Below are 57,671 nucleotides of genomic sequence, written 5' to 3'. Positions count from 1 at the left end.
AATGCCGAGACTTTATCAGAGAGTTGTGCAAGGATAGTTTCTGCTTCAGATTTGCTCGAAAATTCAGCAAAAACGCAAGATCCTGTCCCCGTCAATCTTGACGGCGCGTATTGTAGCAGCCAAGAAAGTTGCTTATCAACCTCTGGGTAGAGCATTCGTACAATTTTTTCGCAATCGTTTACGCTTGGCGTATTTAAAAGTGTTTCTAGATCTCGTTTTGGGGTGTTTCGCGTTAGATCTGGATGACAAAAAACGTCGACGGTTGCGATAGAAACATTCGGTCTGACGACTAAATACCACTTTTCTTCTGGATAAGCGGGGGAGAGTTTCTCGCCAACACCTTCAGCGAAAGCTGCAAATCCGCGCACAAATACGGGCACGTCTGCGCCCAACTTTAAACCAATTTCAGCCAGTTCATCGTCAGTTAGATTCAGTTGCCACAAGTAGTTCAGTGCCACTAGTGCTGTAGCTGCATTCGATGAGCCCCCACCAATGCCCCCACCCATAGGCAGCACTTTCTGTAGCTCAATATGCGCGCCAAAAGGGCAGTTTGAGTAAGCTTGAAGCGCGGTTGCTGCTTTCCATATTAGGTTGTCTTTTAGCGGAACGCCTTCGATTTCAGGGGAAATGGTGATCTCGCCAGACTCGTTGGCTTTTATGGTCAGTTCATCGCCGTGATCGACGAATTGGAATAAGGTTTGTAACTCGTGGTAGCCATTTTCTGTGCGACCGTTGATGTATAGAAAGAGATTCAATTTCGCTGGTGATGGCCAGCGGGTTGAAAGTTCGATCATTGGGTGATGTTCCATTTTGTGATCACTAGATTTATTTTTACGTCAGCAGTGGTGAGTTTCAGTTTATTTGGCAGTGGTAGAGACTGCTCATGCCATTGAACGTCGCCATACCGTTGATAAGCAATACTCCAATCATTTAAACCAATTTGTTTGTTTAACGCTTGCAGTGTATTGGTTGGGGACAATTGGAATTTGTCGGCATCGGTCGGTAGGCCTAATAGCCAGTCAGGCATGTGTTCAACGGGCATCATTAACCCCGTAAGACGGTAAATTAGCTGGTTTGCACTGCGAGAGGAAAGGACCTGGTCGTCGTAAGTTTCTACTGTGGCACCTTGTGGTGTGATGGTGAGCTTTAATGCCGTTTGACCAAGAATCGTTGTTAAACGTAGTTGACTGAGTGCTGAAGAATGTTTCCAGTAGAAATTTAAATTTTGTCTTTGGTCTGGGCCAATATAACCAAGTTTTCCCGTTGCTTGAAAATCTTGGATGGCCTCGAGTCGTTGCTCATGAGCTTGCCATTCAACGCTGGTAACACTTTCAGGAACGGAGGAACAACCAGCGAGCAGTAAGCTCGACAAGAAAAAAAGAATAAAGGAGCGTAACGTCATGTTTGATGGCTTATTGATCAGTTTCGTCGGGAATCGCTCACAACTATAGCATTGAAAAGTCGCAGTTAGGAAAACAAATCCGGCTTACCCTTTCAATAAATGCGTGCTTACAGTAAAATTCTGGACCTATTTTATAACCTATCCCAGAGATACCACGTTAGATGTCCTTGCTTGCTATTGGAATCAATCACAATACAGCGTCTGTCGACTTGCGAGAGAAGGTGGCGTTTGGTCCGGATAAACTCGGCCCTGCACTCGAGCAACTTAGAGAGCACGAAGCGGTTAACGGCAGTGTGATTGTTTCAACCTGTAACCGAACTGAGTTGTACTGCGATGTTAAGCAAGGAGCGCGAAATAAGTTAATCGATTGGCTTGCTCAGTTTCATCAAGTGAGCCGCGAAGATTTAATGCCGAGTTTGTATGTGCATGAAGAACAAGCCGCAATTAAGCATTTGATGCGCGTATCATGTGGGCTAGATTCTCTGGTGTTGGGTGAGCCTCAAATTTTGGGGCAGGTAAAGCAAGCATTTTCTGACTCGCGAGATCATCAAGCCGTCGATGCTTCAATTGATAAACTGTTTCAAAAGACGTTCTCAGTCGCAAAGCGTGTGAGAACAGAAACAGATATCGGCGGTAATGCTGTGTCCGTGGCTTATGCCGCATGTACATTGGCGAAACATATTTTTGAGTCGTTATCTGATTCAACCGTGCTTTTGGTTGGTGCGGGTGAGACGATTGAACTGGTCGCGAAGCATTTAGCATCCAACGGCTGCACAAAAATGATTGTCGCAAACCGTACCAAAGAGCGCGCGCAAGGCTTAGCGGATCAATTTGGCGCAGAAGTCATCAGTTTAAACGAAATTCCTGAACATTTGGCGAAAGCGGATATCGTGATTAGCTCAACGGCGAGCCCATTGCCTATTATTGGCAAAGGTATGGTCGAAACTGCTCTGAAGCAGCGCCGACATCAACCTATTTTGTTAGTCGATATTGCGGTGCCGCGAGATGTAGAGTCGGAAGTCGGTGAACTGAACGACGCATATTTGTATTCGGTTGATGACTTGCAATCTATCATCGACAGCAACATTGAGCAGCGTAAAGTCGAAGCGATTCAAGCCGAAGCGATTGTTAGTGAAGAAAGCGCTGCGTTTATGACATGGTTGCGTTCACTGCAAGCCGTCGATAGTATTCGCGACTATCGCAAATCAGCCAACGAAATTCGTGAAGAGTTACTGAGCAAAAGTTTGCAATCTTTAGCGGCAGGCGCAGATCCGGAGAAAGTGCTGCGCGAGCTGAGTAATAAACTCACCAACAAACTGATTCACGCTCCAACTCGCGCATTGCAAAGTGCAGCAGAGCAAGGCGAACCAGCAAAATTAACGATTATCCGCCAAACACTTGGCTTGGATGATCTATAACTCACGCTTTTTATTAAGAAAACGACACTATGAAAGCCTCTATTCTGACTAAGCTAGAAACGCTAGTAGAACGTTACGAAGAAGTTCAACATCTTCTTGGTGATCCTGATGTTATTGGAGATCAGGACAAATTCCGTGCTCTATCAAGAGAGTACTCTCAGCTAGAAGAAGTAACCAAGTGCTTCCAAGCTTATCAACAAGCGCAAGAAGATCTTGTCGCCGCTGAAGAGATGGCAAACGAAGACGACGAAGAAATGCGTGAAATGGCGCAAGAAGAAATCAAAGAAGCGAAAGCGACGATTGAGCGTCTTACTGATGAGCTACAGATTCTTCTTCTGCCAAAAGATCCGAACGATGATCGTAACTGTTTCCTAGAAATTCGCGCAGGTGCGGGTGGCGACGAAGCGGGTATTTTCGCGGGTGACTTATTCCGTATGTACAGCAAGTACGCAGAAAAGCGTGGCTGGCGCATCGAAGTGATGTCTTCAAACGAAGCTGAACACGGTGGTTACAAAGAGATGATCGCAAAAGTGAGCGGCGACGGTGCGTACGGCGTACTGAAGTTTGAGTCTGGCGGTCACCGTGTACAGCGTGTTCCTGCAACTGAATCCCAAGGCCGTGTGCATACTTCTGCATGTACCGTAGCGGTGATGGCGGAAATCCCAGAGGCGGATCTGCCAGAAATCAAAGCAGCAGACCTGAAAATCGATACGTTCCGTGCATCTGGCGCGGGTGGTCAGCACGTTAACACCACGGATTCTGCAATCCGTATTACCCACTTACCAACGGGTACGGTGGTAGAGTGTCAGGACGAGCGTTCACAGCACAAGAACAAAGCGAAAGCGATGGCGGTTCTTGCTGCTCGTATCGTTCAAGCGGAAGAAGAGCGTCGTGCCGCAGAAGTGTCTGATACACGTCGTAACCTTCTAGGTTCTGGTGACCGTAGTGACCGTATTCGTACATACAACTACCCACAAGGTCGTGTGTCTGATCACCGCATCAACCTGACCATCTACCGTTTGAACGAAGTGATGGAAGGTGACCTGCAGAGCTTGATTGATCCTGTGATTCAAGAGCACCAAGCAGACCAACTTGCGGCGCTCGCAGAGAACGGCTAATCGATGAGCCAAGTTCAATCGATTGAGCAAGCACTGAAAAGTGCGACGGCGAAACTGGCAGAAGGCGGCAAAGAGTCGCCTTCTCTCGATGCAGCTGTACTCCTCTGCCATGTCCTTGGCAAACCACGAACTTATCTACTGACCTGGCCAGAAAAAGCATTAGAAGCAGAGCAACAAGCGAAATTCGACGCTCTACTTGAACGACGTTTAGCTGGTGAACCCGTCGCTTATATTATTGGTGAGCGAGAGTTTTGGTCTCTACCGTTCAAAGTTTCTCCCTCTACCTTGATCCCAAGACCGGATACAGAACGTTTGGTCGAAGTTGCACTTGATAAGACCTATGAGCAAACAGGACCTATTTTAGATCTTGGAACGGGGACGGGGGCAATTGCTATCGCACTCGCATCTGAAATGCCAAAACGTCAAGTGATGGGCGTAGATCTCAAGCAAGAAGCGAAAGCACTTGCAGAGTATAATGCTGAGCAGCTAAACATCAAAAATGTGACCTTTGCTCAAGGCAGTTGGTTCGAGCCTATTACAGAAGGTACGAAGTTTGCTTTAATTGTCTCCAATCCGCCGTATATTGATGAAAAAGATCCACATTTATCCCAAGGTGATGTGCGCTTTGAGCCAAAATCTGCATTAGTTGCTAAGGAGAATGGTTTAGCCGATATCCGCCATATCTCGGATCTTGCTCGTCAGTATCTTGAAGTGGGCGGTTGGCTGGCATTCGAACATGGTTATGATCAGGGTGATGCCGTACGTGAGATAATGCGTGGTTTTGGTTACCAACAAGTTGCCACGGAAAAAGATTACGGCGGTAACGATCGAGTAACGCTCGGTTGTTTTGCCTGTTAATCACGGAAGTCAGCAAACACTAACTAAAAAGAGAAGAAAAATGTACGTAGCTCTAAAACACATACACTTAGTGACGATTGCGCTCAGCGCGACACTATTATCGATCCGATTCGTGTTAATGATGATGAACTCACCGAAGCGAAATAATCGCTTTTTGAAAGTGTTTCCCCACATCGTTGATACTGCATTGCTAGTGTCAGGTATCGCGCTTATTTTCATTACTGGTTTCATCCCGTTTACTGATGCCGCACCGTGGTTAACAAACAAAATCACCTGCGTACTGGCGTACATTGCACTCGGTTTCTTCTCGTTGAAGCTTGCGAAAAACAACCTACTGAAGATATTTGGCTTTTTCGGCGCATTAGGTTGGTTGGTCATGGCTGCAAACATTGCTGTGTCTAAGAGCCCTACGTTATTTGGATAAGACGTCATGTTAGAGTTTTTTGACGAAGATTTTGACAATATACCGTTGGTGGAAGGTGCGCTTGAGCTAAACAAAGCGATTAACCCTGAAACCAAAGTACATTGGGCGAAACAAGAGTTAGAGCGTCTTTACAAAGATGCGGAAGCCACGCTTGTTCATGAAACGGATGAAGAGCAGCGATTTGATGCATTCCTACGACTGTTTTTCCATGAGTGGGGATTCAAAGGCGACGAGCAGGAATACTTTATTTCGGACAACAGCTTTATCGATAAAGTGTTGGAGCGCCGAAAAGGTATTCCGGTTAGTTTAGGTTCGATTTTATTATATCTAGGCAAAAAGCTGGGTTTCCCGTTGAAGGGAGTCACTTTCCCTACTCAGTTTCTGCTAAAAGTCGATTGGATGCATAAAAAGCCAGACTACATTAACCCATTTAATGGTGAGTATGTGGGGGAAAGAATTCTCCAAGCTTGGCTTATTGGGCAAGAAGGACCGTTGGCTCAGTTAAAGCCAGAACACTTTGAAGAAGCTGACAATCCAACCATTATTGGTCGCTGGTTAGCGTTGATCAAAAGCGCGATGTTACGTGAAGAGCACTACACGCTGGCGTTGCGTTGTACGAACCTTGCGTTAACCTTTGTGCCAGATGACCCATACGAGATTCGTGACCGTGGTTTTATTTTCCAACAGCTAGAGTGCCCTCAAGTGGCGGTGTCAGATTTTCAGTACTTTATTGACCAATGCCCTGACGATCCGGCTTCTGAGCTACTAAAATCACAAGTTAATGTGATGAGTGAAACGCACGTCACACTTCACTAATTTTATCGATGTGCCGAACTGTGGCGTATCGTGGACAGAAAAAGAGAATCAAAATGGAACAGAAAATCGTTAATATCGGCGACATTCAGGTTGCTAACGACAAGCCATTCACCCTATTTGCAGGTATGAACGTTCTTGAGTCTCGTGATCTTGCGATGCAGATCTGTGAGCACTACGTAAAAGTAACGGAAAAACTTGGCATTCCTTACGTATTTAAGGCGTCGTTTGACAAAGCAAACCGCAGTTCTGTTCATTCATACCGTGGCCCAGGCCTTGAAGAAGGTATGAAAATCTTCCAAGAGCTAAAAGACACATTTGGTGTGAAGATCATCACTGACGTTCACACTGAAGCGCAAGCTCAACCTGTCGCTGACGTGGTAGACGTTATTCAGCTTCCTGCATTCCTAGCTCGTCAAACTGACCTTGTTGAAGCAATGGCAAAAACAGGTGCGGTTATCAACGTGAAGAAACCTCAATTTATGAGCCCAGGTCAAGTGGGTAACATCGTTGAGAAGTTCGCGGAATGCGGTAACGACAAGATCATCCTATGTGAGCGCGGCTCTTGCCACGGCTACGATAACCTAGTCGTAGACATGCTTGGCTTTGGTGTGATGAAAAATGCGTCGAAAGGCAGCCCAATCATCTTTGACGTGACGCACTCACTACAGATGCGTGACCCGTCAGGTGCGGCGTCTGGCGGTCGTCGTGAGCAGACAGTTGAACTTGCGAAAGCGGGTCTAGCAACAGGCATCGCAGGTCTATTTATCGAGGCGCATCCAAACCCAGACCAAGCACGCTGTGATGGCCCATCTGCACTGCCGCTAGACAAGTTAGAACCGTTCCTAGCGCAAATGAAATCTCTTGATGATCTGATCAAGAGCTTTGCAGATATCGATATCAAGTAAACGCCAGATGACTGGTGATCAAATGCAATAGCCAACCTCGTGTTGGCTATTTTTTTATCAGATGGCGCATCATTCTCAGCTTCTTGCTGTAAAGGCTCTAGGCCGCTGGGAATGTGCATCAGTGACTCCCAATAAGAAAAAAGGTAAATAAATGAAGCAGCGTCTGATTATTAAAACTGCGTTGAGTGCCGCTATTTTGGCCTCGTTAGCTGGGTGTGCTACGCAACCTGCACCAGAATGGAATGCCGATACAACCTATAAATTGACCGTGCTACACACTAACGATCATCACGGTCGTTTTTGGCAAAATCGATACGGCGAGTACGGTATGGCGGCACGTAAAACGTTAATAGATGATTTGCGTGAAGAAATACAAGCAGAGGGGGGCAGTGTGTTACTGCTTTCTGGTGGTGATATCAACACTGGAGTGCCTGAGTCTGATTTACAAGATGCCGAGCCAGATTTTAAAGGCATGAGCAAAATTGGTTACGATGCGATGGCGCTAGGTAATCACGAGTTTGATAATCCATTGGATGTGCTTTTCAAGCAGCAAGAATGGGCAAGTTTTCCGATGTTGTCTGCTAATATTTACGATAAAAATACTGGCAAGCGCCTATTCCAACCGTACGCGATGTTTAACAAACAGGGTATTAAGATTGCAGTAATTGGTCTTACAACCGAAGATACAGCGAAACTTGGCAACCCTGAATTCATTGAACAAATTGACTTCCGTGATCCAAAAGAAGAAGCCAAGAATCTAATTGCTGAGCTGAAAGACACGGAGTACCCAGACCTTATTTTTGCTGTCACACATATGGGACACTATGAGAATGGCAATAGAGGCATCAATGCACCTGGTGATGTAGCGTTAGCTCGTTATTTGAATGAAGGTGATCTGGATATGATTGTCGGTGGTCACTCACAAGAGCCGGTTTGCATGGAAGGTCCAAACGTCATCAAAAAGAGTTTTAAACCGGGTGATGAATGTCAGCCTGATCAACAAAATGGTGCTTATATTGTTCAGGCACATGAGTGGGGGAAATATGTGGGACGCGCCGATTACGAGTTTCGTAATGGTGAACTCTCGATGGTGAGCTACGATCTGATCCCAGTAAACTTGAAAAAGAAAATTAAAGTTGATGGTCAGTCGCAACGAGTTTTGATCCAAGAAGAGATTGAACAAGACGAAGCGATGCTTGAGTTTCTTCGTCCTTATCAAGAAAAAGGTCAGGGCAAGCTAAACGTGAAGATTGCAGAATCTAACGGTAAGCTTGAGGGTGACCGCAATGTGGTGCGTTACCAGCAAACTAACTTAGGTCGATTGATTGCAACGGCTCATATGGAACGTGCAAAAGCAGATTTCGCCGTAATGAATTCTGGCGGCGTTCGTGATTCGATTGCAGCAGGTGACATTACCTACAAAGATGTGCTGACTGTTCAGCCATTTGGCAATATGGTCTCTTACGTAGATATGACGGGCAAAGAAGTATTGGATTACCTAAATGTCGTTGCAACTAAGCCTGTCGACTCTGGAGCTTACGCGCAGTTTGCGGGTATTGCGATGAGTATCAATAATGGTGAGGTAACCAATGTGTTCATTGGGAATAAACAACTTCGCTTAGATGGTAATTACCGCTTTACCGTACCAAGCTATAATGCCGCTGGTGGTGATGGTTACCCTAAAATCGACGATCATCCAGGGTATGTAAATACAGGTTTTACCGATGCTGAGGTTTTGAAGGATTATTTAGAAACACACAGCCCTATTGATGTTAATGAGTATGCCCCTTCAGGTGAAATCACGTATTTAGTTGATACGGCGATTGATCAGTAACCCAACAAAGAAAAAGCGATTGACTCAAACTCGCTGATATCATTAACTAAAAGCGCAGAGCCGATTCAATCTGCGCTTTTTGTTTTTATGAGGAGAATCTTGATGACTCCGGCCATTAATCTTGCGAAAAAGAAAAAAATTCCACACACGATTCATCAGTATGAGCACGACCCTAGAGCCGATAGTTATGGCTTGGAGGCTGCTGAAGTACTGGGGCAGGATCCGAAAACAGTATTTAAAACCTTGCTGTTCTGCTTGAACGGCGAGCCAAAGAACCTTGCGGTTGCGATTATCCCTGTTGATCAAAAGCTGAACCTAAAACTGGCAGCGAAAGCAGCGAAGGGCAAAAAGGCCGATATGGCTGATCCGGAAATCGCGCAAAAGACCACAGGTTATGTTGTTGGTGGGATTAGCCCACTGGGGCAGAAGAAAGCCTTACCTACTTTTTTGCACGAAAGCGCAGCAGAGCAAGACACAATCTGTGTAAGCGCAGGGAAGAGAGGCTTAGAGATTGAACTCGCCCCGAAAGATTTGCTTGGATTAACTCGTGGTCAGTTTGCACCTCTTTGTTTGTAAACTCATGACAAATAAAAAGGACGCTCATGAGCGTCCTTTTTTGATCTTGCCTGTCAGAGAAGCGTTACTTACTTCTTCAGACTCAATGTACCACCGGTGCGTTTAGCTGGTTTGCTTGGCTTCGCGGCATTTGGGTTCATGTAATGCTGCTTAGGCTTACTCGGTGATTGAGGCTTGTTTGCTGAGTGCGTATTGCTCGATGCATCTGGTTTACGGTGTGATTTTCCATGCTCGCCTTGCGGTCTGCTACGTTCACCTTGTGGTTTCGCTTTGTAATGTTCTTTAGCTGGACGTCCGCCTTCATCGTCACGCTGACGACGCTTTTGTTGACCTTTTTTCGAGTTTGGAGCATGACGAAAATCGTCTGCGTTATTTCCGCGGTAGGTACGTGGCTTTTGATTTCGTCGAGATACCGAGTCTTGGTTTTCTTCACGGCTGTCATATAACTTCGCGTCGGTCGCTTTACGAATATTGCGGCCTTTTGAGTCAACACGAGATGCCTCTTCTGTACCCACCGAACCATCGCACATAGCAAGAATCTCAGCGACTTCATCGTCAGTTAAGTAACGCCATTTTCCGTTCGGAATACCGTCAAGAGAGATATTCATGATTCGAACACGACGAAGCTTAAAGACTTCGTAACCTAGTGCTTCACACATACGACGGATTTGGCGGTTAAGTCCTTGAGTGAGCACAATACGGAAAGAGAACTTAGTCTCTTTCGTTACCTTACAAGGTAGAGTGACGGTATCGAGAATCTTAACGCCGCTCGACATCTGTTTGAGAAACTCACCTGTAATCGGTTTGTCCACGCGCACAACGTACTCTTTTTCGTGGCTGTTGCCAGCACGGAGGATTTTGTTGACGATATCACCATCGTTGGTCAAAAAAATCAGACCATCAGAGGGTTTATCCAAGCGGCCGATCGGAAAGATACGTTTTTTGTGACCGATAAAATCAACGATGTTTCCAGGTACATCTCGTTCTGTTGTACAGGTGATGCCTGTTGGTTTATTGAGAGCGATATAAATCGGCTTCTCTTTTGCTGCAACTGGCTTACCATCCACACAAACATCATCACCAGGTAGCACTTTTGTTCCCATTTCAGGCTTGTTTCCATTAATGGTGACACGACCTTGTTCAATCAGTCTGTCTGCCTCACGGCGTGAACAAAAACCTGTTTCACTGATGAATTTATTTAATCGTTTAGCGTTGTCTTGTGACATTTTTGTCTCCTAACGTTTCACAACGGCGAATGAAGTTTCCTTCCCGTGAAAGGGAAGGAAGAATAAGGGCGGGCATTCTAGCATTAGGGTGAAATTTAGCCCAACCGTTTTTGGTGACGTTCGCGAGTTTCTAATTTCTTTTCCGCACTTTTTCTAAGTAGAACGTAAACGGCTCCGGTCCCACCGTGAAAGCGTTGCGCACTATGCACGCACTGAACTTCTCTGATTTGTTGTAGCCAGTTGCTAACAAAGCTTTTCATTAGTGCTGGTGGATTTGAGCGTTCTCCTCGGCCGTGGACAATAACGACCGTTCGTATGTCCATTGATAGGCACTGTTTTAAAAACTTTACGACTTCATCACGAGCTTCTTTCAATGTTTTACGATGCAGATCTAGGCGTGCTTGGATTGGATATTTGCCAAGACGAAGTTTGCGGTAAACCCCGTCTTGTACGCCATCACGTTTAAACTCAACAAAGTCCTCTGGTTTCAGCATTTCTGCGTGATCAAGTGACAGGTATTCTGGGTCATCTTCTGTTAGCCAGATTGCCGCTTCTCTCTTGGCGAGCTGCGCTTCGGTTACTTGGTGTACTTTTTTGTGTTCGGCGGTGTCTTGAGTGATCGGCTTTACATCGCCCATCATCTGTTGGAACAGATCAAAATCGTCATCGTGAGACATAGTAGTAATCTCATTAAGAACAGGGAGGAATAATAGGATTATATCAATGAGTGGTGCATTGAGATCAAATAAAAAACCGGAGTAGGCAAGTAACCGACTCCGGTGCAAAGCGTTTCTAGAGCTAAGCGAGATCTAGTGAGGAGATTTGTCGTTCATGATCTTGTATATGAAGAAACCGCCGTAAAATAACATCAGACCAATTGCCCCAAAGATTACTATCATTGACGATAGACCCACTGCATTACCAAATAGGAGATCAAGCCAAAAGTCCATACGTTTCCTCCAAGATGTTCCCGACAGGCATAAAACTAAATGGCAGTGCCTTGTTGCACACTGATCTGGATCAATTATGTTGCTAAGGTTAATAAACTGTATTTTGTTGTGAGTTATCAGTCACATTTTACGTGCTAGTGTTCAGTTATTCATCAAACGAATTAAGACCTAAGGTTTTTTTGTAAAAAGCACTTGCGTCACAGTTCAGAATCCGTAATATACGCATTCGTTGACGGGGACAAGTCCTAAGTCAAGCATCTCGGTGAATAGCGCAGTTTGGTAGCGCATCTGGTTTGGGACCAGAGGGTCGGGGGTTCGAATCCCTCTTCACCGACCATATTGAGAAAAAGGCTCTACAGAAATGTAGGGCCTTTTCATTTTTTAGAGCGAGTAAATTTATTACTTGATGTCACACGAGATAGTGCTGATAGGAGTTTCAGAAGTTGTGAAGCAAACATAAGCGGTCTTTGGATGGTTTGGACCAACTTTGATGTAACCTGCTTTTAGTTCGTCTTCATCAAACGTGACAGAGTGAGATTTGCTCGAGCTTCCATCAAAGTAAACAGCTTCAAAGCCTTGATTCATCATATGTGCGACGCGATTTCGGGTATGGTTAGTGGAAAAAGTGATGTTCGCACAACGCATCATTGGTTTTTCGGTAATAAGAAACTGGCCACTCTCTTTATCTAATAGCCCGCCTTTTGCTTCCGGGGTTATATCAATAGCTTGAAAATTTTCTACGTTACATGACGGTTTAGCATAAGCAAGCGATGAAGTGAGCATCATACTGCTCACGCATAGGAATAAAGCTTTAAATTTCATATGAGTTATTATGTATCCACATAGGTTAAAGTCGTTTTAGCAGAGAGAGTAAACCATTGTCAGTGATCGTGTTAGCGTGATGCCTGGCTATTCATCATTGATGAGGCCGGCTGTCTTCAGATAAGTTTCTAAATATGGCACCTAGCTTGGCGGGTTTTACCGAGTGGTTTTATGTCAAAGCCCCTTTTTTTAAGCAGCTCAATCAGATTATCTTTACCAACTAAATGCAAACTGCCGACAACAACGGTATAGCGACCCGAACGTTGAGGTAGGACACTGCCAGTATCAAGTTTTTTTGCCCAATCTCGATTGCGCTCATATAAGAAAGCCTGATTAAAATCTTCTGTTGCTTGATCGGTTAATGATGCCTCGACCAACATACTACCATCACCGCTCTTCCAGCTTTCTATCAAACACTGAACCAATTCTTCCCCACCGTCATATTCTTCAATTGACGAGAGGAGCATCTCTTTACCGCCTTCTGATTGACCTGCTATTAAATCAATTTGGAATTGCACGGACTCCAGTGGAATGACCGGGATTTGTTTTTTATCAGCGAGTCCTATTAAGTGCATGTCGACCCCTTTATCAGAGACATACCCCAGTTTGTTGACTAAAGCGAGTTGGATGGTTAATGCAGCCGTCCATGGTGGAGAATTCAAAAGTTGAGTTTCTGGCAACCCTAAATCTTGTGCTATCTCGACTAAGTGGCGACGTTGAGCCTTGTCTAAAACATCTTTAGAAAGAATGGTTGTTTGTGGGTAAACCAAGCCTTCAGAGTTTCTGACATCAGCTTCGATAATCAATCCAGCGCTTTGGCTTAAGTGCTGAGTAATAGTTTTAGGGAGCGGGTACATCGTTTTATCGCCCACATGCACAGAGCCAATGATCATCAGCTCGGTTTCCCCTTTTTTTGCTAACCAATGTTGCGGTTCTGCATAAGAGGAAAAGGGAGTAAAGGCAACAAGTAGGGATGATATGAGTGTCAAGAGACGAAACATAGAATGGTCCTCAGGTAAGTACCTTTAAACTTTATACGCAAAAATGCTTGAGGTTAAGTGCAATTTCTCTAGTGGGGATATTCGACAAAATCGTCATTTCTAAAAATATTGACGAGTTTTGACGACGAATAAATGAGAGTCACTTCACGAAAGATAAATAGGTCATTCGCTTACTAATGGTTCACAAAATAATTAGGCGTGATCCAAATCTTACAAAATCAGTCGTAACTCATGAATATGAGTGACCTAGATCGCAGCAAACTCGTCAAAACAAGTTGTTCGATTTTGACGTGGCTTGTAACTTCATGAAAGTTAAGTTTTTATGGTTTTTGCTGAGTATCATTTTTTGAACTAGATCACTTCCTATTTCTATTTATTTTACGCTTAGAAATAACTGGTTGTATGTTGAATGCAACTGTTAGGCCCCTCGTATTTGAGGAGCCGCGATTTTTATCATTGTCGTTTTGAACCACTGACTTTTTTGGGGAAGTAAGATGTTTAAACCTAGTCTGATTGCTGTTTCTGTTATCACCACATTAGCAGGTTGCTCTGCTCTGCAAAGCTCTGAGCAACAAGTTGTAAATTCACTGGCTAATAGCCTTGATATTCAATACCAAGTGTTGACTAACCACGGTGCAAACGAAGGTCTTGCTTGTCAGGATTTAGGGGCTGAGTGGGCTTCTTGTAACAAGGTGAACATGACGCTAGTTAACCAAGGTGAAGCGGTTAACTCTAAAGATTGGGCTATCTACTTCCACAGCATTCGTTTGATTCTGGATGTTGAAAACGAACAGTTTAAAATCTCTCGCGTAACGGGTGATCTACACAAACTAGAACCGACAGATAAGTTTGATGGTTTTGCTGCGGGTGAAGAGGTTGTGCTTCCTCTTGTTGCTGAATACTGGCAGCTATTTGAAACTGACTTCATGCCAGGCGCTTTCGTGGCTGCACCAAACGCGGAACCTAAGATGATCGCTTCTCTTAACACAGAAGACGTTGCGTCTTTCGTTACTGGCCTTGAGGGTAACAACCTAAAACGTACGCCAGATGACAACAACGTATTTGCAAACGCTGTGTCTCGCTTCGAGAAGAACGAAGACCTAGCAAAACAAGATGTATCAACCACGTTACTACCCACGCCAATGTCTGTTGAAGCAGGCAAAGGTACAGTAGATATCGCGGCGGGTATTGCGCTGCCTAAAGACGCATTCGATGCGACTCAATTCGCAGCAATTCAAGATCGCGCAGAAGTGGTAGGTGTGGATGTTCGTGGTGATCTTCCTGTAAGCATCACTGTTGTTCCTGCAGACTTCACCGGTGAATTAGCAAAATCTGGTGCTTACGAGATGAGCATCAAAGGCGATGGTATTGCGATTAAAGCGTTTGACCAAGCAGGTGCTTTCTACGCAGTACAATCTATCTTTGGCCTGGTAGATAGCCAAAATGCTGATTCTCTACCACAACTGTCTATCCAAGATGCACCGCGCTTTGATTACCGTGGTGTGATGGTGGATGTGGCTCGTAACTTCCACTCTAAAGACGCCATTCTTGCAACGCTAGACCAAATGGCAGCGTACAAGATGAACAAACTTCACCTTCACCTAACCGATGATGAAGGCTGGCGTTTGGAAATCCCAGGCCTACCTGAGTTGACAGAGGTTGGCGCTAATCGTTGTTTCGATACACAAGAGAAAAGCTGCATACTGCCTCAGCTTGGTTCCGGTCCAACGACAGACAACTTTGGCTCTGGCTACTTCAGTAAAACAGACTACGTGGAAATCTTGAAATACGCGAAAGCGCGTAACATTGAAGTCATTCCCGAAATCGATATGCCAGCTCACGCGCGTGCAGCAGTAGTATCAATGGAAGCTCGTTACGACCGCCTAATGGAAGAAGGTAAGGAAGCTGAAGCGAACGAATACCGTCTGATGGATCCTCAAGATACATCAAACGTAACGACGGTTCAGTTCTACAATAAGCAAAGCTTCATCAACCCATGTATGGAATCTTCAACTCGCTTTGTTGATAAGGTGATTTCAGAAGTGGCAGCAATGCACCAAGAAGCTGGCGCACCGCTAACGACATGGCACTTTGGTGGCGATGAAGCGAAGAACATCAAGCTAGGTGCTGGTTTCCAAGACGTTAACGCAGAAGACAAAGTAAGCTGGAAAGGCACGATTGACCTGTCGAAACAAGACAAGCCATTCGCGCAATCTCCACAATGTCAGGCGTTAATCGCAGACGGCACAGTGAGCGATTTTGCTCACCTACCGAGTCATTTTGCACAAGAAGTATCAAAATTAGTTGCTGAGAAAGGCATTCCAAACTTCCAAGCATGGCAAGATGGTTTGAAATACAGCGAAGGTGAGAAAGCATTCGCAACAGAAAATACGCGTGTTAACTTCTGGGACGTTCTTTACTGGGGTGGTACATCATCAGTGTACGAGTGGTCTGAGAAAGGTTACGACGTGATCGTTTCTAACCCTGACTATGTGTACATGGACATGCCATACGAAGTTGATCCGAAAGAGCGTGGTTACTACTGGGCAACACGTGCAACCGATACGCGTAAGATGTTTGGCTTTGCACCAGAGAACATGCCTCAGAACGCAGAAACCTCTGTAGACCGCGATGGTAACGGCTTCACTGGTAAAGGTGAAATCGAAGCGAAACCTTTCTACGGTCTATCAGCACAGCTTTGGTCTGAGACAGTACGTAACGACGAGCAATACGAGTACATGGTATTCCCTCGCGTACTAGCAGCCGCTGAGCGTGCATGGCACCGTGCTGATTGGGAAAACGACTACAAAGTGGGTGTTGAATACTCGCAAAACTCTAACCTAGTAGACAAAGCCGCGCTAAACCAAGACTACAACCGCTTTGCGAACGTACTTGGCCAACGTGAACTGGCTAAGCTAGAAAAATCTGGTATCGACTACCGCCTTCCAATTCCTGGTGCGAAAGTAGAAAACGGCAAGCTAGCTATGAACGTTCAGTTCCCTGGCGTTGAACTGCAATACTCGTTAGACGGTCAAAATTGGCTGACTTACACAGAAAATGCTCGTCCAAGTGTAACTGGTGAAGTGTTTATCCGCTCTGTATCGGCGACAGGGGAAAGATCAAGCCGCGTAACTAGTGTGAAATAACCTTAATCTTCTCAGCTAAATTTAAGCAAACCCTCAATGTCATGTTGAGGGTTTCTTTATTTTTAGGGGAAATTAAGTGTGACCAATGTCTAATTATTTTTCATTGATAAATAAGTTTTAGCTTGTAATGGTCAGGGTTGTTGTGAACTGGATCGACTTAATCTGCTAAATATCAATAAATTACCTGTTTATGATCACACTTCTATTTTTTGAATCATTGTAGAAAAATACGGTAAGTGCCTGTATTTACCATACTTTTATCAGGGTTGTTGAGCGTCGGTTTGAACAAGATCACTTTTTAAAATGTTTTATTTTCCATCGCGAATTAATTGGAACAATATTGCGATCGCCAAGGAGGCACATTCCAAAGTTTGCGATAAAAGGGAAGAGAAGCCCTTTAAAACCGTCGCATAACGTGAATAAATAAAGGCAGTAATTATGAAAAACATTTTTGCACTGAGTGCTCTTTCTCTCGCTTTCGCTTCTAGCGCTTTTGCTGGTTCTTCTTACGTAACGGGTAACGTTCAATTCCACGATGATGGTCGAATCCATGGTTCGGACGTTACGTCTACACTGGAAGCTGGTCATACTTTTGATAACCAATTCGGCGGCTTTACGGTTTACACCGAATTTGATGGTATTCAGTTGGGTAAACTGGAAACAGAAAACGGTGGCGCGGGTAACACAACACCAGCAATCACTGTGGGTGGTGAGCAGTCATTTAACATTACCGATCATTTATGGGTTGCAGCGGGTTACCAACACTTGTTCTCTGCTGGCGAGAACGTACAGTACCGTCCATTGGTTAAGATCGGTTACAACTTCGATAACGGTATCTCGCTAAGTAACCGTACTCGTGCGCATATTGATGCGACAGACGCAGATGCGGATACAGACTACCGCATGGATAACCGTATTGGTTACGTGATGAATGAAGATGTGACGCTAAGCTACAACAACGTCTACATGATTGAAGCGGAAACGATGGACCACGAGCTTCGCGCAACGTGGACACGTAAAGGTGTTCAGCCTTACTTTGAGTTCCGTAGCCAAGCACACGGTGCAGAAAACGCAAGTGGTGATAGCCTAGTTAACAATGCGTTTGTATTTGGTGCCTCTTACGGCTTCTAATCTTATATTTGTCCATTAAGAAAAAGCCCAGCAATTGATTTGCTGGGCTTTCTTGTTATTTGTCGTTGCCTTCGTGGTGGCTATATTCGAACACTTGGCCTTTTTCGTTAAAGGCGTAAACAGTGTAGCTGTCTTTTTTATCGCCATACTCCATACCAGGGGAACCCATTGGCATGCCCGGTACCGAGAGCCCTTTTGCGTTACGTGGTGGATTTTCTAAGAATGCTTTAATGTCTTCGGCTGGAATGTGACCTTCGAACACATAGCCGTTGATTTCTGCTGTGTGGCAAGAGTAAAGCTGTTCGTTCTTGATGCCTAGATCGCGTTTTATGGCGTTCATGTCATCGTGCAATTTCTCTTCGACCGTAAATCCGTTCTCTTCCATGTGTTTTGTCCATTCACCACAGCAGCCGCAGTATGGCGATTTGTGGTTAATGACATCAGCTGCCAATACGTTGGCGGATGCGGTCGCAAGCATTGCAAAGGTCAATAATTTCAACTTCATAATAGCCTCAAATATAAGTGGTTATTTTACTGAAAAAAGTCGTAGTCGATTTGCATTACTAACGACAGTAATAGATGACAGCGCCATTGCCGCACCTGCGACAACTGGGCTGAGCAAAAATCCAAATGCAGGATAAAGTACGCCTGCGGCAACAGGGATCCCCAGTGAGTTATAAACGAAGGCTCCAAATAGGTTTTGCTTCATGTTTTTAAGTGTAGCGCGCGACAGTTCAATCGCATGTACCACCGCCATTGGTGACGTGTTAAGGATGGTCATTTGCGAACTTTCAATGGCGACATCACTGCCGCTACCCATTGCAATACCAAGGTTGGCTAACGCGAGAGCAGGGGCGTCGTTAATGCCATCCCCCACCATTGCCACAACATGGCCTTGGGATTGAAGTTGCTCAATGTGCTGAGCTTTCTCATCTGGCATTACTTGAGCGATTACTTCATCAATACCAAGTTCTTGACCGATAGCGTTGGCTACGTGTTGGTTGTCACCCGTCAGCATTACCGTGTTGATGCCTTGCGATTTTAATGCAGAGAGCGCGTGTTTTGCATCCGATTTGATTGGGTCAGCAATGGCGATCAGGCCGACTAACTCACCATCGAGCGCAACGGCAACCGGAGTCCATGCATTCTGAGCGCATTCGTCAATTGCATCCTGAAGAGCCTCTGTTGCAACGTTTTCCGCTTGCATAAATTGAAGCGAGCCAATAAGCAGCGGTTTACCTTGATACGTTGCCAAAATGCCGCGTCCGCGAACGTTTTCAAATTTATCGAGAGTCACTTCTTGCGTGTCGTGCTGATTAGCAAAGTCGCATACCGCTTTTGCTAGTGGGTGCTCTGACTGACGCTCGGCGGCGTACGCTAACCCCAACAGCTCTTCTTGGCTGGTGGTGTGAGTAAACACTTGCTGCACACTCGGTTTACCTTGGGTAAGCGTGCCTGTTTTATCGAACACAACCGTATCTATTTTACTCGCTAGCTGCAGGGCATCAGCATCTTTGATCAAAATGCCGAGTTCTGCGGCTTTACCCACTCCCACCGTGACAGAAAGTGGGGTTGCTAAGCCTAGAGCACAAGGGCAGGCGATGATAAGTACGGTTGTGGTGACCACCAGCATATAGCTCGCTTTTGGCTCTGGGCCAACGGCAAACCAAACAAGCGCGGCCAGTATTGCTATGCCTACAACGACAGGGACAAACACCGATGAAATCTGGTCTGCCAATTTCGCGATGGCGGGCTTGCTGCTCTGAGCGCTGCGCACCATACGAATAATACGTGCGAGCATCGTATTTGCGCCGATTCCGGTAGCCTCTATAGTGAGAGAGCCGTCGGTATTCAATGTCCCTGCGGATACATGTGCCTCTTGTGCTTTTAATACAGGAACGGGTTCACCTGTTAGCATGGATTCATCGATATACGATTCACCATTGATTACCGTACCGTCGACGGGCACTTTCTCTCCCGGCTTGATACGTAACTTCATTCCTAAAGTGATTTCTTCTACCGCGATTTGTTTATCACCTTTCTCAGTGATGACGGTCGCTTGTTGAGGCTGTAAGTTCACCAAAGCCTGAAGCGAGCGAGTTGTATTTGCTTTCGCTTTGGCTTCTATATAGTGGCCAAGTGAAATCAAACCAATGATCATCGCGCTGGCTTCGAAGTAAACATGACGAGATGCCATTGGGAACCAATCTGGGAAAATTACCACAAGCATAGAATAGAACCACGCTGCGCCAGTACCGAGCGCAACTAAGGTATCCATCGTGGCGCGCTTGTGAGTGGCCGCTAACCAAGCGTTACTAAAGAACAGTTTTCCGGCAGTGGCAAGCAGCAGCAAACACACAATACCGATCGCGCCCCAAACCAATTGGTCATTGGTGTTGCGAATCATCATGTTGCCACCAGCAACACCCCAAATCATCAAAGGGGCACCCACAACAAGGCCGGCAATTGCATCCAACTTAAAGCGTTTTTGCTGTTGACGTTGTTGCTGCGCTTGCTTTTCTTGCTGTGTCGCGGCGTCTTGTAAAACCTCGCCTTGGTAACCCGCTTGTTTGACAGATTGCAAAATAGATTGATGTAACGAATCTGAGTCTTCAGTCACAAACACCAGTGCGCTTTGTTCTGCGAGGTTTACCTGAGCTTTTTCAACCCCTTGTACATTAGTCAGGGCTTTTTCTACTGATGCGACACAGCTTGCACAGGTCATACCTTGAATCAACATCTGTAGTTGAGCCGTGCCTGCTGGTTGCTCGTCAGGCGCTGCTTGGTTGCCTTTTTCGCTTTGATATGTCTGGCTTTGGCGTTGATCGGGAGTGATTGCCTTGTGCTCTTCAGCAACTGAGTTATCAGTAACAGCGCTATTGTTGGCCGTATAGCCCAAGCTGGCAACTAGCTCAATGACTTGTTGCTCGGAGAGTAGGGTACGAATCTCTAAGTGCGTTGTTGAAGCCTCGAAAGAAATAACGTCTTGATGAGAGTCTAATAAAGACGAGAGTTTTTTCACGCAGCCGCCACAGCTTAAGCCTGAAAGGTTTAACTCGTACTGATTTCCTGCTTGGTAACCAAGAGATTCAATTGATGAAACAAGCTCTTTAAGCGAGGACTCGGTTTTGACCTCTACTTGCGTTGGGGACAAAGTGAGGATCTCTACATCGTGATTCGCATGTAAAGCCTTCTCAACTTTTCTCGCACAGCCCATGCAGTTGAGCCCTGATAAAGGTATAACAAACTGATACATAATCTGCACCTCAATAATAGTGATACATTGAGCTTAAACCTTCCTGCAAGGGTAAGGTCAATACCCGTTTTTTGCTCTCAACAATTTCGTCAAAATCGCTTGAATTACACAAGTTCACTGCCATTTTACTTGCGAGTGATCTCAAGGTTTTTTCTCTCTGAATATAAAGTTCCGTTAAAACACCTAAAAGATGAATGAAGTCGCTCACGCTTTTAAGATGCTCTCAATGTCAGTTCAGTGTCAAAAAGTGCTTTTAACGTTTTTAACTTTTTACATTTAAAGTTAAGTTTTTGATTTTTAGGTGCTTATATTATTTTTGATCTTCTCATTTTGAAGTCGCCAGATTGCTGTAGGGAAAGTTTTTTAGTGCGAAAAAAGTTTGTCATATTTGCCTCGTCCAAACATTGTTTCAAGTTCCTGCCATGTCCTAGTTAGCGAATTTGAAAATGGAAAAAACTAAAAAATATAGGGGTTAAAAATGTCTTACCTAAAGAAAAGCCTACTTGCTACGGCAATCACAGGCATGATGTTCAGTGGTGCTGCATTTGCTGATGGTGCAAACAGTGACGCAGCAAAAGAGTTCCTAACCAAAGATTCATTCTCTTATGAAGTTTACGGGATTATCGCGATGCAGGCCGCGTACCGCGATTACGATTCTGGCAACAAAGCAACGGACGATGATCTAGGTGGCATGCAGCTAAACAACGAATCTCGCATCGGTTTCCGTGGTAAAAAACAATTTGCTAACTTCGGTCCTACTTTTATTTGGCAAATCGAAGGTGGTTACGTTGACCCTAGCTTTGGCGGCGAGGGTGCAGGTCTTGGTGAACGTGACACATTCGTCGGTTTTGAAAGTGCATCTTGGGGTCAAGTTCGTTTAGGTCGTGTATTAACACCGATGTACGAATTGGTTGACTGGCCTGCATCTAACCCAGGTCTCGGTGACGTTTACGACTGGGGTGGTGCAATTGGTGGTGCTAAGTATCAAGACCGTCAATCAAACACCATTCGTTGGGACTCGCCAATGTATGCGGATAAATTCTCTCTAGATATCGCGGCTGGTGCAGGTGACAAAGCGGGTCTGGGTGAAGGTGATGACTACTGGGGTGGTATCGCAGCGCACTACAAAATTGGTCCAATTCAGTTAGATGCCGCATACGAGGGTAACCGTAACATTAAGATGGAAGGCCAAACGTGGGAAAACAACACATACTTGGTGGGTGCTCAAGGTTGGTTTGATAACGGTATTTCTTTCTTCGCGCAATACAAATACATGGAAGCTGACGCAAGCAACGGCGTGAGTGAGAAGCAAGACGCAATGTCTGCCGCTATCATGTACACCACAGGTGATTGGCAATACAAACTGGCTTACGCAGCGAACTTTGATCTAGAGCGTGATGGTAAGACAATTAACGATACAGCAGACGATGTACTATCTGCACAAGTTATGTACTTCGTAGACCCATCGGCAGTGCTTTACGTACGTGCTCGTACTCTAGACTTTGGCGACGGTGCGTCTCAACTGGATAAACCAACAGAAGGGCGTTGGAAATCTGCGGACTACGATGAGTTCTCTGTGGGTGTTGAATATTACTTCTAATAAAGAAGCAGCTACAAGGGCGGAAACGCCCTTTTTGTCTTGATACTGATTCAAATAAGCCTTTGGAATGACTGGCCTGTAAGTTTCAGAGGCTTATCTAAATTGGTATAAAGTGAGAAACCACGATGAAAAAAACAACGACACTTCTCGGACTTTGCGCAATGCTTTCTGCGCCTGCTTTTGCTGCTCAACTGACTCTGCAAGCTGAACTGGTTCCTCGCGTTCTCAACGGTGAGTTCGTGTACCCTGAGTGGATTTCCAAAAATAACAGCATCGAGCTGAAGGACGGGGAAAATCAGTTGGCGGTGACGGTTGGACAAATTGTCTTTGAAGATGGCAAGCGCCGTAAGTTCGATTCGCAGCCACTGGTATTAGAGTTTGAAGCAGAAAAAGACGCCGAACTATCGCTGACTTACAAAGCGTTCCGTACCATCGAAGAAGCGAAAGCTTTTGAACTCGATCCAAAAGTGGTATTGAAAGACAAACACGGAAAAGAAGTGGCATTCTCTATGGTTCAACTTCGTAAAGGTGGCTTGCAAGGTTTTCGTGATTACGAGCGAGAAGTGGCTGACTATAACAATGCAATGAACAAAGAATCGACCAAGGCAAGCATTGCGTCTTCTCCGGCGGAAACCAAAACAATCAAAGCATCGTTTAATGAGTTAAGCCGTGAAGAGCAGCAAGAATTTATGCAATGGGCGATGCGTAACCTGAAGTAATTTCGTTCTGCACTTTAACAGTAAATAGGAGGGCAGCACCTTTATTGGTGCTGCCCTGTTTGTATTTCTGGTGTCAAACCGATTGTAGAATTGACTTACGGTGGTAAAATGTCGCCACTTTTATCCTTGACATTACAACGAGAGATCTCTCGTTGCTCATTACCCCTAAGGAACTCAAATGACGGTTAAAACTCGTTTTGCTCCTAGCCCAACTGGCTATCTACACGTTGGTGGTGCGCGTACTGCACTTTACTCTTGGCTATACGCTAAAAACCAAGGTGGTGAATTCGTTCTACGTATCGAAGATACAGACCTTGAGCGTAACTCTCAGGAAGCGGTTGATGCAATTCTTGAAGGCATGGAATGGCTAGGCTTGGAGTGGGATGAAGGTCCTTACTACCAAACTCAACGTTTTGACCGTTACAACGAAATGGTTGATAAGCTTCTTGCTGAAGACAAAGCTTACAAATGTTACGCGTCTAAAGAGCTGCTAGATGAAATCCGTGCAGAGCAAGAAGCAAACAAAGAAATGCCTCGCTACGATGCTAACCATCCAAAAATCAAAGCAGCAAACGAAGCGGCAAAAGATGGCGATCCATGTGTTATCCGTTTCCGTAACCCGAAAGAAGGCAGCGTAGTATTTGATGATCAAATCCGTGGTCGCATTGAAATCCGCAACGATCAAATGGATGACCTAATCATTCGTCGTACTGACGGTTCACCTACTTACAACTTCTGTGTAGTAGTGGATGACTGGGACATGGGTATCACTCACGTTGTTCGTGGTGAAGACCACATCAACAATACGCCTCGTCAAATCAACATCTACGAAGCACTAGGTGCACCAGTACCAACGTTTGCGCACTGTGCAATGATCTTAGGTGATGACGGTGCGAAACTGTCGAAACGTCACGGCGCTGTATCGGTCATGCAATACCGCGATATGGGTTACTTGCCTGCAGCACTAAACAACTACCTAGTGCGTCTAGGTTGGTCTCATGGCGACCAAGAAATCTTCTCTCAAGAAGAGATGATCAACCTATTCAGCCTAAACGCAGTATCTAAGTCAGCGTCTGCCTTCAACACGGACAAACTGCAATGGTTGAACAACCATTACATCAAAAATTCAGATCCTGCGTACGTTGCAGAGCACCTACAATGGCACCTAGATCAACAAAAACTAGACGTAACGAATGGTCCTGCTATCACTGACGTGATCAAGCTAGTGGGTGAGCGTTGCAACACGCTGGTTGAGCTAGCTGAGCAAATCCGTTACTTCTACGAAGATTTCTCTGAGTTTGAAGCGGGCGCAGCGAAGAAACACTTACGCGGTGTGGCTAAAGAGCCTCTGGAGCTTGCTCTAGCGAAAGCTGAAGCACTGACCGAGTGGACAACAGCAAACATCAAAGATGGCGTTATCGCAGCAGTCTGTGAAGAGCTAGAAATCGGCATGGGCAAAATCGGTATGCCATTACGTGTTGCTGTAACAGGCGGCGGTCAGTCTCCTTCTGTAGATGCAGTAATGGAACTGGTTGGCAAAGAGCGTTGTGTTGCTCGTATTAAGATGGCGCTTGAGTTCATTGCTGAGCGTGAAGCAAACGCATAATTGCTTTGAACTAAACGTTCTTTTGAATAAATAGTCACAAAGCCGCGGTAAACACCCGCGGCTTTTTTGTATCTGAATCCTAGATAATGAGAAATCTTCTCATATGTCGGTGAAGGATGTGGTATTTAGGACCGTAATTCACCTAGGTATGGATAAGATTTTTTAATCCAAACATCGTTGGCATGAATAAAAAACGAGCGATTATATATCAAATATCTGATTGATTTTTATCCACCTTCCTTAAAGTTCCATTTTTTTGTCTCATTTTTAAGAAAAAACTTTGCTTAAGTTGTAGTGTTCCAGAAAATAAAGCAAACGTTTGCGTCGTGATTGTGTGGGGATTTTTTTGCTTAAGATCACATGTTGTTGCGATTTTTGATGACAATAAATTGACAGAATTGGGATTTTTCTCGCGATTTCTTAGCGTTATAGTTCACCCCGTCAGTGATACCGAGATGGCGATATGTATCACTGAACAGGAAATGTACGTAAGTAGCTTCCATAAAAAAAATGCATGTGCATAAAAAGAAGCTGACTAAGTATCTCACTCAAGGAATGAATAAAAAGAATTGAAATACAACGTCAGTCAGACGGCGCATTTCGGCATCTAACAAAAGAACTTCTTTAGAGGAATCAATAATGAAAAAATTAGCAGCGGTAATTTCAGCGTCTCTACTTATGGCTTCAGCAGCACAAGCAGAAGTATACGTTGGTGGTAAGATGGGTAAGTCATGGATGGAAGACGCGTGTGTAGCGGGCCAGGCTTGTGACAAAGACGACTCTACTCTTGGCGCTTTTGTTGGTTACGAAATGAATAAATACTTCGCAGTAGAAGCAGGTTTCGACAACATCGGTGATTTTAACCAAACTTCTTTCGGTGGCCATGTAGAAGCAATCACTCTTGCACCTAAATTCAGCCTACCAATCACTGAAGACATCGCACTTTACGGTAAAGTGGGTGGCGCTTACGTAATGTTTGATGGCAAAGATGATTACTCTTACCTAGGCGCAGCTGGCCTTGAGTTCAACCTAAGCCAAAACGTAACTGCTCGTGCGGAATACCAAACTCTGACTGATATCAGCAACGATGTAACTCGTGCGACAGGTAACACAGCAACACTGGGTGTTTCTTTCAAATTCGGCGGCAACGATGAGCCAGTAATCGTAGAAGAGCCAGTTGTTGTTGAAGAAGTGGTTGTAGAAGAAGTGGTAGAAGAGCCAGTAGTTGTAACGAAAACATTCGAAACTCAAACAATCGGCACTGGTAGCTTCGATCTAAACAGCACAACTCTAAAACCAGAGAGCGCTGCAAAACTTGATAACCTAGTTGCTTTCCTAAACGAGCACCCACAAGCGAACGTTGAAGTTGTAGGTTACACAGATACTTCTGGCCCAGCAGCTTACAACCTAAAAGTTTCTGAGAAACGCGCGGAATCTGTAGCTAACGCACTTGTTGAAAAAGGCATTGATTCATCACGTATTCAAGCGCGTGGCGAAGGTGAAAACAATCCAATCGCTTCAAACGACACTCGTGAAGGTCGTCAGCAAAACCGTCGCGTAGAAATCGTTGTTCCAGAATTTGAATACCAAGTTCAGCAATAAGCTTCTATCCGACCGTAGTATAGAAGACTAAAGCTGAAAGCCCCAAAGAGTTCGCTCTTTGGGGCTTTTTCATTTCTATTTGAAACGGACTGAAAAGTTAAAAACGGTAAACATCACTTGAGGTCAATGCTGTTTAAGCGCCCCATGAACGTTAGGATTTCCAAGTTGTCTTTATGTGCTTCTAACAACGCTTTTTTGGTTTGCATGTAGGCGGCAAGCTTGCCGTATTTACTAATAGAGCGAACCACCGTTTTGTATTTGTAGTCACCGTCATCATTGAACTCTCGCCACTTAGCGATGTAACACGTATCTCGGTTATCTGGGTTTTCAAGAGTGGGGTTAGGCTTGTGAACAATTTTTGGCTCAACGCTGTGTGGAAGTCTGGTCATGAGGTAAGGATCCTTCAAAAGACGTCGCCAAAATTTGCCCCACATTTGCCGGCCTAATTCGTTTCTCAGCTTAATGGCTTTTTGTAAGCCTTTCTTTTCTCCAATACGAACAAACCCAACCGAGCGGTGCAGTACCGTGTCCTCGGGGGTATGGATATGAATCTTAAAGGCAGTCTTGCCTTTAGAAATAAAGCGGTGTCCAGTGTTAGTTATTAAATTGCTCTTAGACATAGTGCTAACTAATAATTTTATTAATAGCTAAAAGGGTAAGCAAAACTCATAGATAATTAAAGTAATAAAATACAAAACTGTAAATAGGGCTTGTTGAAATGATTTCAAGGGGAAGAGGTCGGAACAGTAAAAGGTTTTATCTCGTCGAGTAAAGGAGCGAGGTGATCATATTGATTACTGAGGAAATTGTTTCACACGTTACTTGGAAACGCTCTGTGAAGCTCGAAATAGTGGATACAAAAAAGCCTTAGCTCAAGTGGGAGCTAAGGCTATGATATGGCGCCCCCAGTAGGATTCGAACCTACGACCTGTCCCTTAGGAGGGGACTGCGCTATCCAGCTGTGCCATGGGGGCGTAATACCAATAGTTGCAGTTCATTGAACCGTTTTACTAAATGCAAACCTAGTAACTTTGTTTAGGTCTTTATCAGTATCACTTTGAACGACTCACTACGGTCATTGGTATAATCAAATAAGATGCGCTGCCTATGATATTCAAAAGTGAGCATATCTCAAGACTTAATGTTTGCTTTTATAGGATCTTGTTCATTACGTCGCCAATTTGAACACTAGACGCTAAATTTGGCTGATCAATCGTTAGCTCGGCTTCGTGTTCGTATATACGTGATACCGTCAATGTAATTTCGCTTTGCGATACTTTGTTTCTTGGCAATCCATTTTGGTCGATAAACGACGCGGTGTGCCAAAGCTGCAATTTGTCTCCCTCTTTTACGCCATGCATACGGCCGAGATCCATCGTTACCGTATTGCCGAAGACTGCGACGACCTCTGGCAGCGTAATTTTGCAAGACAGCTCTGACTCTAGATCCAGCATTATATTGCGACTAACGCGTAGCATCATCTCGCCATAGGTAGACGCCCAAAAGCGCGCACTGCGAGTATCTACTTGGCTCGTTTTGGCAAATGGCCAACGCGCCACTTCACGGTAGGCTTTGTTGAAGACTTCATGGCCAGTTTTACCATCAAATACTTTCATCTCTAACGCAAATTGACGATTGATGATGTCATCTTGCAGTAGTTGAGATTCGACCGTCGCAGTGAGATCGGTAATGACTCCCCCAATGATGTATTGTGCGCCGTTATCTTGCGCGATCATTTGAGTACGAGCGGGATAGTTACTGCTAATTGAATAGTCCGTTGTACCCACAGACGCAAAGCTGCGAGAGGTTTGATCCAGCTGGCGATTCACCACGCGGCTAAAATCGTCACCCACTTGGTAAATCTGTCCCATCACCGCTTGTTGTGGTGAGGCAACCTCAATATTGCCGACAAGGATCGTCTTTTTGTATTGATCGGTGTGGCAACCCGTTGCCGATGGATAAATATCGACGCGAATTTTTACCTCGACTTTACCTCGACGTTTACGCTCAGACTCGACCAAAATGTAACGGACTTCATGGTTGGTAAACTGGTACTCGTTACGGCTTTCCTCTAACAGCGGCATCAAATTGCTAATACTGCCAATATCTGCGCCCGAAAAATTGACGGCTTTGAACAGCGCGTCTTCCAACGCATGGAGCCTTGCCGTCTCTTCTGAAGAAACGATAGTGGCAACGCCTGTTACTTCATACCAAGATGCCATTACTTTAAAAGGCACAAGCATCACTAAAGTGATTAAAAACAGACTGTTTAATATTTTTTTCATTGATTACAACCGTTCGGGTATAAATATTGCTTTAACAATTTCAGTGAAGTTTGGTGGATTTTTCTTCGTTAGGCAAACAAAGAAAAGCAAAGACTGTTCCAATATTCACTTTCTTAGAAAGGAATTAATCAAGAACGGTATCACCTAAGATTATCTGGAGAATCAAACCATGAAAAAGTGGCTTGTCGCCGCATCGATGATGACGCTTCTGACATCGTGCGCGTACTCACCGATTTACAATGGTAAAGAACCGTACTCGGGAAGCCAGTTCATGCTGATGGATAGTCCACGTCATACGATGGACTTTTTCATTGAAAGCATGACCGAAGACCTGATGGTTTCTAATGTGGCGGTATCTGCGCGGACACCGATTGCGATTACCTCGTTTGTTGATCTACAAAATATGGATGCAACAAACTGGTTAGGTAACTCGGTCTCGGAAGGTTTTATCCATCAGTTCCAGCGTCGAGGGTTTAAAGTGGTTGATTTCAAAACTACGGGCTCTATCCAAGTGACGCAGCAGGGCGATTTTGCTTTAAGCCGTGATTGGCAAGATCTGGCGCAAGAGCAACAAATTCAGTATGTACTGACCGGCACGATGCTGCGCCAAGAGGGCGGGGTTCTGGTCAATGCACGTGTGGTCGGTATGCAGAGCCGTGTGGTTGTAGCAACGGCGCAGGGTTTCCTTCCGGCTGACCGTATTGGTCGTGACTTAGATACGTTAAACAGTATCCGTACGCAAGATGGCGTGTTGATTCGCTCAGACCCAACCATTCGTCAGCCGTACACTGTGATTCTGCGTCCATAGGATAGAAGCATGAAGAAGTTATTATTTATTATTGCCACACTGATATTAGTGGGGTGTCAGCCACTACAACAGATGCGTCAAGATGAAATCTTAGTGGCAGTGGGTTATGCGAGTGTCAGTGAGCAAACTGGCCGCACAGTAGAAGAGAAGCGTGTACGAGCGATGCGCGCATCAAAAATTGATGCATATCGTGAGCTAGCAGAACAAGTGTATGGCATGCGTGTTAGTGGACGTGCAGAACTGCAAGACCAGCGTTTGGGTATTGAAAGTACCACTGGTGCGGTCGATGGTGTAATTCGTGGTGCAGAAGTTGTACGTAGTTATCTTGTTGAAGACAGTTACGTGACAGAGTTGCGTCTGGATATTCGTAAAATGGATAAGCTACGTGATTACGGAGAAGTTCAACAGGTGCCTGAGAAGCGTCAACAAACCTTGTTCTAATGCACTAAGCGCATTACTTCAGAAGAACAGATAATCTTTCCCGCGGCTGATTGGCAACAATGAGTCGCTTTTTTATATCTACATTCTAGAGATGGTGGGGCAGGAGTGACGTTTAGGCTTTTATATTGGTGCCAAGTGTCGAAATAGTATGGGTTTTGCCACCGGCATTGTAGGTCATGCCCACTTTGCCATGAGTTCGCTGAAGCATGTTATTGAGTTTATTGAAACTCAGCTGTGCGCGACTAAGCGATTCACCATTTACTTTGTTGACTTGTTGACAGTCGAGGACGATCGATTGGATTTGAGCAACAACCTGACTTAGGTGCTCATCTTCAGTAAGTTGATTGACGTGCGGGTGAGAGGCGATTCGCTGATCAGTTGTTCTAAGCTGATCAATGAGTGTCATCTTCTGTTTGGCAATACTCTCAATCTCGGTAGAGACACGCGCAGTTATCGCTTGTGTTTCTTGACGCAAAACAGCAGAAAGTGCCTTAGCATTTTCTAGTTGGAAATTGACGAGATCGACTAATGCTGCCATAAAATACTTACCTTCGGCCTAAGTCAGTTAGCTTTTGCCTTGCAATTCGTTTTCAAACTTAATCATGTTGTCAGCCAATTTTTCAGGATCGACTTTGTATGAACCGTTTGTGATTGCTTCTTTGATTGCCGCGACTTTGGCGCTGTCATAGGCCGGAGAAGCTGCCATATCTTTTTGGAGTTTGCTAACGGCTTTGCTTTGCTGGCTGAGTGATACAGCGTCTTGTTGTGCGGGTGCTTTTTTCGATTCAGTCGTGCTGGTAGCATTGGAATCGTTACGCGCAGGTGCACGACTTGTCGTCGTCATCATTTGCCCTGAACGTATATTATCTATACCTGCCATGTTTAACCTTTGCCTTGTATCGTAATACTGGTATCCAGACTATCGACCAGTGCAAAAATAACTTTAGTCATTTTTTGCATTTTTATTGATCAGTTTAAACACGCTACCAGTGGGTGTTAAAAATTAACAGTGATTTCCGCAATGCCAGTCACTATGCCTTCTATTATACGCTGTGACTTATCATTTTTCACTCTTACTTGATCGCCAGCCGCACCATCTTGCAATGCTGTGCCTTGCGTGGTGATTGTCATGCCAGAATTCACCGCTTTAATTGTGACCTTTTCATTCCGGCAAACGACACAGACATCATTACGTTCAACAACATCACCTAGGCGAACGTTGCGTTTTAGCTTTGCGCCAACCACTTGATCGTAGTTAGAAAAGCCATCTTTGCGAAAGCGCTGCAGCTCGATCATAGAAGTGGTGACATCCGACGCGCTGACGATTTCTCCTCTCCCTAGTGTTCGTGTTGCGACGATCATTGGCACTGATACCGAGATCCGTACAGGCACATAGACTTTCCAGTCATCCGATGGGCATTCCACTAGAACATTGATGTTGCTTCGAGTACTGCTGGTGGAAGAAGCTGACGTATCCAGGGGCACTGGGCAATCCGTTGCTTTTATTCTCGAGTCGATATCTGCCGCATTAACAGATAGCTCGCCACCATCAGGCTGATCAACTGTAGCAAGAATATGTTGTTCTGCTGCCGTTTTTATTTGCTCGATCTGATTATCTGAAGCTGAATGAACAAAAAAGCTAAACATACTGAGCAAAATGCCGATAGACTTAGCGTACTTTGTAATTAGCGCTCTACATATTGTCATAGTCAATGGTGTCGAAGTGAAAGTGAAATACGCCATACTGTCTCCCTGGTATCGTGCTTGCCAGTGGTAGAGTATCATTTAAAAACAAAAAGTTTGAGATGGAGATGAGCATATGACGGGGATTCTTGACTCGGTGAATCAGCGTACGCAACTCGTCGGTCAGAACCGATTGGAATTATTGACCTTTCGACTGATGGGCCGACAGCGCTACGGCATTAACGTATTCAAAGTGAAAGAAGTACTGCAGTGCCCTAAGCTGACTTCAATGCCAAATCTACACCCGCTGGTAAAAGGTATCGCTCATATCCGCGGCCATACCGTGTCCGTTATTGATTTGAGCTTGGCAATTGGTGGCCGCCCAACCACTGATCTGGATAAATGTTTTGTTGTTATCGCAGAATTTAACCGTACGATCCAAGCATTTTTGGTATCATCGGTTGAGCGTATTATCAATATGCATTGGGAAGCGATTTTGCCACCGCCAGACGGTGCGGGTAAAGCGCACTACTTGACCGCAGTGACGAACATCGACAACGAGCTGGTTGAAATCCTTGACGTTGAAAAAATCCTGGCGGAGATTGCGCCGGTTGATGAAACGATGGATTCCGCTATCGGTGAAGAAATCGCGCAAGCAGAACAAGAAAAGCCTATTGTACGCCGTATATTGATTGCTGATGACTCGACTGTCGCGCGTAAACAGGTAGAGCGTGCGATTACATCAATCGGTTTCGAGGTCGTATCTGTCAAAGATGGCAAAGAAGCGTACAATAAGTTGATTGAAATGGCTCAAGAAGGCAATATCTACGATCAAATTTCGTTGGTTATTTCCGATATTGAAATGCCAGAAATGGACGGCTATACCTTAACGGCTGAAATTCGCAGACATGCCGATTTGAAAGACCTTTATGTTATCCTCCATTCTTCATTAAGTGGTGTATTCAACCAGGCTATGGTTGAGCGTGTAGGTGCCAATACCTTCATTGCGAAATTTAACCCAGATGAATTGGGTAACGCGGTTAAATCTGCATTAACACAATAAAAGAGACATTAATGACTGCTATTACAATCAGTGATCAAGAGTATCGTGACTTTAGCCGTTTTCTAGAATCGCAATGTGGCATCGTGTTAGGTGATAGCAAGCAATACCTTGTGCGTAGCCGACTGAGTCCTTTAGTGACTAAGTTTAAGCTCGCATCGTTATCAGATTTGCTACGTGATGTTGTTACAGGGCGCAATCGTGAATTACGAGTGGCCGCTGTGGACGCGATGACGACTAACGAAACTTTGTGGTTTCGAGATACTTATCCGTTCACAGTTTTAGCTGACAAATTATTGCCAGAAGTAGCGGCAAGCAAGCGCCCAATCAAGATCTGGTCTGCAGCCAGTTCATCGGGCCAAGAGCCGTATTCTATTGCAATGACGATTCTGGAAACGCAACAGCGCAAGCCGGGTTTGTTACCAAACGTGTCTATTACAGCAACAGACATTTCAGCAAGTATGCTCGAAATGTGTCGTGCAGGTGTGTATGACAATTTGGCTCTAGGGCGCGGACTTTCACCTGAACGTCGCCGCACCTTCTTTGAGGGTGCGGACGGTGGTCGTATGAAAGTCAAAGACAACGTCAAACGTTTGGTGAACTTTCGTCCACAAAACTTGATGGACAGTTATGCACTGATGGGTAAGTTCGACATTATTTTTTGTCGCAACGTGCTGATTTACTTCTCACCGGAAATGAAATCAAAAGTGCTTAACCAAATGGCGAGCAGCTTAAACCCTGGTGGTTATCTGCTGTTAGGGGCATCAGAGTCGCTAACTGGCCTGACTGATAAATTTGAAATGGTGCGCTGTAACCCGGGTATCATTTACAAGCTTAAATAGCGGTATCTCTTCATTGATAAAAAGCCTGACCTCGTGTCAGGCTTTTTTTGTTTGCTGGTTTCCTACCTTCGAGTATTTCCACGTTTTCACTCGCTAAATTGAAGCGCGATTTTGCCTTGTTCCCTCATCACGGTGTATCTTTATTAAGTGAACAAAGTGAAACGACATGACATTCCAGTCACTTTGGCTCACTTATTGCTATTCCAATGGGTGATAGCTATTAAGTAGATAGAGCGCTTTATATTTTTGGCATGATAGTTGCTTTTTGGTTATCAATCACGGTCAGTTCTTAATTGTAGAGGCAAACATGGCTATATCTTTTGACAATGCACTAGGCATCCACCAGCACACGGTGGGCGTACGTGAGCGCAATGCTGAGGTGATTTCCACCAACATTGCACAAGCCAACACGCCTGGTTACAAAGCAAGAGGTTTAGACTTTGCGAAGGAATTGCAAGCGGCAACATCTGGGGCAAGCATTGGTCTTAGTCGTACGGATGGTCGGCATATTCCTGCCACTACAACGTTGGTTGGGGACAAGCTATATCGTCTTCCTACGCAACCTGATACGGGTGATGGCAATACGGTTGATTTGGATTTAGAGCGTAACTTGTTTATGCAAAACCAAATCAGACACCAAGCATCACTCGACTTTCTAGGCAGCAAATTCAAGAACTTAACCAAAGCAATCAAAGGGGAATAATTTAGATGAGCTTATTTAACGTTTTCAATGTGACAGGTTCCGCAATGAGCGCTGAATCCGTTCGTCTGAACACTACCTCAAGCAACTTGGCGAACGCCGACAGTGTCAGCAGCTCTGCGAAAGACACTTATAAAGCGCGCCATGCTGTGTTTGGTGCTGAGTTAAGTAACGCCATGCGTGGCGGTGATACGGTGCCAGTGAAAGTGATGGGTATTGTAGAAAGCGATAAACCGCTGAGTGCGGAGTACAACCCAGACCATCCCCTTGCAAACGAAGAAGGCTACATCTACAAGCCGAACGTGAATGTAATGGAAGAAATGGCGAACATGATTTCAGCTTCTCGCGCATACCAAACTAATGTGCAAGTGGCTGATTCTAGTAAACAAATGCTGCTGCGTACGCTGCAGATGGGTCAATAAGGATAAGGAGGTAGCGTATGGCCGGAATTAACAACGTTGGTCAAAGCGGCTTGTCCTATATCGACCAGCTTAAAAGTCTACAAGAGAGCAACAAGAAGACGGAAGAGAGCACGGGTAAGCAAGACCTAAAACAGGAAGACTTCTTATCATTGCTCACGAAGCAATTGTCTCAACAGGACCCTTTTAAGCCGGTAAGTAATGACCAGATGATTGCGCAAATGGCTTCATTTGCGACCGTTGATGGCATTGGCAAGATGAACACTCAGTTTGAGAGTTTGAACTCGTCAATGACATCAAACCAAGCGTTACAAGCTTCCTCTTTGGTAGGGCGTGACGTATTGGTCCCAGGAGCGGCAGGTGTGAAGCAGGACGACGCGCCAATGGCGGCAATGGTTAAGCTTTCACAATCTATCGATAATCTGTTTGTTCGTGTAGAGGATGAAGCTGGCCAACTGGTTCGTACTTTTGAGGTAGGGGCGAAACCAGCCGGCGACACGCGTGTGCTTTGGGACGGTAAAGATGAAAGCGGAAATCCACTGCCTGCTGGCAAATACAAAGTGAAAGCGTCTGGCTTAGTTGAGGGGGAGTCGCAAGAGTTCCCAGTATCGACATACGCCAACGTAAACAGCGTATTGCTCGGCAAAGGTGACGGAAACGTATTACTCAATCTGGCTGGTTTTGAATCGCCAGTTCGACTTGCAGAAGTTTTGGAAGTCGGCAAAGCGTAGTCATAGCTCGCTAGATTAGGAGATTTTGGAATGTCATATGTATCTTTAAGCGGTTTGTCCGCCGCCCAACTGGATTTGAACACCACCAGTAACAACATTGCGAACGCCAACACGTACGGCTTTAAAGAGTCCCGTGCTGAGTTTGCTGATGTTTACTCTAACTCTTTATTTACTAACGCAAAAACCACACCGGGTGGTGGTGCGCAAGCAAGCCAAGTGGCGCAGCAGTTCCATGAAGGCTCAAGCATTTACACCAACAACCCAATGGATTTGCGTGTTTCGGGTACAGGTTTCTTCGCCGTGGCGAAGGAGCGTCTGACTCCACAACAGAATGAACTGACACGTAATGGTGCATTTCATTTAAATAAAGAAAACTACATGGTGACCGCGAACGATGAGTTCTTATTAGGTTACCAAGTGGATCCAAGCTCTGGTGAGGTTTCTTCATACGAGCCACAACCTATCAATATTCCTGCTGAATTTGGTAAGCCAAAGCAAACAGCAAACATTGAAGTGGGCGTGAACTTGCCAGCTAACGGCGATTTGAAAGATCCAACTCAGTTTGATTTTTCAGACCCAGATACATACAACCGTTCAACCTCTTCGACTATTTATGACTCGATGGGTCAGTCTTACAAGCTAACGACGTACTACTTGAAAGATCAGACTCAGCCAAACACGTGGAACACTTACTACACCGTGACAGATAAAGAAGGTGAAAAGCCTTTAAATGTTGCGGCAGGTGATGCACAAACGCCAACAGGCCATGTGGGTCATACCATGAAGTTCAACAACGATGGTACGTTGGCGAGCTTGAACAATGGTCAGCCAATTACGTCTGTGGCATTAGGCGATCCGGCGACGAACACGACACCAGTCGATATGAATGGTGCCGATCCTGCGCAGACGCTTAACTTCGGTTTAGGCTCGGCAACACAGTTTGCTGCTCCGTTCGAACTGACTAAGTTCGATGAAGACGGTGCAACAACGGGTTTCCTAACCAAAGTTGACTTCGATGAAAACGGCAGCGTAATGGGGACTTACTCAAACGGTGAAAACGTCACATTGGGTCGTGTAGCGCTAGTACGTGTTCCAAACGAGCAAGGTCTGGATAAGAAGGGCGGTACGCAATGGGATTCAACTCAGTTCTCTGGTGACAAGATTTGGGGTGAATCTAACAAAGGCTCTTTTGGCACCATCAACAACGGTATGCTGGAACAGTCAAACATTGATATGACGCAGGAGCTGGTGGACCTGATTTCTGCTCAGCGTAACTTCCAAGCAAACTCACGTTCGCTAGAAGTGCACAACCAGCTACAACAAAATATCCTGCAGATCCGATAATCTGCATCATCAAGTTAGGCGAGCTTTCGCCGCTTGGCTTGATAACATCATGACATTCATCTGATGCTTAGCCTGAAAATACCTCAGTTCAGGTTAAGCATGCTTTGATCTTTGATTTGCCGCCGTTGCCGCCATGTGGATCAAAACCTTGCCCCTTGTTGCAGTTTTCTGCCACTGACACCCCTCTTAATCTTTTGTTTCTTATTTAAGCATTTGATAAATAAGTTCATTTTATGTTGGCATAACTATTGCTTTTACTCCGTGTACAGAGAAGTTTTTGGAGTAATTTATGGATCGCGCACTGTTTCTCGCAATGAGTGGCGCCAAGCAAAATATGCAGGCACTACAATTGCGTGCTAATAACTTGGCTAACGTAAGCACGACAGGGTTTCGTGCGGATTTAGCACAGGCTCGCTCAATGCAGGCTTATGGTGAAGGCCATCCTTCACGTGTGTTCAGCATGACAGAGCGTCCAGGGCATAACTTTGCTCAAGGTAGCGTGATTACAACAGGGCGTGATCTGGATGTGACGATTGAAGGCAGCGGCTGGATATCGGTACTCGATCACACGGGTAAAGAAGGGTTGACCCGTAACGGTAACCTAAAAGTCGATCAAAATGGCATGCTTACTAACGCAAGTGGCCATTTGGTGCTAGGTGAAAATGATGCGCCGATTACTTTGCCTATTCCTCTCTCCAAAATTGAAATCGGTCGAGATGGCACTATCTCTGTGCTTCCTCAAGGTGCCCCGGCGGAAGAATTCCAAGCGGTTGATCGCATCAAGCTTGTTAAGCCTAATGATCAAAGCTTATTTAAAGACACCAATGGCTTATTTCGCCATAAAACTCCAAATCAACCTTACGAAGCAGACGCTACTGTTAGCCTCCAGACAGGAGCGATTGAAGGCAGTAACGTGAATGCCGTAGGTGAAATGACCGCATTGATTGACTTACAGCGTCAGTTTGAAATGCAAGTCAAGATGATGAGCACAGCTGAAGAAATGGATAAATCTTCAGATTCACTGCTTCGTATGAGTTAACAGAGTTAGAGGTTCACTATGCATCCAGCACTATGGGTAAGTAAAACAGGTCTAGACGCCCAACAAACCAACATTGCCACGATTTCGAACAACTTGGCGAACGCCTCTACGGTGGGCTACAAAAAGAGCCGTGCAGTATTCGAAGATTTGTTCTATCAGAACATCAACCAGCCTGGCGGCCAGTCATCTCAGAACACGGAACTGCCAAGTGGCTTGATGCTAGGCGCGGGTTCTAAAGTGGTTGCGACGCAAAAAGTGCACACGCATGGTAATGCGCAGACAACGACCAACGCACTGGACATGATGGTTGAAGGCGACGGCTTCTTCCAAGTGACGTTGCCGGATGGCAACATCGGTTACACCCGTAACGGTCAGTTCACGTTAAATGGTGAAGGCACGTTAGTCACGTCGGGTTCTGGCTACCCTGTAGAACCTGAAATTGTGATTCCAGAAGATGCGATTTCTATCACTGTCGGTACGGATGGTGAAGTATCGGTTCGCGTCCGTGGTCAGCAAGACAACCAAGTCGTTGGTCAGCTAACCATTACAGACTTTGTTAACCCAGGTGGCCTAGAGCCAATTGGCCAGAACCTTTACTTACCAACGGGTGCCAGTGGTGATCCACAAGAAGGTGTTCCTGGTTTGGACGGTTTGGGTGAAATCCGTCAATCCATGCTGGAAGCGTCTAACGTGAATGTAACGGAAGAGTTGGTCAACATGATCGAAGCCCAGCGCGTTTACGAAATGAACTCAAAAGTGATCTCGTCAGTCGATAAGATGATGAGCTTCGTTAACCAGCAGTTATAACGGTTAAGAGCAAGAATTGAGGAGCTCACGATGAAACGTATTTGTCTACTTGCTTTGATTGCCACGATGTCGGGTTGTGCCATGTTAGAGCCGATTGAAACGGATGAAGTGACACAAGCAACGACGGTGGTTGATGCGGTAGAAGGCGATAAATCGAAAGAAGAGAGCAGCGGTATCGTGGATACACTGCGTGGCAGAAGCGATCCGGTTGCGGGTGATCCTGCATGGGCTCCTATTCATCCGAAAAAGAAACCTGAGCATTATGCTGCTGCAACAGGTTCACTGTTTAGCGCCGAGCACATTACCGATCTTTACGACGATTCCAAGCCACGTGGTATTGGCGACATTATTACCGTGACACTGGATGAGACTACCAGCGCCACGAAAAGCGCCAATGCCGATTTATCGAAAACCAATGAAGCGCAAATGGACCCGCTTCAAGTGGGTGGCGAAGAGCTGCAAATTGGTGGCAAATACAATTTCTCTTATGACTTAAATAATTCAAACTCATTTGCGGGTGACTCTTCTGCAAAGCAGAGCAACAGCATCAGTGGTTACATTACTGTTGAGGTGATTGAAGTTTTGGCAAATGGCAACCTCGTTATCCGTGGAGAAAAATGGATGACGCTTAATACGGGTGATGAGTACATACGTTTAAGCGGCACTATTCGTCCGGATGACATTAGTTTTGACAATACTATTGCATCAAACCGCGTTTCTAACGCAAGAATTCAGTATTCTGGCACCGGTGTACAACAAGATATGCAAGAGCCGGGTTTCTTGGCACGATTCTTTAATGTAGCGCTATAACACGCCGTGCTGACGGCAATTTGACTGCAAGAGATAAGTAAGCATGAAAAAACTCCTTTTAATACTGATGAGCGTTGCTCTGTTTTCTAGCGCTGCCCAAGCTGCACGTATCAAAGACGTCGCGCAAGTGGCAGGTGTACGAAGCAACCAACTCGTGGGTTATGGTTTGGTTTCAGGCTTACCTGGCACAGGCGAAGCGAACCCGTTTACGGAGCAAAGTTTCGCCGCCATGCTGCAAAACTTCGGCATTCAGATGCCGCCGGGCACAAAGCCGAAAATAAAAAACGTTGCCGCAGTCATGGTAACGGCAGAGTTGCCGCCATTCTCTAAACCAGGTCAGCAAGTAGACGTGACAGTCTCTTCTATCGGTAGTGCCAAAAGTTTGCGTGGTGGTACGCTACTACAAACGTTCCTCAAAGGTCTCGACGGTCAAGTTTACGCGGTTGCTCAAGGTAACTTAGTGGTGAGCGGTTTCAGTGCTGAAGGCGCTGACGGTTCCAAAATCGTAGGTAACAATCCAACCGTTGGTCTTATCTCTAGTGGTGCGACAGTAGAACGCGAAATTCCAAACCCATTTGGTCGTGGCGATTACATCACGTTCAACTTGCTTGAGTCAGACTTCACAACGGCTCAACGTATGGCGGATGCTGTAAACAACCTCCTTGGCCCACAAATGGCGAGCGCTGTTGACGCGACATCAGTACGCGTGCGTGCTCCTCGTGACGTCAGCCAGCGTGTTGCGTTCTTATCGGCAATCGAAAACCTAGAGTTCGACCCAGCAGATGGTGCAGCCAAAATCATCGTTAACTCTCGCACGGGCACCATCGTAGTTGGTAAGCATGTGCGTCTTAAACCAGCAGCAGTAACGCACGGCGGCATGACGGTTGCGATCAAAGAAAACCTGAATGTTAGCCAACCTAACGGCTTTTCTGGTGGGCAAACCGTTGTCGTACCAGACTCGGATATCGAAGTCAGCGAAGAGCAAGGAAAAATGTTTAAGTTCGAACCTGGCTTAACGTTGGATGATTTGGTCCGTGCCGTGAACCAAGTCGGAGCTGCGCCTTCGGACTTGATGGCAATTCTACAAGCATTGAAACAAGCTGGTGCCATTGAAGGCCAGTTGATCATCATTTAATGGTTAGGAGGTAGGTATAATGAACAATCCTAACGACATTGGTTTTATCCATGACATCAGTTCTCTGGATACTCTGCGTCAAAAAGCAGTGAAAGAGGGAAAAGATGGCGAGCAAGAAGCATTGCATGCGGCTGCTCGTCAGTTCGAATCGATCTTCACCTCCATGATGTTGAAATCCATGCGTGAAGCCAATGAGGGCTTTGAGTCCAACATGATGAACAGCCAAAACGAGAAGTTCTACCGACAAATGTTGGATGAACAGATGGCGAGTGAATTGAGTTCGTCTGGTTCAATGGGACTGGCCGATATGATTGTTAAGCAATTAACGGCTGGACAAGGTAACGACAAGAGTGAAACGGCAATGCGTGATGCGGCAAATAATGCCGTGGAATATCGTCGTGTTGACCCGAAAAAAGCGCGTGAGATCGAACAGCGCTTGATTGAATCTGGTCAGCTATCTCGACCAAGCAATGAACCCACTCGATTCGATTCACCAGAATCCTTTGTTAACTCGATGAAGCCATACGCGGAGAAAGCTGCGAAAGCCCTAGGAGTCGAGCCATCTCTGCTACTTGCGCAAGCCGCTTTGGAAACGGGGTGGGGACAAAAGGTCGTGAAGAACGCGCGTGGCAGCAGCAACAACTTATTTAACATCAAAGCAGATCGAAGCTGGCAGGGTGACAAAGTGACGACTCAAACTCTAGAGTTCCACGATAACACGCCAGTGAAAGAGACGGCAGCGTTTCGCTCCTACTCAAGTTACGAAGACAGCTTTAATGACTTTGTACGATTTTTGAATGACAACCCACGTTACGAGACAGCATTGCAGCAACGCGGGAATTCAGAGTCGTTTATTCGCGGTATCCACAGTGCGGGTTACGCGACCGATCCGAATTACGCAGACAAAGTCCTGCAGGTGAAGGATAAAATCGAAAGTATGTAATGTCTCTGCGACAATTTAGGGCGTTCTCGAAGGCTTGCTATAGTGCAAGCCTTCACTTTATCTGAACATCTATGCCTTTCTATCACTTGGCACATCTTTTGCTTTTAATGTGTCTAGGTGATCGGTTTTGCCGATTTATATTTCGTTTTTGGGGGCATGTATGGCGTCAGATCTTCTGAATGTAGGTACTCAAAGTGTGCTTACTGCTCAGAGACAATTAAACACCACTGGTCATAACATTTCTAATGTTAATACAGAGGGTTATAGCCGTCAGTCTGTTATCCAAGGCACGAATGATCCGCGCATGTTCGGTGGTTCTACCTACGGCATGGGTGTGCATGTGGAAAATGTTCGCCGCTCGTGGGATCAGTTTGCCGTGAATGAACTGAACCTGTCGTCGACCAACAATGCCAACAAAACGGATACCCAAGACAATCTTGATATGCTCTCTAGCATGTTGAGCTCAGTTGCATCGAAGAAAATTCCAGAGAACTTGAACGAGTGGTTCGATGCGGTCAAAACCATGGCAGATACCCCTAACGATTTGGGGGCACGAAAAGTGGTATTGGAAAAGGCGAAAATCTTCTCTGATACATTAAATGACTTCCATGAAACCGTGCGATTGCAATCTGATGTGACCAATAAAAAATTGGATATGGGCATTGAACGCGTGAACCAACTTGCGTTGGAAATCCGCGATGTGCATCGGTTAATGATGCGCACACCCGGTCCACACAATGATTTGATGGACCAGCATGAAAAGCTGGTTACTGAGCTATCTGAGTACACCAAAGTAACCGTCACCCCACGCAAAAATGCGGAAGGGTTTAATGTTCACATCGGCAATGGACACACGCTAGTTTCTGGCACGGAAGCAAGCCAGCTCAAAATGATTGACGGCTATCCTGATGTTCACCAAAGACGATTAGCAATGGTGGAAGGGGATGGCATTAAAGCGATCAAGTCTGACGACATGGATGGCAAAATCGGTGCCTTGCTTGAAATGCGCGACAAACACATTCCGCAACTTCAGGATGAAATGGGCCGTTTAGCGACGGGCTTTTCCTACAAAATTAATCAGCTGCAATCTCAAGGTCTGGATCTTAACGGTAAGATAGGTAAAGACGTATTTACCGACGTGAACTCTGAGCTGGTGGCAAAATCTCGAGTTTTTGCTGCGCCTGACTCTCAAGCTGATGTTGCGGTTTACATTGATGATATCTCAGCGATCAAAGGTGGTGAATATTCGCTACGTTATGATGGCGACCAGTATAGCGTGACAACACCGAAAGGTGAGCAAATGTCGTTGAACATTGATCAATCAGATTCTTCGTTTGTTCTGGATGGTATGAAAGTGCAAATTGGTGAAGGCCTTGCCGCCGGTGAGCGCGTATTGCTACGCCCAACGAGAAGTGGTGCAGCCATCATAAAGATGGAAACCAATGACGCAAAAGCTATTGCCGCACAAAGTTATGAAGCCTCAACCACTTTTGCCCAAGGTAACGCCAAGTTTAAAATTCGTGAGGCGGGGGATGTCAAAGAGTTTGAGGTCACCGTACAACCAGCTGACGAGAAACATGATAAGCCATGGTTAAAGATCACGGACAACAAAGGCAATTTGCTATCGGACAAATACTCATACCCGCTAGACAAAGATAACCCGATGATTGAAATCTCAGTGCCGAAAAGTCATCCGCTGTATAAAAATGGCGATGCGACTGTATTTGAGCTGAGCGAAGGTGCGCTGATGAATGACAAGTTCACCGCGAACTTGGTGCCTTCGGAAGGTGGGAATGGCAACTTGAGAAAAATGCAGAAGATCCAAACAGACAAGATGATGGACGGAAAATCCAGTACTTTGATTGATGTTTATCACAACCTCAATACCGAAGTCGGATTGAAATCTTCTACAGCAAACCGATTAGCTTCTGTCGCTCGCTTAGAGCATGAGGCGGCACAAGAGCGCGTTGCTTCTATCTCTGGCGTTAACCTCGATGAAGAAGCGGCCAACATGATGAAGTTTCAACAAGCGTACATGGCTTCATCACGTGTGATGCAAGCGGCGAATGATACCTTCAATACCATTTTACAACTGAGGTAAGGAGAAGAGATAAGTGCTAACCCGAATTTCTAGTTTCCATAACTATCAGTCCGTACAAAATGATCTGCGTCGTCAAGAGAATAAGGTTCACCACAACCAAGAGCAGCTTGCTTCAGGGAAAAAGTTACTGAAACCTAGTGACGACCCCCTCGCTGCGCATTACATCCAAAACATTAGTCAGCAACAAGAGCAGCTACAACAATATCTTAGCTCGATAGTGTTGGTGCGTAATCGTCTAGAAAACCACGAAGTTAATATCGCCAATGCGGAGAATTTTGCCGACGAGTCGAAGCGCTTAACGATGGAGATGATTAACGGTGCGTTTTCTGCGGAAGACCGACAAGCAAAGAAGCGTGAGCTAGAAGAGATTGCGAACAATTTCCTTAACTTAGTGAACTCGCAAGATGAATCTGGTAACTACGTGTTTGCGGGCACTAAGCCAAAAAGTCAACCATTCTATCGCGATAAAGACGGTAGTGTTCAGTACGCTGGAGACGATTACCAGCGCAAAATGAAAGTCTCTAGCATGCTCGAGATGCCAATGAACGATCCTGGCAGCAAGCTGTTTATGGAGATACCAAACCCATTTGGCGACTATCAGCCGAATTACGATCTACAAAACGGCTCTGAGCTGTTGCTAAACAAAGCCACTAACGTTGACGCGAAGGATGATGCGGCGTATCGCGTGACATTTGTCGATATGAATAACGGCAAATTTGGTTACCAATTAGAGCGTAACGGCAAAGTAGTGGATGCCGATGAGTTTTCTCCAGAGAAAGGGATTGAATACAAAGGCCTGAAAGTGCACGTAAAAGGCCAAATTACGCCTGGTGACAGCATTGAGATCGAAAAGCGGGCAGAGTTCAGCATTTTCGATACCTTCAAGGATGCAATGGCATGGTCAGACAAATCGGTTTCGGATACGTCGGCGACTGCTAAATTGCACCAAATGACAGAAGAATTCCACGCTGCTTTTATCCATTTGAATAAAGCGCGTACAGATGCCGGTGCTCGATTGAGTACGCTGGATATCCAAGAGCAAAATCATGAAGACTTTAATTTGTCTCTCGCAAAAGCGAAGAGCAACTTTGAGGACTTGGATTACTCTAAAGCCGTGATCGAGTTCAGTGAAAACTCGCGAGCGTTACAGGCATCGCAACAAGCATTCGGTAAGACCAAAGATCTAACGTTGTTTAACTACATCTAGTATGACACTCATACACATTGTCTGATTTTGATGCCTTATGTGCAAAGCCTTAAGCGCGATAAGTCGACGTAACCTGAGAGTCTGAGATGTCATGCGGCACGATTTTACCCAAAGCGGCAATGATGCGGGAGGCAAGTTGGGCGGCAACAGGGCAGCGTTCAATACCCTTGGGCTAAGATGAGTCTGACAAACCGGAAATAGCTTAATGATAAAGCTAACTTATTGTTTATTTGATTCTTTTAAAAGTAGTTAAATAATTTACGCAAGTTGGCACACAAATTGTATTGAAAATATCAGAACAGATTTAGAGATTCTAAACCCTGCGTTTAAGGCAGATTTAGCAAGTAACTTTTACGGTCAGTGCTTATCCAAATGAGAGTAAAGCTGGCCGCTTCGCAAAAGCTTGCGAACTCAACAGGAGAGCAAAATGGCTGTAACAGTTAGTACTAACGTCTCCGCGATGACCGCGCAGCGTTACCTAAACAAAGCGACTGATGAATTAAACACGTCGATGGAGCGCTTATCTTCAGGACATAAGATTAACAGTGCAAAAGATGATGCGGCAGGTCTACAGATCTCTAACCGCTTAACTGCACAGTCTCGTGGCCTAGATGTCGCAATGCGTAACGCGAACGATGGTATCTCGATTGCACAAACCGCTGAAGGTGCGATGAATGAGGCAACCTCTGTCATGCAACGAATGCGTGACCTTGCGATTCAATCATCGAACGGTACTAACTCTCCAGCTGAGCGTCAGGCGATCAACGAAGAGTCAATGGCATTGATTGACGAGCTAAACCGTATTGCAGAAACCACTTCATTTGGTGGTCGTCGTCTATTGAACGGCTCATTCGGTGAAGCAGCATTCCAGATTGGTGCGAGCTCAGGAGAAGCCATGATCATGGGACTCACCAGCATTCGTGCGGACGATACTCGCATGGGCGGTGTGACCTTCTTATCTGAAAATGGTAAAGATAAAAACTGGAGCGTTGACCCAGCTAAATCTGACTTGAAGATAACGCTACCAGGTATGGGTGAAGACGAAGACGGCAATGTTGATGATCTAGAAATCAACATTAATGCCAAAGCGGGCGACGACATCGAAGAGCTTGCCACTTACATTAATGGTCAGTCTGATATGATTAATGCGTCTGTAAGTGAAGATGGCAAGTTGCAAGTTTTTGTCGCGCATCCAAACGTTCAGGGCGAGATTTCCATTTCTGGTGGATTAGCATCTGAGCTTGGCCTGAGTGATGAACCTATCAGAACGTCAGTACAAGATATTGATATGACCACGGTACAAGGTTCTCAAAACGCGATTTCTGTGCTGGATTCGGCACTGAAATACGTAGACTCGCAACGTGCAGACTTAGGTGCGAAGCAAAACCGTTTGAGTCACAGCATCAACAACTTGGCGAATATCCAAGAAAACGTTGACGCATCGAACAGCCGAATTAAAGATACAGATTTTGCGAAAGAAACCACGCAAATGACCAAAGCACAAATTTTGCAACAGGCAGGTACATCGATTCTTGCTCAAGCGAAACAGTTGCCAAACTCTGCAATGTCACTATTGCAGTAGTTTACTTAGCCTGTACTCAATACATTCAGACGTGGATGGGAATGCAGGCTTTTGGCAAGCAGCTTTACAATAGAATGAGCGGCTCTCTCATCTCTCACCTGCCAATCATTTTCAATGTAAAGTTGCACTCGGTATGCCGGAAATGTGTTCATTTCTCTTGATCTCCACATAGGCTCTGGCGACCAACCTAGCCCCAGTTCTCTCAAAGGAAAAGGGGCTTTTTCTTTTCTAATTTTCACGTCTATCGTCTGCGAACTTACCTTTAATTGTTTCCTTTTGCTGGTTTTCTATACAATTTAGCCCTCTCGGCTCGATTTGTGGAAACTTGAGCACTTTTTCTTACTTTTCTTCAATTTTATTAGCTAAATCTCGCAATGTTATTTTTTTAAACTTTTTTCTAAAGCTTCTGAATTTGGTGTCGTTAATAGAGGTAACTTTGAGAGAACTACTTGGTTTTCCGAGACGTCGGAAACCGCTACACCGGAAAATCAATTGGAGAAATCACCATGGCAGTGAATGTAAACACTAACGTATCAGCGATGACCGCTCAGCGTTACCTAAACAACGCAAACTCAGCTCAACAAACTTCTATGGAGCGTTTGTCTTCGGGTTTCAAAATCAACAGCGCAAAAGATGACGCTGCGGGTCTACAAATCTCGAACCGTTTGAACGTACAAAGCCGTGGTTTGGATGTAGCGGTTCGCAACGCGAACGACGGTATCTCGATTGCACAAACTGCTGAAGGTGCAATGAACGAGACCACTAACATTCTTCAACGTATGCGTGATTTGTCTCTACAATCAGCAAACGGCTCAAACTCGAAATCAGAGCGTGTGGCGATTCAAGAAGAAGTGACCGCGCTCAACGACGAACTAAACCGTATCGCAGAAACAACTTCTTTCGGTGGTAACAAGCTACTAAACGGCACACACGGTGCGAAATCGTTCCAAATCGGTGCGGATAACGGTGAAGCCGTGATGCTTGAGCTCAAAGACATGCGTTCAGACAACAAAATGATGGGCGGTGTGAGCTACCAAGCTGAAAGTGGTAAAGGTAAAGACTGGAACGTTGCTGAAGGTAAGAACGACCTAAAAATCAACCTAACGGACAGCTACGGTCAAGAGCAAGAAATCAACATCAGCGCAAAAGCGGGTGACGATATCGAAGAGCTTGCGACTTACATTAACGGTCAAACTGACCTAGTGAAAGCCTCAGTAGACCAAGACGGTAAACTGCAAATCTTTGCTGGCAACAACAAAGTTGAAGGCGAAGTCGAGTTTTCAGGCGGCCTATCTGGCGAGCTAGGTTTGGGCGAAGGTAAAAAAGTAACGGTAGATACTATCGACGTAACCTCAGTTGGTGGCGCACAAGAATCTGTGGCTATCATCGATGCGGCACTGAAATACGTAGACAGCCACCGCGCAGAGCTGGGTGCATTCCAGAACCGTTTCAACCATGCAATCAGCAACTTGGACAACATTAACGAGAACGTGAACGCGTCGAAGAGCCGTATCAAAGATACTGACTTCGCGAAAGAAACGACTCAAATGACCAAGTCACAAATTCTATCGCAAGCGTCAAGCTCAATCCTTGCGCAAGCGAAACAAGCGCCAAACTCAGCGCTAAGTCTGCTAGGTTAATCACCTTAATAAGACAAGATACAAAAGCCAGGCTCATCCCTGGCTTTTTTGCTTATCGGCTATAACGATTTAGATGCGTCCCAACAGGATGTTCGACAAGGCACTCATATCGATTAGATGGTCTCTTTAAATACCAATGTTGCCGCGATGGTGGCGCAGAGACACCTGAGTCAAGCGGCAGCGCAAAACGTCGAGTCACAACGGAACCTCACTTCTGGTTTTCGAATTAACTCGGCGAGTGATGATGCGGCAGGTTTACAGATATCCAATACTCTCCATGTGCAAACGAGAGGGCTTGATGTCGCCTTAAGAAATGCGCACGATGCTTATTCGGTCGCGCAAACCGCGGAAGGCGCGTTACATGAGAGCAGTGATATTTTGCAACGGTTACGCTCTCTAGGGCTTCAAGCGGCAAATGGTAGTAACGATACCAGTGACCGACAAAGCATCCAATACGAGGTCGTAGCGCTGCAGGATGAGCTTGATCGTGTCGCGATCACGACAACATTTGCGGATAAAAACCTGTTTGATGGATCTTACGGTTCACAAAGTTTCCATATTGGAGCGAACGCTAATTCAATCTCTTTGACGTTACGTAATATGCGTAGCCATATCCCAGAGATGGGAGGGCAGCATTATGTTGGTGATGCGGTCGATAAAGATTGGCGAGTCACTAAAGATAACGAAACTCTAAAAGTCGAATACCAAGACAGTAAAGGGCAAACCCAAACGGAATCCATTGGGCTCAAATTGGGTGATCGCATAGAACAGGTCGCCACTTACATCAATGCTCAACAATCGGTAGTGAGTGCCTCAGTAACGGAAAACAATGAACTGCAATTCTTTGCCTCTACGATGAATACGCCAGAAGGAGTGGAGTTAGAAGGCAGTTTAGCGGATGAGCTTGATATAAGCACTGGTCAATTAGTCACAATGGATGACATCGATATGTCGACGGCTGGTAAGGCGCAGCTTTCAATTGGGGTGATTGATGCAGCGATCAAGTACGTTGATTCGCACCGAAGTGAAATTGGCAGCTTTCAGAATCGTGTAAATGGTTCGGTGGATAACTTAAATACCGTGAATCGGAGTGTTACGGAATCCAAGAGTCGAATAAGAGATACAGACTTCGCAAGAGAATCTACGGAAATGGTGCGTTCTCAAGTGCTCCAAGATGCGACAACTGCGTTATTGGCTCAGGCAAAACAAAGGTCAAGTTCGGCACTTGGTCTACTCAGTTGAATCTGGTAAGAAAGCATAAACTTCAGGTAATAAAAAACGCTGCCAATGGCAGCGTTTTTTTCGTGTTCGGCTAAGTAAAAATTACTTAGTTACACGTAGAACTGGAGTTTCACCAACAGTCACAGAACCAGAAAGCTTGTTCAGCTCTTTGATTTCGTCCATGTTAGAGATAACAACTGGAGTTAGCGTTGACTTCGCTTTCTCTTCTAGAAGAGCTAGATCGAATTCAATTACAGTGTCGCCAGCTTTAACAGTTTGACCTTCTTCAGCGATACGCGTGAAGCCTTCGCCTTTTAGTTCAACTGTGTCGATACCGAAGTGAACGAAAAGCTCAACACCGTCGTCAGACTCGATAGAGAATGCGTGGTTAGTTTCGAAGATCTTACCGATAGTACCGTTTACAGGAGCTACCATTTTGTTGCCTGCTGGCTTGATAGCAATACCGTCACCAACGATTTTCTCAGCGAAAACAACATCTGGCACGTCTTCGATGTTTACAATCTCACCAGAAAGTGGCGCGATGATTTCGATAGCACCAGCGTCAGCGCTGTCATCAGATACAAGCTTCTTAAGTTTGTCAAACAGACCCATTGTGTCATGCTCCTAAGGTTTGGTTTTATTCTGTCGAATTATAGTATACCAATATAGCGCATTAGACGACTTTTTTCGCCGTCTAATGGCCATTAAGTATTGAATTACTTGGTACTACCGATTACTGAGCTTTCTCAGCAATAAACTTTTCTACCACTGCTTCGATTTCTGCAGCTGTTGGTAAAGAAAGGGCTTCTTCAGCCATTGCTTTCACTTCTGCGAAGTTAGAGTTACGAACTACTTTCTTCACTTTAGGGATTGAAATGCCGCTCATTGAGAACTCGTCCAGACCCATACCTAGAAGTAGAAGCGTTGCACGCTCGTCACCTGCAAGTTCACCACACATACCAGTCCATTTACCTTCTGCGTGAGAAGCGTCAATAACTTGCTTGATCACGGTTAGTACTGCTGGTGATAGTGGGTTGTAAAGATGAGAGATCATCTCGTTACCACGGTCTACCGCTAGCGTGTACTGAGTTAGGTCGTTTGTACCGATAGAGAAGAAAGATACTTCTTTCGCTAAGTGGTGTGCGATCGCAGCAGCAGCAGGAGTTTCAACCATAACACCGATTTCGATGTTTTCGTCGAATGCGTGGCCTTCAGCGCGTAGCTCTTCTTTGTACTCTTCGATCGCTTTCTTAAGCTCACGGATTTCTTCGACAGAGATGATCATTGGGAACATGATACGCAGTTTACCGTGTGCAGACGCACGTAGGATGCCACGTAGCTGATCACGAAGGATTTCACGACGATCCAGGCTGATACGTACAGCGCGCCAGCCTAGGAATGGGTTCATCTCTTTTGGAAGATCCATGTATGGGAGATCTTTATCGCCGCCGATATCCATAGTACGGATGATCACAGCTTGACCGTTCATTGCTTCTGCAACTTCTTTGTACGCTTGGTACTGTTCTTCTTCAGTTGGTAGCGCAGTACGGTCCATAAATAGGAATTCAGTACGGTACAGACCAACACCTTCACCGCCGTTACGGAGGATACCGTCACAGTCTTTCACTGTACCGATGTTACCGCAAACTTCTACACGGTGACCGTCAGTCGTTTCTGCGTGTAGGTCTTTCAGTTTCGCTAGCTCTTCTTTTTCAGCTAGGAATGCCGCTTTAACCGCTTTCGCTTCTTCTAGTTCAGCTTCTGATGGGTTAACAACAATCTTGTTGTTCATCGCGTCAAGAATCAGCATATCGCCATTCTTAACTTTTTTCGTGATGTCGTTAGTACCAACGATAGCTGGAAGCTCAAGAGAGCGAGCCATGATTGAAGTGTGAGATGTACGACCGCCGATATCACAAGCAAAACCAAGTACGTAGTCTAGGTTAATTTGTGCCGTTTCAGATGGCGTTAGGTCGTAAGCAACTAGGATAACTTCTTCATTGATGTCGCTAAGCGAAACAATGTTGATACCCAGTGCGTTTTTCACAAAACGAGAACCGATATCGCGGATGTCAGTTGCACGTTCTTTTAGGTATTCGTCATCTAGTGACTCAAGAGCACATGCTTGCTCTTCGATAACTGAGTGGATAGCGTGATCCGCAGTCATCTTGTCGTTTTTGATAAGTGCTAGGATCTCTTCTTCTAGCTCTTCGTCTTCAAGAAGCATAATGTGACCTTCAAAGATCGCTTCTTTTTCTTCACCAAACGTTTCAAGCGCTTTTTGCTTGATAGTTTCTAGCTGAGCTGCAGATTTGTTACGAGCGTCGAAGAAACGCTGAACTTCAGCTTCTACTTGATCGTCAGAAATAGTGTTTGTGTTTAGGACAATTTCATCTTCTTGAAGTAGTAGTGCTTTACCGATTGCAATACCAGGAGATGCTAGGATGCCTGAAATCATAGCCTTACCTTAAGTTTGGTCAACTTTATAAAACGGGAGAATAATGGGTGCGCTAACGAATAGTTTTAGCTTAGTTTTGAGCCTATTTCCAACGAAGCCATTTTGCTTTCACAAAATGGCTTCTGGAGTAGGAGACCGGATTAGTGTAGTTGGTCCATTAGAGCAACTAGGTGGTCAACTGCTTGCTGAGCTTGTGGGCCTTCAGCAGAAATAGTTACTTGAGTACCTTTTACTAGGCCTAGTGTTTGTAGTTTGAATAGGCTCTTAGCGCTAGCGCTTTTACCGTTAGAAGTCACAGTGATGTCTGCGTCGAATGCTTTTGCTTCTTTAACAAACTGTGCAGCTGGACGAGTGTGAAGGCCGTTTTCTGCTGTGATTTCTACTTGCTTCTCGTACATGTGATATACCCCAATAAATGTATTTTTTTGTTAGTTTGTGACTAGATTTTAGCTTAACTGCTTTACATCTTGTGCGCTAGCACGGGAAGAGTTCAAAGCGCGTCAGTTCTGATACTAGTCAAAAGTTTGGTAACTACGCAACTGTTTGCGTGCGTAATCACTTTGAAACCTTTTTGTCTTCTGCTTCTTTATTTTGAAGCTAGAAATAAAACACCCTGATATTACCAAAGGTAGGGCAGGGATCAACAAAAAAGCCCCTAAACGGGGCTTTTTTAAACTAAAAATTGATTTGAACACATATTATTGTTGGTTCTCTTTTTCGGTAAAGATACCTGCAAAGAGTGCTGTACTTAGGTAACGCTCACCTGAACTTGGTAGAACGGTTACAATTGTTTTTCCTTCAAATTCAGGGAGTTCTGCAAGTCGGTTAGCTGCAACAACAGCCGCGCCGGATGAGATGCCAGCTAGGATACCTTCCTCTTCCATTAGGCGACGAGCCATCTCAATCGCTTCTTCTGAGGTGACTTGTTCAACGCGGTCAATAATATCTAAATCGAGGTTACCTGGGATGAAACCAGCACCGATACCTTGGATTTTGTGCGGAGCAGGTTGAATTTCTTCGCCAGCAAGTGCTTGGGCAATAACTGGAGACTCTGCTGGCTCAACTGCGACAGAAGTGATGGCTTTGCCTTTTTCACCTTTGATGTAACGGCTTGTACCTGTGATAGTACCGCCCGTACCGACACCAGCAACGAATACGTCGATTTCACCATCTGTCGCTTCCCAAATCTCTGGGCCCGTAGTCTTTTCGTGGATCTCTGGGTTCGCAGGGTTGTCAAATTGTTGAAGAAGTAGGTACTTCTCAGGGTTGCTTGCTACGATTTCTTCTGCTTTAGCAATCGCCCCTTTCATGCCTTTCGCCGCTTCAGTCAGCTCAAGGTTAGCGCCCAGTGCTTTAAGTAGCTTACGGCGTTCTAGGCTCATTGATTCAGGCATGGTCAATGTTAGCTTGTAACCGCGAGCGGCCGCTACGAATGCTAGAGCAACACCTGTGTTACCACTGGTAGGTTCTACAAGCTCTACACCTGGTTTAAGAAGCCCCGCTTTCTCTGCTTCCCAAATCATGTTTGCACCGATACGGCACTTAACACTGAAGCTAGGGTTACGCGCTTCAATTTTCGCGAGAACTTTGCCTTTGCTTACTTTGTTTAGACGAACGAGAGGTGTATTACCGATAGTAAGAGAGTTATCTTCGTAGATTTTGCTCATAGTGATGTTCCTTCATTACACGTTGTGTGAATATGGATAGAAGAATATGCGGTATGAAAAAAAGGGAAAAGGATTAAAAAGTTATATCTTATTAGGTTGGCCCAGAACTTGATAAAAGAAAAGGGAAAAGCTGGCGCTGATCCCTTTCCTTAATCTCTAATCGACTATCGTTGGTGCTTAAACTCCGCCACCCACATAGCGGTTGCGCCACATATTGCTACAGGCATGACAATGAGGTTCAAAATTGGGATCGTCGTAAACACAGACACCAATACCCCAAAGCCATAGGCCTTACCTTGCTTTTGTTTCAATTTGTAACGCATGTCGTTAAATGGGATTTTATGGTTATCAAACGGGTAGTCACAATATTGAATCGCGAGCATCCAGGCGGTAAAAATAAACCATAAAAATGGGCCTACTGTTTGCCCAAGGGCAGGGATGAGTAATAACAGGAATAGGCCTATTGCTTTAGGTAAGATGTAAAGCAGCTTTCTCCATTCACGAGCTAAAACGCGAGGAACATCTTTCAGAACGGCAGTGAAACCATCATCATTCACTTTTTGTCCCGTTAAGTATTCTTCAACTTTTTCAGCTAAGAGGCCGTTGAATGGCGCCGCGATAAAGTTCGCGAGTGTGCTGAAGAAGTAAGAGAAAGTTGCGAGTATTGTCAGAGCGAGTAAAGGCCAAAGAATGTAAGTTAACCAGGATAAAAACTCAGGTAGCTGCCCAATCCAGTCTTCGATCCATATATTAAGGTTTGAAAATAGATAGAAGATGGCACCACCTACAAGCAAGATATTTGCAAGTAGAGGTAAAATGACAAAGCGCCTGATTTTAGGGGCAAGTGCCAATTGTATCCCGTATAGAAAATAACCGAATCCGGTTCTCTGCTGATTGTTTTGCTTCATGTCTATTTTGGCTTCGTGTAAATGAAAACTCATTGTACCTGTGAGGGCTTTTCTTTCAATGCCCTGACAAATGACGTCTTGTTAAGTGGAATCGTGGCAAGAATCACAACAAAAAACGGAACTTCTTGCATTAAGTTGTTCTAAATCTACATATAGTTTTGGTAAAGTAAACGTATCATTCAGATTTATTGCACTTGGGTTGCTGCTCAAGGAACTGCGAGTAGTAAAAACAAGTATATTGAGAGTAAATAATGCAGGAATTGCGATTCGTACTCATTGTTGTTGGCGCATTAGCCATCGCGGCATTGCTGTTTCATGGTTTGTGGAGCAGTAAAAAAGAAGGCAAAGCAAAGTTTGGTAACAAACCGCTTGGTAAGCTGGATGTTGACCAAGGGGACAAAAATGATCTTGTCGAGAAAGAACGAGACTTCGCTCCCGCTCCTGAAGATGACTTTGAGATCATTCGTAAAGATCGCAAAGAACCAGATTTTGGGATGGCGAGTTCTTTCGACAACAAATTTGAATCTGACCCGCTATTCGGTGGCCCATCTGAAGTAACACAGACACAGCAGGAGCCAGATGACATCCCTTCATTTGTTGCAGAAAAAGATAAAGAAGAGGATGCTGAACCTGTTGTTCAAGCACCAGTAGCTGAAGAGCCACTCCAGCCTGCTGTGGAAGAAGAAGCTATTCCCGCCGCGTTTGATATCGCTGAGAAAGAACAGCAAGTCGAAACGGTTAGTGAGCCTGTAGTTGCAGAGCCTAAGGAAGAGCCAAAGCCAGAACCTGAAATGCAAGTGATTGTATTGAATGTGCACTGTGCGGGTGAAGAGCCATTTGTTGGTACTGCTTTATTTGAAAGTATGCAACAAAACGGCTTAATTTATGGCGAGATGGATATTTTCCACCGTCATGTCGACTTGTCCGGTAACGGCAAAGTGTTGTTTAGCGTCGCTAATATGATGCACCCTGGTACGTTTGAGCATGCTGATCCTGCTGAGTTTACAACGAAGGGTATTTCATTCTTCATGACATTGCCTTGTTATGGCGAGGCTGAACAGAACTTCAACTTAATGCTCCGAACTGCGCAGCAAATTGCTGATGATTTAGGTGGCAACGTTCTTGATGACCAGCGTAACTTAATGACGCCAGACCGTTTAGCGTCTTATCGACGTCAAATAGTTGAGTTTAATGCCGCTAACGCATAATCTTAACAGCAAATAATAATAGGGCTCCGGATGGAGCCCTTTTTCTTGGATTTCCCAACCTCACCGATTGAAAATACACGGGGCTTTACTATGTCTGAATCAGTACTTCAGCGATTAGAAGAACTAAAAGAGTCGTTGCATTACCACGCTGTGCGTTACTACGTGGAAGATAACCCAGAGATCCCTGATGCCGAGTACGACCGTTTAATGCGAGAGCTCCTGGATATTGAAGCTGAGAACCCTGATTTAATTACCGTAGATTCACCAAGTCAACGTGTCGGTGGACAACCTCTCTCTGCGTTTAGCCAAGTGACACATGAAGTACCGATGCTTTCGCTTGATAATGCGTTTGATGACAGCGAACTTGATAGTTTCCATAAGCGAGCACAAGAGCGGGTGGGCAGTCAGAGTGTAAAAGAATACTGTTGTGAGCCGAAATTGGATGGACTCGCAGTTAGTTTACTGTATGAGAACGGAGTGTTAGTGCAGGCGGCAACACGAGGTGATGGCACTACCGGCGAGAACATCACAGAGAATGTTCGCACGATTAAAGCCATTCCTTTAAAACTCAGAGGTAATGACTGGCCAAATCGTCTTGAAGTTCGTGGTGAAGTCTTTATGCCGAAAGCTGGGTTTGAAAAGCTCAATGAATTAGCAAGGAAGAAAGGCGAAAAAATCTTTGTCAACCCACGTAACGCTGCGGCTGGTAGCTTACGACAATTGGATTCACGCATTACGGCTTCTCGTCCGCTTAGCTTTTATGCATACAGTGTGGGCGTGGTGCAAGGCGCTGAATTGGCGGCAAGTCACTACGAACGCTTCTTGCAAATTAAATCTTGGGGATTACCAATGTGCCCGGAGACCAAGCGAGTTGAAAGCTTGGCAGATGTAAAAGCTTACTACCAAGATATCTTGCAGCGTCGTGATGCCCTTCCTTATGAGATCGATGGTGTCGTCATTAAAATTGACGATATTGCCGTGCAAGAGCGTCTTGGATTTGTTGCTCGCGCTCCACGTTGGGCGATTGCCTACAAATTCCCGGCTCAGGAAGAAATGACGACGTTGAATGAGGTGGAATTCCAAGTCGGTCGTACTGGTGCGATTACACCTGTTGCTAAACTAGAGCCTGTATTTGTTGGCGGGGTAACGGTAAGTAATGCGACGCTTCATAACGCAGATGAGATAGAACGTCTGCAAGTTAAGATCGGTGATCACGTTGTGATTCGTCGAGCGGGTGATGTTATTCCTCAAGTCGTTTCTGTCATCAAAGAGCGTCGACCAGAAACAGCGCGAGATATTATTTTTCCAACTCAGTGTCCTGTTTGTGGTTCGCATGTTGAACGGATCGAAGGAGAGGCGGTAACACGTTGTACGGGTGGCTTAGTTTGCCAAGCCCAACGTAAACAAGCGCTAAAACACTTTGTGTCTCGTAAAGCGTTAGACGTTGACGGTCTAGGCGATAAAGTGATCGAGCAACTTGTTGACCGTGAGATGGTGAAAACTCCTGCTGACTTATTTAAGTTATCTGCGGGGATTTTAACGGTATTAGATCGCATGGGGCCAAAGTCTGCGCAGAACATTGTGAATGCGTTAGAAAAATCAAAAGAGACAACGTTACCTCGCTTTTTGTATTCGCTTGGGATTCGTGAAGTTGGCGAGGCAACCGCCGCAAACCTAGCAATGCACTTTAAAACGTTGGAAGCCATCCAAAATGCTAACGAAGAGCAGTTAATTGAAGTGCAAGACATCGGTGCTGTGGTTGCTCAACATATTACGACTTTCTTCAGTGAAGAGCAGAACCAAGCAGTGGTTAAAGATTTGCTTGAACAAGGCATCCACTGGCCAGAGATTAATACTACTGATCAGGTAGGGGAGCTACCGTTAGAAGGTAAGACGGTCGTATTGACAGGAACACTTTCTCAATTAGGTCGCACAGAGGCTAAAGAAGCCCTCCAATCCCTAGGTGCAAAAGTGACAGGTAGTGTTTCTAAGAAAACGGATATTTTGTTTGCTGGTGAAAATGCAGGTTCGAAGTTGGCAAAGGCACAAGAACTGGGTATCGAGATCAAAACAGAACAAGACTTACTCGAGTTGATGAATTAAGTCTCATCAAAAAAGCTAAAAAATAACTATACCCGTGATCATTGAAGATGCTTGATTTTCTTTAGAATCAGGATCATGCTACGAACTATGAAAATTACACTGACTCCTCAACAGAAACT

53 protein-coding genes and 2 tRNA genes (1 of these 55 running past the window's edge) are annotated in these 57,671 nt (G+C 45.2%); 35 read left to right on the top strand and 20 right to left on the bottom strand.

Annotation, left to right across the window (positions count from 1 at the left end; genetic code table 11):
* Positions 1-794, bottom strand: the 5' portion of a protein-coding gene (ispE, locus tag B7360_RS05970; protein WP_005393173.1) for a 4-(cytidine 5'-diphospho)-2-C-methyl-D-erythritol kinase. Its footprint begins 79 nt before the window's first position; the window shows 794 of its 873 coding nt (coding positions 1-794); the start codon lies at positions 792-794; the stop codon falls past the left edge of the window.
* A complete protein-coding gene (gene lolB / locus B7360_RS05965; protein ID WP_053807691.1) occupies positions 791-1,402 on the bottom strand; it encodes a lipoprotein insertase outer membrane protein LolB in 612 nt (203 codons plus the stop codon). Before lolB ends, ispE begins: the two co-directional genes overlap by 4 nt.
* A 161-nt stretch (positions 1,403-1,563) precedes the next feature.
* Here lolB and hemA point away from each other — a divergent pair, with 161 nt between their 5' ends.
* From hemA to ybaK, 8 genes are all read left to right on the top strand, one after another.
* Positions 1,564-2,820: a glutamyl-tRNA reductase gene (gene hemA, locus B7360_RS05960; protein WP_005384104.1), complete on the top strand. Its 1,257-nt coding sequence runs from the start codon at positions 1,564-1,566 to the stop codon at positions 2,818-2,820.
* A gap of 29 nt (positions 2,821-2,849) precedes the next feature.
* Complete coding sequence (gene prfA / locus B7360_RS05955) at positions 2,850-3,938, top strand: peptide chain release factor 1 (protein ID WP_006743330.1); 1,089 nt, start codon at positions 2,850-2,852, stop codon at positions 3,936-3,938.
* Between the two features lie 3 nt (positions 3,939-3,941).
* Positions 3,942-4,796 carry a peptide chain release factor N(5)-glutamine methyltransferase gene (gene prmC / locus B7360_RS05950; RefSeq protein ID WP_085342953.1) on the top strand — a complete coding sequence of 285 codons (855 nt, stop codon included), beginning with the start codon at positions 3,942-3,944 and terminating at the stop codon, positions 4,794-4,796.
* Between the two features lie 40 nt (positions 4,797-4,836).
* Positions 4,837-5,220, top strand: a complete 384-nt coding sequence (locus B7360_RS05945) for a SirB2 family protein (protein ID WP_005382225.1) — start codon at positions 4,837-4,839, stop codon at positions 5,218-5,220.
* A 6-nt stretch (positions 5,221-5,226) separates the two neighbouring features.
* Complete coding sequence (locus B7360_RS05940; protein ID WP_005384098.1) at positions 5,227-6,036, top strand: SirB1 family protein; 810 nt, start codon at positions 5,227-5,229, stop codon at positions 6,034-6,036.
* 53 nt (positions 6,037-6,089) lie between these two features.
* Positions 6,090-6,941 (top strand): 3-deoxy-8-phosphooctulonate synthase, encoded by an 852-nt coding sequence (kdsA, locus tag B7360_RS05935; protein WP_005384095.1) that lies wholly within the window; start codon positions 6,090-6,092, stop codon positions 6,939-6,941.
* Between the two features lie 151 nt (positions 6,942-7,092).
* Complete coding sequence (ushA, locus tag B7360_RS05930) at positions 7,093-8,775, top strand: bifunctional UDP-sugar hydrolase/5'-nucleotidase UshA (RefSeq protein WP_085342952.1); 1,683 nt, start codon at positions 7,093-7,095, stop codon at positions 8,773-8,775.
* Positions 8,776-8,877: 102 nt separating this feature from the next.
* A complete protein-coding gene (ybaK, locus tag B7360_RS05925; RefSeq protein ID WP_085342950.1) occupies positions 8,878-9,351 on the top strand; it encodes a Cys-tRNA(Pro) deacylase in 474 nt (157 codons plus the stop codon).
* Between the two features lie 68 nt (positions 9,352-9,419).
* On the opposite strand, the gene rluF is transcribed toward ybaK, so the two are convergent.
* The 3 genes from rluF to B7360_RS05910 form a co-directional block, all read right to left on the bottom strand.
* Complete coding sequence (gene rluF, locus B7360_RS05920) at positions 9,420-10,577, bottom strand: 23S rRNA pseudouridine(2604) synthase RluF (RefSeq protein WP_006743334.1); 1,158 nt, start codon at positions 10,575-10,577, stop codon at positions 9,420-9,422.
* Between the two features lie 95 nt (positions 10,578-10,672).
* The gene (gene smrA, locus B7360_RS05915) at positions 10,673-11,254 is read right to left on the bottom strand and encodes a DNA endonuclease SmrA (RefSeq protein ID WP_085342948.1); all 582 of its coding nucleotides are present in this window, start codon (positions 11,252-11,254) and stop codon (positions 10,673-10,675) included.
* Positions 11,255-11,386: 132 nt separating this feature from the next.
* The gene (locus B7360_RS05910) at positions 11,387-11,527 is read right to left on the bottom strand and encodes a DUF3149 domain-containing protein (protein WP_005382236.1); all 141 of its coding nucleotides are present in this window, start codon (positions 11,525-11,527) and stop codon (positions 11,387-11,389) included.
* A 260-nt stretch (positions 11,528-11,787) separates the two neighbouring features.
* Between B7360_RS05910 and B7360_RS05905 the strand changes: the two genes are divergently transcribed.
* Positions 11,788-11,864, top strand: a tRNA-Pro gene (locus B7360_RS05905).
* Between the two features lie 62 nt (positions 11,865-11,926).
* On the opposite strand, the gene B7360_RS05900 is transcribed toward B7360_RS05905, so the two are convergent.
* Entirely contained in the window at positions 11,927-12,349 is a 423-nt protein-coding gene (locus tag B7360_RS05900; protein ID WP_046874287.1) for a hypothetical protein, read from the bottom strand.
* Positions 12,350-12,477: 128 nt separating this feature from the next.
* Positions 12,478-13,350, bottom strand: a complete 873-nt coding sequence (locus B7360_RS05895; protein WP_085342946.1) for a TraB/GumN family protein — start codon at positions 13,348-13,350, stop codon at positions 12,478-12,480.
* Positions 13,351-13,844: 494 nt separating this feature from the next.
* Here B7360_RS05895 and B7360_RS05890 point away from each other — a divergent pair, with 494 nt between their 5' ends.
* Together B7360_RS05890 and B7360_RS05885 are read left to right on the top strand one after the other, a co-directional pair.
* A complete protein-coding gene (locus tag B7360_RS05890; protein ID WP_085342945.1) occupies positions 13,845-16,496 on the top strand; it encodes a beta-N-acetylhexosaminidase in 2,652 nt (883 codons plus the stop codon).
* 438 nt (positions 16,497-16,934) lie between these two features.
* Positions 16,935-17,627 (top strand): oligogalacturonate-specific porin KdgM family protein, encoded by a 693-nt coding sequence (locus tag B7360_RS05885; protein ID WP_005382004.1) that lies wholly within the window; start codon positions 16,935-16,937, stop codon positions 17,625-17,627.
* Positions 17,628-17,682: 55 nt separating this feature from the next.
* Here the strand turns inward: B7360_RS05885 and B7360_RS05880 are convergent, their stop codons facing one another.
* Complete coding sequence (locus tag B7360_RS05880; RefSeq protein ID WP_012842060.1) at positions 17,683-18,132, bottom strand: DUF411 domain-containing protein; 450 nt, start codon at positions 18,130-18,132, stop codon at positions 17,683-17,685.
* A 21-nt stretch (positions 18,133-18,153) separates the two neighbouring features.
* Positions 18,154-20,883: a heavy metal translocating P-type ATPase gene (locus B7360_RS05875; RefSeq protein WP_085342943.1), complete on the bottom strand. Its 2,730-nt coding sequence runs from the start codon at positions 20,881-20,883 to the stop codon at positions 18,154-18,156.
* Between the two features lie 478 nt (positions 20,884-21,361).
* Here B7360_RS05875 and chiP point away from each other — a divergent pair, with 478 nt between their 5' ends.
* From chiP to B7360_RS05850, 4 genes are all read left to right on the top strand, one after another.
* A complete protein-coding gene (chiP, locus tag B7360_RS05865; protein WP_085342939.1) occupies positions 21,362-22,483 on the top strand; it encodes a chitoporin in 1,122 nt (373 codons plus the stop codon).
* 125 nt (positions 22,484-22,608) lie between these two features.
* Positions 22,609-23,202 carry a DUF2057 domain-containing protein gene (locus B7360_RS05860; protein ID WP_012842058.1) on the top strand — a complete coding sequence of 198 codons (594 nt, stop codon included), beginning with the start codon at positions 22,609-22,611 and terminating at the stop codon, positions 23,200-23,202.
* A gap of 178 nt (positions 23,203-23,380) precedes the next feature.
* Positions 23,381-24,808 (top strand): glutamate--tRNA ligase, encoded by a 1,428-nt coding sequence (gene gltX / locus B7360_RS05855; RefSeq protein ID WP_046874282.1) that lies wholly within the window; start codon positions 23,381-23,383, stop codon positions 24,806-24,808.
* A 639-nt stretch (positions 24,809-25,447) separates the two neighbouring features.
* Positions 25,448-26,410 carry an OmpA family protein gene (locus B7360_RS05850; protein ID WP_006743033.1) on the top strand — a complete coding sequence of 321 codons (963 nt, stop codon included), beginning with the start codon at positions 25,448-25,450 and terminating at the stop codon, positions 26,408-26,410.
* Positions 26,411-26,523: 113 nt separating this feature from the next.
* Here the strand turns inward: B7360_RS05850 and B7360_RS05845 are convergent, their stop codons facing one another.
* From B7360_RS05845 to B7360_RS05835, 3 genes are all read right to left on the bottom strand, one after another.
* Entirely contained in the window at positions 26,524-27,030 is a 507-nt protein-coding gene (locus B7360_RS05845; protein ID WP_031780328.1) for a hypothetical protein, read from the bottom strand.
* Positions 27,031-27,307: 277 nt separating this feature from the next.
* Positions 27,308-27,384, bottom strand: a tRNA-Arg gene (locus B7360_RS05840).
* 177 nt (positions 27,385-27,561) lie between these two features.
* A complete protein-coding gene (locus tag B7360_RS05835) occupies positions 27,562-28,695 on the bottom strand; it encodes a flagellar assembly protein FlgT (RefSeq protein ID WP_085342937.1) in 1,134 nt (377 codons plus the stop codon).
* Between the two features lie 169 nt (positions 28,696-28,864).
* Between B7360_RS05835 and B7360_RS05830 the strand changes: the two genes are divergently transcribed.
* A complete protein-coding gene (locus B7360_RS05830; RefSeq protein ID WP_005382013.1) occupies positions 28,865-29,503 on the top strand; it encodes a FlgO family outer membrane protein in 639 nt (212 codons plus the stop codon).
* A gap of 9 nt (positions 29,504-29,512) precedes the next feature.
* The gene (gene flgP / locus B7360_RS05825; protein WP_005393144.1) at positions 29,513-29,944 is read left to right on the top strand and encodes a flagellar assembly lipoprotein FlgP; all 432 of its coding nucleotides are present in this window, start codon (positions 29,513-29,515) and stop codon (positions 29,942-29,944) included.
* A 112-nt stretch (positions 29,945-30,056) separates the two neighbouring features.
* Here flgP and B7360_RS05820 read toward each other — a convergent pair whose 3' ends face one another.
* The 3 genes from B7360_RS05820 to flgA form a co-directional block, all read right to left on the bottom strand.
* Positions 30,057-30,482: a flagella synthesis protein FlgN gene (locus tag B7360_RS05820; protein ID WP_046874280.1), complete on the bottom strand. Its 426-nt coding sequence runs from the start codon at positions 30,480-30,482 to the stop codon at positions 30,057-30,059.
* Between the two features lie 27 nt (positions 30,483-30,509).
* Positions 30,510-30,824, bottom strand: coding sequence for a flagellar biosynthesis anti-sigma factor FlgM (gene flgM, locus B7360_RS05815; RefSeq protein WP_005382018.1), 315 nt, complete (start codon positions 30,822-30,824; stop codon positions 30,510-30,512).
* A gap of 116 nt (positions 30,825-30,940) precedes the next feature.
* Entirely contained in the window at positions 30,941-31,687 is a 747-nt protein-coding gene (flgA, locus tag B7360_RS05810; protein ID WP_085342935.1) for a flagellar basal body P-ring formation chaperone FlgA, read from the bottom strand.
* Positions 31,688-31,763: 76 nt separating this feature from the next.
* Between flgA and B7360_RS05805 the strand changes: the two genes are divergently transcribed.
* The 16 genes from B7360_RS05805 (at position 31,764) to B7360_RS05725 (ending at position 49,229) form a co-directional block, all read left to right on the top strand.
* Positions 31,764-32,690, top strand: coding sequence for a chemotaxis protein CheV (locus B7360_RS05805; RefSeq protein ID WP_005382022.1), 927 nt, complete (start codon positions 31,764-31,766; stop codon positions 32,688-32,690).
* A gap of 11 nt (positions 32,691-32,701) precedes the next feature.
* On the top strand, positions 32,702-33,529 hold the full coding sequence (locus B7360_RS05800) for a protein-glutamate O-methyltransferase CheR (protein WP_085342933.1): 828 nt from the start codon (positions 32,702-32,704) through the stop codon (positions 33,527-33,529).
* A gap of 307 nt (positions 33,530-33,836) precedes the next feature.
* Positions 33,837-34,232, top strand: coding sequence for a flagellar basal body rod protein FlgB (flgB, locus tag B7360_RS05795; RefSeq protein WP_005382026.1), 396 nt, complete (start codon positions 33,837-33,839; stop codon positions 34,230-34,232).
* Positions 34,233-34,237: 5 nt separating this feature from the next.
* Positions 34,238-34,651: a flagellar basal body rod protein FlgC gene (gene flgC / locus B7360_RS05790; protein WP_005393132.1), complete on the top strand. Its 414-nt coding sequence runs from the start codon at positions 34,238-34,240 to the stop codon at positions 34,649-34,651.
* A gap of 17 nt (positions 34,652-34,668) precedes the next feature.
* Complete coding sequence (flgD, locus tag B7360_RS05785) at positions 34,669-35,379, top strand: flagellar hook assembly protein FlgD (RefSeq protein ID WP_005393125.1); 711 nt, start codon at positions 34,669-34,671, stop codon at positions 35,377-35,379.
* A 30-nt stretch (positions 35,380-35,409) separates the two neighbouring features.
* The gene (flgE, locus tag B7360_RS05780; RefSeq protein ID WP_005393123.1) at positions 35,410-36,723 is read left to right on the top strand and encodes a flagellar hook protein FlgE; all 1,314 of its coding nucleotides are present in this window, start codon (positions 35,410-35,412) and stop codon (positions 36,721-36,723) included.
* A gap of 289 nt (positions 36,724-37,012) precedes the next feature.
* On the top strand, positions 37,013-37,762 hold the full coding sequence (flgF, locus tag B7360_RS05775; protein WP_005382031.1) for a flagellar basal-body rod protein FlgF: 750 nt from the start codon (positions 37,013-37,015) through the stop codon (positions 37,760-37,762).
* An 18-nt stretch (positions 37,763-37,780) separates the two neighbouring features.
* A complete protein-coding gene (flgG, locus tag B7360_RS05770; protein WP_005382032.1) occupies positions 37,781-38,569 on the top strand; it encodes a flagellar basal-body rod protein FlgG in 789 nt (262 codons plus the stop codon).
* A gap of 30 nt (positions 38,570-38,599) precedes the next feature.
* Positions 38,600-39,379: a flagellar basal body L-ring protein FlgH gene (gene flgH, locus B7360_RS05765; protein ID WP_006743029.1), complete on the top strand. Its 780-nt coding sequence runs from the start codon at positions 38,600-38,602 to the stop codon at positions 39,377-39,379.
* Between the two features lie 43 nt (positions 39,380-39,422).
* A complete protein-coding gene (locus B7360_RS05760) occupies positions 39,423-40,514 on the top strand; it encodes a flagellar basal body P-ring protein FlgI (protein WP_085342932.1) in 1,092 nt (363 codons plus the stop codon).
* 16 nt (positions 40,515-40,530) lie between these two features.
* Positions 40,531-41,457 (top strand): flagellar assembly peptidoglycan hydrolase FlgJ, encoded by a 927-nt coding sequence (gene flgJ / locus B7360_RS05755; RefSeq protein ID WP_074191303.1) that lies wholly within the window; start codon positions 40,531-40,533, stop codon positions 41,455-41,457.
* A gap of 160 nt (positions 41,458-41,617) precedes the next feature.
* Positions 41,618-43,558, top strand: a complete 1,941-nt coding sequence (gene flgK, locus B7360_RS05750; RefSeq protein WP_012842055.1) for a flagellar hook-associated protein FlgK — start codon at positions 41,618-41,620, stop codon at positions 43,556-43,558.
* A gap of 13 nt (positions 43,559-43,571) precedes the next feature.
* Positions 43,572-44,765, top strand: coding sequence for a flagellar hook-associated protein FlgL (gene flgL / locus B7360_RS05745; protein ID WP_005382037.1), 1,194 nt, complete (start codon positions 43,572-43,574; stop codon positions 44,763-44,765).
* Positions 44,766-45,192: 427 nt separating this feature from the next.
* Positions 45,193-46,347, top strand: coding sequence for a flagellin (locus tag B7360_RS05740; protein ID WP_005382038.1), 1,155 nt, complete (start codon positions 45,193-45,195; stop codon positions 46,345-46,347).
* Between the two features lie 506 nt (positions 46,348-46,853).
* Complete coding sequence (locus tag B7360_RS05730) at positions 46,854-47,987, top strand: flagellin (protein ID WP_005393103.1); 1,134 nt, start codon at positions 46,854-46,856, stop codon at positions 47,985-47,987.
* 117 nt (positions 47,988-48,104) lie between these two features.
* Positions 48,105-49,229 carry a flagellin gene (locus B7360_RS05725; protein ID WP_085342930.1) on the top strand — a complete coding sequence of 375 codons (1,125 nt, stop codon included), beginning with the start codon at positions 48,105-48,107 and terminating at the stop codon, positions 49,227-49,229.
* Between the two features lie 81 nt (positions 49,230-49,310).
* Here B7360_RS05725 and crr read toward each other — a convergent pair whose 3' ends face one another.
* From crr to cysZ, 5 genes are all read right to left on the bottom strand, one after another.
* Positions 49,311-49,820, bottom strand: coding sequence for a PTS glucose transporter subunit IIA (crr, locus tag B7360_RS05720; protein WP_005382041.1), 510 nt, complete (start codon positions 49,818-49,820; stop codon positions 49,311-49,313).
* A 121-nt stretch (positions 49,821-49,941) separates the two neighbouring features.
* Positions 49,942-51,666, bottom strand: coding sequence for a phosphoenolpyruvate-protein phosphotransferase PtsI (gene ptsI / locus B7360_RS05715; protein WP_005393100.1), 1,725 nt, complete (start codon positions 51,664-51,666; stop codon positions 49,942-49,944).
* Between the two features lie 140 nt (positions 51,667-51,806).
* Entirely contained in the window at positions 51,807-52,064 is a 258-nt protein-coding gene (locus tag B7360_RS05710) for an HPr family phosphocarrier protein (protein WP_005382043.1), read from the bottom strand.
* A gap of 300 nt (positions 52,065-52,364) precedes the next feature.
* Positions 52,365-53,333, bottom strand: coding sequence for a cysteine synthase A (cysK, locus tag B7360_RS05700; RefSeq protein WP_005382045.1), 969 nt, complete (start codon positions 53,331-53,333; stop codon positions 52,365-52,367).
* A 164-nt stretch (positions 53,334-53,497) separates the two neighbouring features.
* Entirely contained in the window at positions 53,498-54,241 is a 744-nt protein-coding gene (gene cysZ / locus B7360_RS05695; RefSeq protein WP_031780324.1) for a sulfate transporter CysZ, read from the bottom strand.
* A 251-nt stretch (positions 54,242-54,492) separates the two neighbouring features.
* On the opposite strand from cysZ, the gene zipA reads away from it, so the two are divergent.
* On the top strand, positions 54,493-55,449 hold the full coding sequence (zipA, locus tag B7360_RS05690) for a cell division protein ZipA (protein ID WP_053807087.1): 957 nt from the start codon (positions 54,493-54,495) through the stop codon (positions 55,447-55,449).
* A gap of 90 nt (positions 55,450-55,539) precedes the next feature.
* Complete coding sequence (ligA, locus tag B7360_RS05685; RefSeq protein ID WP_085342927.1) at positions 55,540-57,552, top strand: NAD-dependent DNA ligase LigA; 2,013 nt, start codon at positions 55,540-55,542, stop codon at positions 57,550-57,552.
* Positions 57,553-57,671: the final 119 nt, after the last annotated feature.

This window comes from Vibrio sp. ArtGut-C1 (assembly GCF_002105475.1).
Taxonomy (GTDB): domain Bacteria; phylum Pseudomonadota; class Gammaproteobacteria; order Enterobacterales; family Vibrionaceae; genus Vibrio; species Vibrio diabolicus.
Note: the sequence above shows the minus strand (reverse complement) of the source record. Positions and strands in the feature narration are given on the sequence as shown.

Excerpts from the sequence above, each read along its gene's own strand:
- flgH (WP_006743029.1), top strand. The coding sequence starts at position 38,600 with ATGAAACGTATTTGTCTACTTGCTTTGATTGCCACGATGTCGGGTTGT.
- B7360_RS05760 (WP_085342932.1), top strand. The coding sequence starts at position 39,423 with ATGAAAAAACTCCTTTTAATACTGATGAGCGTTGCTCTGTTTTCTAGC.
- B7360_RS05850 (WP_006743033.1), top strand. The coding sequence starts at position 25,448 with ATGAAAAAATTAGCAGCGGTAATTTCAGCGTCTCTACTTATGGCTTCA.
- B7360_RS05895 (WP_085342946.1), bottom strand. The coding sequence starts at position 13,350 with ATGTTTCGTCTCTTGACACTCATATCATCCCTACTTGTTGCCTTTACT.
- B7360_RS05885 (WP_005382004.1), top strand. The coding sequence starts at position 16,935 with ATGAAAAACATTTTTGCACTGAGTGCTCTTTCTCTCGCTTTCGCTTCT.
- ybaK (WP_085342950.1), top strand. The coding sequence starts at position 8,878 with ATGACTCCGGCCATTAATCTTGCGAAAAAGAAAAAAATTCCACACACG.
- flgM (WP_005382018.1), bottom strand. The coding sequence starts at position 30,824 with ATGGCAGGTATAGATAATATACGTTCAGGGCAAATGATGACGACGACA.
- lolB (WP_053807691.1), bottom strand. The coding sequence starts at position 1,402 with ATGACGTTACGCTCCTTTATTCTTTTTTTCTTGTCGAGCTTACTGCTC.
- cysK (WP_005382045.1), bottom strand. The coding sequence starts at position 53,333 with ATGAGCAAAATCTACGAAGATAACTCTCTTACTATCGGTAATACACCT.
- flgD (WP_005393125.1), top strand. The coding sequence starts at position 34,669 with ATGGCCGGAATTAACAACGTTGGTCAAAGCGGCTTGTCCTATATCGAC.
- flgK (WP_012842055.1), top strand. The coding sequence starts at position 41,618 with ATGGCGTCAGATCTTCTGAATGTAGGTACTCAAAGTGTGCTTACTGCT.
- B7360_RS05845 (WP_031780328.1), bottom strand. The coding sequence starts at position 27,030 with ATGTCTAAGAGCAATTTAATAACTAACACTGGACACCGCTTTATTTCT.
- prmC (WP_085342953.1), top strand. The coding sequence starts at position 3,942 with ATGAGCCAAGTTCAATCGATTGAGCAAGCACTGAAAAGTGCGACGGCG.
- flgP (WP_005393144.1), top strand. The coding sequence starts at position 29,513 with ATGAAGAAGTTATTATTTATTATTGCCACACTGATATTAGTGGGGTGT.
- B7360_RS05730 (WP_005393103.1), top strand. The coding sequence starts at position 46,854 with ATGGCAGTGAATGTAAACACTAACGTATCAGCGATGACCGCTCAGCGT.
- smrA (WP_085342948.1), bottom strand. The coding sequence starts at position 11,254 with ATGTCTCACGATGACGATTTTGATCTGTTCCAACAGATGATGGGCGAT.
- cysZ (WP_031780324.1), bottom strand. The coding sequence starts at position 54,241 with ATGAAGCAAAACAATCAGCAGAGAACCGGATTCGGTTATTTTCTATAC.
- B7360_RS05830 (WP_005382013.1), top strand. The coding sequence starts at position 28,865 with ATGAAAAAGTGGCTTGTCGCCGCATCGATGATGACGCTTCTGACATCG.
- B7360_RS05740 (WP_005382038.1), top strand. The coding sequence starts at position 45,193 with ATGGCTGTAACAGTTAGTACTAACGTCTCCGCGATGACCGCGCAGCGT.
- B7360_RS05725 (WP_085342930.1), top strand. The coding sequence starts at position 48,105 with ATGGTCTCTTTAAATACCAATGTTGCCGCGATGGTGGCGCAGAGACAC.
- gltX (WP_046874282.1), top strand. The coding sequence starts at position 23,381 with ATGACGGTTAAAACTCGTTTTGCTCCTAGCCCAACTGGCTATCTACAC.
- ushA (WP_085342952.1), top strand. The coding sequence starts at position 7,093 with ATGAAGCAGCGTCTGATTATTAAAACTGCGTTGAGTGCCGCTATTTTG.
- B7360_RS05940 (WP_005384098.1), top strand. The coding sequence starts at position 5,227 with ATGTTAGAGTTTTTTGACGAAGATTTTGACAATATACCGTTGGTGGAA.
- hemA (WP_005384104.1), top strand. The coding sequence starts at position 1,564 with ATGTCCTTGCTTGCTATTGGAATCAATCACAATACAGCGTCTGTCGAC.
- B7360_RS05875 (WP_085342943.1), bottom strand. The coding sequence starts at position 20,883 with ATGTATCAGTTTGTTATACCTTTATCAGGGCTCAACTGCATGGGCTGT.
- B7360_RS05860 (WP_012842058.1), top strand. The coding sequence starts at position 22,609 with ATGAAAAAAACAACGACACTTCTCGGACTTTGCGCAATGCTTTCTGCG.
- flgG (WP_005382032.1), top strand. The coding sequence starts at position 37,781 with ATGCATCCAGCACTATGGGTAAGTAAAACAGGTCTAGACGCCCAACAA.
- crr (WP_005382041.1), bottom strand. The coding sequence starts at position 49,820 with ATGGGTCTGTTTGACAAACTTAAGAAGCTTGTATCTGATGACAGCGCT.
- B7360_RS05910 (WP_005382236.1), bottom strand. The coding sequence starts at position 11,527 with ATGGACTTTTGGCTTGATCTCCTATTTGGTAATGCAGTGGGTCTATCG.
- prfA (WP_006743330.1), top strand. The coding sequence starts at position 2,850 with ATGAAAGCCTCTATTCTGACTAAGCTAGAAACGCTAGTAGAACGTTAC.
- ligA (WP_085342927.1), top strand. The coding sequence starts at position 55,540 with ATGTCTGAATCAGTACTTCAGCGATTAGAAGAACTAAAAGAGTCGTTG.
- B7360_RS05880 (WP_012842060.1), bottom strand. The coding sequence starts at position 18,132 with ATGAAGTTGAAATTATTGACCTTTGCAATGCTTGCGACCGCATCCGCC.
- B7360_RS05890 (WP_085342945.1), top strand. The coding sequence starts at position 13,845 with ATGTTTAAACCTAGTCTGATTGCTGTTTCTGTTATCACCACATTAGCA.
- B7360_RS05710 (WP_005382043.1), bottom strand. The coding sequence starts at position 52,064 with ATGTACGAGAAGCAAGTAGAAATCACAGCAGAAAACGGCCTTCACACT.
- flgF (WP_005382031.1), top strand. The coding sequence starts at position 37,013 with ATGGATCGCGCACTGTTTCTCGCAATGAGTGGCGCCAAGCAAAATATG.
- rluF (WP_006743334.1), bottom strand. The coding sequence starts at position 10,577 with ATGTCACAAGACAACGCTAAACGATTAAATAAATTCATCAGTGAAACA.
- B7360_RS05945 (WP_005382225.1), top strand. The coding sequence starts at position 4,837 with ATGTACGTAGCTCTAAAACACATACACTTAGTGACGATTGCGCTCAGC.
- B7360_RS05835 (WP_085342937.1), bottom strand. The coding sequence starts at position 28,695 with ATGAAAAAAATATTAAACAGTCTGTTTTTAATCACTTTAGTGATGCTT.
- ptsI (WP_005393100.1), bottom strand. The coding sequence starts at position 51,666 with ATGATTTCAGGCATCCTAGCATCTCCTGGTATTGCAATCGGTAAAGCA.
- B7360_RS05900 (WP_046874287.1), bottom strand. The coding sequence starts at position 12,349 with ATGAAATTTAAAGCTTTATTCCTATGCGTGAGCAGTATGATGCTCACT.
- flgE (WP_005393123.1), top strand. The coding sequence starts at position 35,410 with ATGTCATATGTATCTTTAAGCGGTTTGTCCGCCGCCCAACTGGATTTG.
- kdsA (WP_005384095.1), top strand. The coding sequence starts at position 6,090 with ATGGAACAGAAAATCGTTAATATCGGCGACATTCAGGTTGCTAACGAC.
- flgA (WP_085342935.1), bottom strand. The coding sequence starts at position 31,687 with ATGGCGTATTTCACTTTCACTTCGACACCATTGACTATGACAATATGT.
- B7360_RS05820 (WP_046874280.1), bottom strand. The coding sequence starts at position 30,482 with ATGGCAGCATTAGTCGATCTCGTCAATTTCCAACTAGAAAATGCTAAG.
- flgB (WP_005382026.1), top strand. The coding sequence starts at position 33,837 with ATGGCTATATCTTTTGACAATGCACTAGGCATCCACCAGCACACGGTG.
- B7360_RS05800 (WP_085342933.1), top strand. The coding sequence starts at position 32,702 with ATGACTGCTATTACAATCAGTGATCAAGAGTATCGTGACTTTAGCCGT.
- chiP (WP_085342939.1), top strand. The coding sequence starts at position 21,362 with ATGTCTTACCTAAAGAAAAGCCTACTTGCTACGGCAATCACAGGCATG.
- B7360_RS05805 (WP_005382022.1), top strand. The coding sequence starts at position 31,764 with ATGACGGGGATTCTTGACTCGGTGAATCAGCGTACGCAACTCGTCGGT.
- zipA (WP_053807087.1), top strand. The coding sequence starts at position 54,493 with ATGCAGGAATTGCGATTCGTACTCATTGTTGTTGGCGCATTAGCCATC.
- flgC (WP_005393132.1), top strand. The coding sequence starts at position 34,238 with ATGAGCTTATTTAACGTTTTCAATGTGACAGGTTCCGCAATGAGCGCT.